Origin of the sequence: Pontibacter flavimaris (genome assembly GCF_001907195.1) — a bacterium.
GTDB classification, from domain to species: Bacteria; Bacteroidota; Bacteroidia; order Cytophagales; family Hymenobacteraceae; genus Pontibacter; species Pontibacter flavimaris.
This window is the reverse complement of the sequence record NZ_LVWA01000002.1, coordinates 115,178-172,848: the sequence shown is the minus strand read 5'-3', so window position 1 is coordinate 172,848 and position 57,671 is coordinate 115,178. Positions and strand designations below refer to the sequence as shown.

47 protein-coding genes and 1 pseudogene (2 of these 48 running past the window's edge) are annotated in these 57,671 nt (G+C 55.4%); 32 read left to right on the top strand and 16 right to left on the bottom strand.

Annotated elements, in window-relative coordinates; translation table 11 throughout:
- Window positions 1-519: the final stretch of an FAD-binding oxidoreductase gene (locus A3841_RS00700; RefSeq protein WP_073850376.1), read on the top strand. Its footprint begins 885 nt before the window's first position; the window shows 519 of its 1,404 coding nt (coding positions 886-1,404); its start codon lies beyond the left edge, outside the window; its stop codon occupies window positions 517-519.
- A gap of 100 nt (window positions 520-619) precedes the next feature.
- Here A3841_RS00700 and A3841_RS19940 read toward each other — a convergent pair whose 3' ends face one another.
- On the bottom strand, window positions 620-805 hold the full coding sequence (locus A3841_RS19940; protein ID WP_139307846.1) for a hypothetical protein: 186 nt from the start codon (window positions 803-805) through the stop codon (window positions 620-622).
- Between the two features lie 99 nt (window positions 806-904).
- Window positions 905-1,813: an alpha/beta fold hydrolase gene (locus A3841_RS00695; RefSeq protein WP_073850375.1), complete on the bottom strand. Its 909-nt coding sequence runs from the start codon at window positions 1,811-1,813 to the stop codon at window positions 905-907.
- 713 nt (window positions 1,814-2,526) lie between these two features.
- Here A3841_RS00695 and A3841_RS00690 point away from each other — a divergent pair.
- On the top strand, window positions 2,527-3,879 hold the full coding sequence (locus A3841_RS00690) for a UDP-glucose dehydrogenase family protein (protein WP_073850374.1): 1,353 nt from the start codon (window positions 2,527-2,529) through the stop codon (window positions 3,877-3,879).
- 8 nt (window positions 3,880-3,887) lie between these two features.
- A complete protein-coding gene (locus A3841_RS00685; RefSeq protein WP_073850373.1) occupies window positions 3,888-4,850 on the top strand; it encodes a UDP-glucuronic acid decarboxylase family protein in 963 nt (320 codons plus the stop codon).
- Window positions 4,851-4,929: 79 nt separating this feature from the next.
- Here the strand turns inward: A3841_RS00685 and A3841_RS00680 are convergent, their stop codons facing one another.
- Window positions 4,930-6,168 (bottom strand): tetratricopeptide repeat protein, encoded by a 1,239-nt coding sequence (locus tag A3841_RS00680; protein ID WP_083610100.1) that lies wholly within the window; start codon window positions 6,166-6,168, stop codon window positions 4,930-4,932.
- A gap of 109 nt (window positions 6,169-6,277) precedes the next feature.
- On the opposite strand from A3841_RS00680, the gene A3841_RS00670 reads away from it, so the two are divergent.
- The 10 genes and pseudogenes from A3841_RS00670 (at window position 6,278) to A3841_RS00625 (ending at window position 18,066) form a co-directional block, all read left to right on the top strand.
- Window positions 6,278-7,192, top strand: a complete 915-nt coding sequence (locus tag A3841_RS00670) for a M20/M25/M40 family metallo-hydrolase (RefSeq protein WP_073850370.1) — start codon at window positions 6,278-6,280, stop codon at window positions 7,190-7,192.
- A 787-nt stretch (window positions 7,193-7,979) separates the two neighbouring features.
- Window positions 7,980-10,238: a sodium-translocating pyrophosphatase gene (locus A3841_RS00665; protein WP_073850369.1), complete on the top strand. Its 2,259-nt coding sequence runs from the start codon at window positions 7,980-7,982 to the stop codon at window positions 10,236-10,238.
- 93 nt (window positions 10,239-10,331) lie between these two features.
- Window positions 10,332-10,874 (top strand): hypoxanthine phosphoribosyltransferase, encoded by a 543-nt coding sequence (hpt, locus tag A3841_RS00660; protein ID WP_073850368.1) that lies wholly within the window; start codon window positions 10,332-10,334, stop codon window positions 10,872-10,874.
- Window positions 10,875-10,999: 125 nt separating this feature from the next.
- Window positions 11,000-11,596: an adenylate kinase gene (locus A3841_RS00655; RefSeq protein WP_073850367.1), complete on the top strand. Its 597-nt coding sequence runs from the start codon at window positions 11,000-11,002 to the stop codon at window positions 11,594-11,596.
- A gap of 19 nt (window positions 11,597-11,615) precedes the next feature.
- On the top strand, window positions 11,616-12,608 hold the full coding sequence (gene obgE, locus A3841_RS00650; RefSeq protein WP_073850366.1) for a GTPase ObgE: 993 nt from the start codon (window positions 11,616-11,618) through the stop codon (window positions 12,606-12,608).
- 296 nt (window positions 12,609-12,904) lie between these two features.
- The gene (locus A3841_RS00645) at window positions 12,905-13,483 is read left to right on the top strand and encodes a nucleotide exchange factor GrpE (protein WP_073850365.1); all 579 of its coding nucleotides are present in this window, start codon (window positions 12,905-12,907) and stop codon (window positions 13,481-13,483) included.
- Window positions 13,484-13,486: 3 nt separating this feature from the next.
- Window positions 13,487-14,629: a molecular chaperone DnaJ gene (gene dnaJ, locus A3841_RS00640; protein ID WP_073850364.1), complete on the top strand. Its 1,143-nt coding sequence runs from the start codon at window positions 13,487-13,489 to the stop codon at window positions 14,627-14,629.
- Window positions 14,630-14,824: 195 nt separating this feature from the next.
- Window positions 14,825-15,736, top strand: a complete 912-nt coding sequence (locus tag A3841_RS00635) for an ABC transporter ATP-binding protein (protein WP_073850363.1) — start codon at window positions 14,825-14,827, stop codon at window positions 15,734-15,736.
- Window positions 15,729-17,087 (top strand): ABC transporter permease, encoded by a 1,359-nt coding sequence (locus tag A3841_RS00630; protein WP_073850362.1) that lies wholly within the window; start codon window positions 15,729-15,731, stop codon window positions 17,085-17,087. The genes A3841_RS00635 and A3841_RS00630 overlap by 8 nt, the downstream gene beginning before the upstream one ends.
- Before the next feature lie 94 nt (window positions 17,088-17,181).
- Window positions 17,182-18,066, top strand: a pseudogene (locus tag A3841_RS00625) (ChaN family lipoprotein).
- 707 nt (window positions 18,067-18,773) lie between these two features.
- On the opposite strand, the gene A3841_RS00620 reads toward A3841_RS00625, so the two are convergent.
- On the bottom strand, window positions 18,774-19,121 hold the full coding sequence (locus A3841_RS00620) for a HesB/IscA family protein (RefSeq protein ID WP_073850361.1): 348 nt from the start codon (window positions 19,119-19,121) through the stop codon (window positions 18,774-18,776).
- Window positions 19,122-19,279: 158 nt separating this feature from the next.
- On the opposite strand from A3841_RS00620, the gene A3841_RS00615 reads away from it, so the two are divergent.
- On the top strand, window positions 19,280-19,828 hold the full coding sequence (locus A3841_RS00615; protein ID WP_073850360.1) for a DUF7935 family protein: 549 nt from the start codon (window positions 19,280-19,282) through the stop codon (window positions 19,826-19,828).
- Between the two features lie 477 nt (window positions 19,829-20,305).
- Here the strand turns inward: A3841_RS00615 and A3841_RS00610 are convergent, their stop codons facing one another.
- From A3841_RS00610 to A3841_RS00595, 4 genes are all read right to left on the bottom strand, one after another.
- On the bottom strand, window positions 20,306-21,394 hold the full coding sequence (locus A3841_RS00610; RefSeq protein WP_073850359.1) for an aminotransferase class V-fold PLP-dependent enzyme: 1,089 nt from the start codon (window positions 21,392-21,394) through the stop codon (window positions 20,306-20,308).
- A 240-nt stretch (window positions 21,395-21,634) separates the two neighbouring features.
- Window positions 21,635-23,527, bottom strand: a complete 1,893-nt coding sequence (gene serA, locus A3841_RS00605) for a phosphoglycerate dehydrogenase (RefSeq protein ID WP_073850358.1) — start codon at window positions 23,525-23,527, stop codon at window positions 21,635-21,637.
- Between the two features lie 107 nt (window positions 23,528-23,634).
- On the bottom strand, window positions 23,635-24,771 hold the full coding sequence (gene bshA, locus A3841_RS00600) for an N-acetyl-alpha-D-glucosaminyl L-malate synthase BshA (RefSeq protein ID WP_170866119.1): 1,137 nt from the start codon (window positions 24,769-24,771) through the stop codon (window positions 23,635-23,637).
- Window positions 24,772-24,845: 74 nt separating this feature from the next.
- The gene (locus tag A3841_RS00595) at window positions 24,846-27,794 is read right to left on the bottom strand and encodes a glycoside hydrolase family 3 N-terminal domain-containing protein (RefSeq protein WP_073850356.1); all 2,949 of its coding nucleotides are present in this window, start codon (window positions 27,792-27,794) and stop codon (window positions 24,846-24,848) included.
- A 429-nt stretch (window positions 27,795-28,223) separates the two neighbouring features.
- On the opposite strand from A3841_RS00595, the gene mutL reads away from it, so the two are divergent.
- The 4 genes from mutL (at window position 28,224) to A3841_RS00575 (ending at window position 34,669) form a co-directional block, all read left to right on the top strand.
- Window positions 28,224-30,080, top strand: coding sequence for a DNA mismatch repair endonuclease MutL (gene mutL / locus A3841_RS00590; protein WP_073850355.1), 1,857 nt, complete (start codon window positions 28,224-28,226; stop codon window positions 30,078-30,080).
- 134 nt (window positions 30,081-30,214) lie between these two features.
- The gene (locus A3841_RS00585) at window positions 30,215-30,994 is read left to right on the top strand and encodes a rhomboid family intramembrane serine protease (protein WP_073850354.1); all 780 of its coding nucleotides are present in this window, start codon (window positions 30,215-30,217) and stop codon (window positions 30,992-30,994) included.
- Window positions 30,995-31,000: 6 nt separating this feature from the next.
- A complete protein-coding gene (locus tag A3841_RS00580; protein ID WP_083610098.1) occupies window positions 31,001-31,912 on the top strand; it encodes a rhomboid family protein in 912 nt (303 codons plus the stop codon).
- 69 nt (window positions 31,913-31,981) lie between these two features.
- Window positions 31,982-34,669: a BamA/TamA family outer membrane protein gene (locus A3841_RS00575; RefSeq protein ID WP_083610097.1), complete on the top strand. Its 2,688-nt coding sequence runs from the start codon at window positions 31,982-31,984 to the stop codon at window positions 34,667-34,669.
- Window positions 34,670-35,291: 622 nt separating this feature from the next.
- Here the strand turns inward: A3841_RS00575 and mdh are convergent.
- Together mdh and tilS are read right to left on the bottom strand one after the other, a co-directional pair.
- Window positions 35,292-36,233 (bottom strand): malate dehydrogenase, encoded by a 942-nt coding sequence (gene mdh / locus A3841_RS00570; RefSeq protein WP_073850352.1) that lies wholly within the window; start codon window positions 36,231-36,233, stop codon window positions 35,292-35,294.
- Between the two features lie 164 nt (window positions 36,234-36,397).
- On the bottom strand, window positions 36,398-37,729 hold the full coding sequence (tilS, locus tag A3841_RS00565) for a tRNA lysidine(34) synthetase TilS (protein WP_073850351.1): 1,332 nt from the start codon (window positions 37,727-37,729) through the stop codon (window positions 36,398-36,400).
- Between the two features lie 124 nt (window positions 37,730-37,853).
- On the opposite strand from tilS, the gene A3841_RS00560 reads away from it, so the two are divergent.
- From A3841_RS00560 to A3841_RS00520, 10 genes are all read left to right on the top strand, one after another.
- Window positions 37,854-39,575, top strand: a complete 1,722-nt coding sequence (locus A3841_RS00560; RefSeq protein WP_073850350.1) for an OstA-like protein — start codon at window positions 37,854-37,856, stop codon at window positions 39,573-39,575.
- A 70-nt stretch (window positions 39,576-39,645) separates the two neighbouring features.
- On the top strand, window positions 39,646-40,470 hold the full coding sequence (locus A3841_RS00555) for an outer membrane protein assembly factor BamD (RefSeq protein ID WP_073850349.1): 825 nt from the start codon (window positions 39,646-39,648) through the stop codon (window positions 40,468-40,470).
- An 11-nt stretch (window positions 40,471-40,481) separates the two neighbouring features.
- Complete coding sequence (locus A3841_RS00550; protein ID WP_073850348.1) at window positions 40,482-40,811, top strand: DNA-directed RNA polymerase subunit omega; 330 nt, start codon at window positions 40,482-40,484, stop codon at window positions 40,809-40,811.
- 9 nt (window positions 40,812-40,820) lie between these two features.
- On the top strand, window positions 40,821-41,381 hold the full coding sequence (locus A3841_RS20770) for a flavoprotein (RefSeq protein WP_317042460.1): 561 nt from the start codon (window positions 40,821-40,823) through the stop codon (window positions 41,379-41,381).
- The gene (gene coaBC / locus A3841_RS20765; RefSeq protein WP_317042459.1) at window positions 41,362-42,024 is read left to right on the top strand and encodes a bifunctional phosphopantothenoylcysteine decarboxylase/phosphopantothenate--cysteine ligase CoaBC; all 663 of its coding nucleotides are present in this window, start codon (window positions 41,362-41,364) and stop codon (window positions 42,022-42,024) included. The genes A3841_RS20770 and coaBC overlap by 20 nt, the downstream gene beginning before the upstream one ends.
- The gene (gene porD, locus A3841_RS00540) at window positions 42,017-42,922 is read left to right on the top strand and encodes a type IX secretion system protein PorD (RefSeq protein WP_073850347.1); all 906 of its coding nucleotides are present in this window, start codon (window positions 42,017-42,019) and stop codon (window positions 42,920-42,922) included. Before coaBC ends, porD begins: the two co-directional genes overlap by 8 nt.
- Window positions 42,923-42,994: 72 nt before the next feature.
- Entirely contained in the window at window positions 42,995-43,225 is a 231-nt protein-coding gene (locus tag A3841_RS00535) for a hypothetical protein (protein ID WP_073850346.1), read from the top strand.
- A 30-nt stretch (window positions 43,226-43,255) separates the two neighbouring features.
- The gene (locus A3841_RS00530) at window positions 43,256-43,816 is read left to right on the top strand and encodes a hypothetical protein (RefSeq protein WP_073850345.1); all 561 of its coding nucleotides are present in this window, start codon (window positions 43,256-43,258) and stop codon (window positions 43,814-43,816) included.
- Between the two features lie 139 nt (window positions 43,817-43,955).
- Entirely contained in the window at window positions 43,956-45,653 is a 1,698-nt protein-coding gene (recN, locus tag A3841_RS00525; protein ID WP_073850344.1) for a DNA repair protein RecN, read from the top strand.
- A gap of 80 nt (window positions 45,654-45,733) precedes the next feature.
- Window positions 45,734-46,546, top strand: coding sequence for an enoyl-ACP reductase FabI (locus A3841_RS00520; RefSeq protein WP_073850343.1), 813 nt, complete (start codon window positions 45,734-45,736; stop codon window positions 46,544-46,546).
- A 237-nt stretch (window positions 46,547-46,783) separates the two neighbouring features.
- Here A3841_RS00520 and A3841_RS00515 read toward each other — a convergent pair whose 3' ends face one another.
- Window positions 46,784-47,158, bottom strand: a complete 375-nt coding sequence (locus A3841_RS00515; RefSeq protein WP_073850342.1) for a cupin domain-containing protein — start codon at window positions 47,156-47,158, stop codon at window positions 46,784-46,786.
- A gap of 24 nt (window positions 47,159-47,182) precedes the next feature.
- A complete protein-coding gene (locus A3841_RS00510; protein ID WP_394332879.1) occupies window positions 47,183-47,389 on the bottom strand; it encodes a Kazal-type serine protease inhibitor family protein in 207 nt (68 codons plus the stop codon).
- Window positions 47,390-47,603: 214 nt separating this feature from the next.
- Here A3841_RS00510 and A3841_RS00505 point away from each other — a divergent pair, with 214 nt between their 5' ends.
- From A3841_RS00505 to A3841_RS00495, 3 genes are all read left to right on the top strand, one after another.
- Complete coding sequence (locus tag A3841_RS00505; RefSeq protein ID WP_073850340.1) at window positions 47,604-48,032, top strand: YtxH domain-containing protein; 429 nt, start codon at window positions 47,604-47,606, stop codon at window positions 48,030-48,032.
- A gap of 147 nt (window positions 48,033-48,179) precedes the next feature.
- On the top strand, window positions 48,180-48,551 hold the full coding sequence (locus tag A3841_RS00500) for a YtxH domain-containing protein (protein WP_073850339.1): 372 nt from the start codon (window positions 48,180-48,182) through the stop codon (window positions 48,549-48,551).
- Between the two features lie 232 nt (window positions 48,552-48,783).
- On the top strand, window positions 48,784-49,233 hold the full coding sequence (locus A3841_RS00495) for a YtxH domain-containing protein (RefSeq protein WP_083610096.1): 450 nt from the start codon (window positions 48,784-48,786) through the stop codon (window positions 49,231-49,233).
- Between the two features lie 72 nt (window positions 49,234-49,305).
- On the opposite strand, the gene lysS is transcribed toward A3841_RS00495, so the two are convergent.
- Window positions 49,306-50,850: a lysine--tRNA ligase gene (gene lysS, locus A3841_RS00490; protein WP_073850337.1), complete on the bottom strand. Its 1,545-nt coding sequence runs from the start codon at window positions 50,848-50,850 to the stop codon at window positions 49,306-49,308.
- Between the two features lie 331 nt (window positions 50,851-51,181).
- Window positions 51,182-52,210 carry a hypothetical protein gene (locus A3841_RS00485; RefSeq protein ID WP_073850649.1) on the bottom strand — a complete coding sequence of 343 codons (1,029 nt, stop codon included), beginning with the start codon at window positions 52,208-52,210 and terminating at the stop codon, window positions 51,182-51,184.
- A gap of 266 nt (window positions 52,211-52,476) precedes the next feature.
- Here A3841_RS00485 and A3841_RS00480 point away from each other — a divergent pair, with 266 nt between their 5' ends.
- Window positions 52,477-53,637 (top strand): trans-sulfuration enzyme family protein, encoded by a 1,161-nt coding sequence (locus tag A3841_RS00480; protein ID WP_073850648.1) that lies wholly within the window; start codon window positions 52,477-52,479, stop codon window positions 53,635-53,637.
- Window positions 53,638-53,929: 292 nt separating this feature from the next.
- Here A3841_RS00480 and ggt read toward each other — a convergent pair whose 3' ends face one another.
- Window positions 53,930-55,663: a gamma-glutamyltransferase gene (gene ggt, locus A3841_RS00475; RefSeq protein ID WP_083610094.1), complete on the bottom strand. Its 1,734-nt coding sequence runs from the start codon at window positions 55,661-55,663 to the stop codon at window positions 53,930-53,932.
- A 90-nt stretch (window positions 55,664-55,753) separates the two neighbouring features.
- Window positions 55,754-57,671, bottom strand: partial view of a carboxy terminal-processing peptidase gene (locus A3841_RS00470; protein WP_073850336.1) — the 3' portion only. It continues 191 nt past the right edge of the window; only the last 1,918 of its 2,109 coding nucleotides appear in the window; its start codon lies off the right edge, out of view — the gene reads right to left on this strand; it ends in the stop codon at window positions 55,754-55,756.

Genomic DNA, 57,671 nt, shown 5'->3' with positions numbered 1-57,671 from the left:
CTGCTGTTTAAGGACGCGGAACGCGTGTACGAGGTGCTGGAGCGGTTTGATGTGGGCGAGATTCTGGTGGCGGACACTGAAAAGCAAAAGGAGGACCTCTGGCGCCTGCGCCGTAGTGTGGGCCATGCCGTTAAGAGCAACTCCATCTATAAGGAGGAGGACACCGTGGTGCCACGCGCCGAGCTGCCCGTGCTGCTGCGCGGCGTAAAGGAGATTGGCGCCAGGTATAACTTTAAGTCAGTATGCTACGGCCACGCCGGCGACGGTAACCTGCACATCAACATCGTGAAGGGCGACATGAGCGACGAGGACTGGAACAACAGGCTTCCCGAAGGTATAAAAGAGATATTCAGGCTGTGCGTGGAGCTGGGCGGCACCATCTCCGGGGAGCACGGCATCGGGCTGGTGCAGCGCAAGTACATCGACATCGCCCTGAACGAGGTGCAACTGCGCCTCATGCGCGGCATCAAGGAGCTGTTCGACCCACGCGGCATCCTTAACCCGGGCAAGATCTTCTAAACCATACTTTGTAAGTATAAAAAGGAACAGGCGCAGTCTTTAAAAAGCTGCGCCTGTTTTATATAGTAAGTTCGTGTTGTTTCGGAAATGGAAGGGCGTGTTATGCTCTGCGTCGGCCTTTGGTGGGCTTAGGCCCCTCGGCTAGGTCTTTATACTTGGTTTGGGCCAGTTTGCTGTCCAGGCCGCGCAGGTTCTGCCACGACTGCATCAGGTTAGAGTGCGACTCGTTTAAGGGAGCCTGTTGATGGGTGTTCTGGGTTGGGTTTGTGTTTTGTGGGACTCTCATAGCGTATAATTTGTCTTGTGATTGGGATTCCTGTTCCGATGATGAGCCATGGGCTCTGAATATTGCTTCATCTTTAGAGGTGTCTGTCTTCATTTTCTATTAGGTATTAATTGGTTGTTCATCTATCACTTCTTGTTTCTTCTGCTCTTCTTTTATAAAATTACTGACATAGGCCGCGATTTCCTCCGCGTTCTCCTCCTGTAGAAAGTGCCCGCCATCCTCAAAGGGAATTACGTAGCACTCATGGAAGAATTTCCTCCAGCGCTGCAGCGCCTCAATCTTTATCAGCTTGTCCCGCTCGCCCCAAAGTATGAGGGTGGGGATGCTCTGGATCTTCTTCCGCTCCTTCCACAGCTCTTCGTACCATTTGCTGGCGCCCACCAGCTCGCGGGCACAGGCCAGGTTGCGTACCGGCTCCTCCGGCTCTCCCAGGCCCTTTATGTATTGTTTCTTTATTGGCTCAGGAAGATCATCCTCGTCCTTGAACAGCTCATGTATGAGCACATTGGTGGAGACGTTTAACTTGGAGTGGAGAAACTTGCCCAGCGGGCCGACCAGGTATTTACTGGCTTTGGTGAAGGTCTGGTGCTTGGACAGGGACCACGTCCAGGAGTTCAGCATCACCACGCCGCGCACGTTTTCGGGGTATCTGATAGCGTAGGCCAGCCCGATAGGCGCCCCAAAGTCGTGCACCAGCAAGGTGATGTCCTTCAGCTGGAGGTGCTCCATCAGCTGCACGAAGTTTATGGCATGTGCGCGCGGCTTGTAGCTCCAGTCCTTGGGCTTATCCGACAGGCCAAAGCCGATCATGTCGAGGGCAATGCAGCGGTGGTTCTTGCGCAGTATCTTGATCAGGTTGCGGTACATGAACGACCACGAAGGGGTGCCGTGTATCATCACGATAGCAGGTCCCTCGCCTTCGTCGATGTAATGCATCCTGCCTGCTTCCAGCTCTATATATTGAGATTTGAAGGGGTATTCCTTCTTATCCAGCCAATCCGGTTTCATAGCTCTTAGGGTGATTGTTACTAACCTATACTTCTAAATAGGGGGCAGGTTGTTTCTTAACTCAAAAAAGAGATGCCTTCGGAAGTATTTTCAAATAGCCCTGGCAGAAGCGGGTAGTTCCTGTGGATAAAGTATAATTTTGGCCATACTTCCCTTTTGGGCAGCAGCAAAGGCAGGTTTTTTTATAGTATAAACCCGCTGCTTCGGTCAGTCAAAACTTTTAAAGAGCGTTATCTTCTGATTATTATATACTTATACTTGGATGAACCTTGTTGGCGCCGCCGGAATGCCATAAATAGCTGTGTTACAGCAAACATTTATACTTTGCAACACGTAATTTGTGCGAGTTGAAACTGTTGCAGACGTCGTACTATAACATGTGTTCTCTGTCCGATTGAATGCGGCGGGGCTGAAGAGTGCGCTAGGATAGGGGATGGGGAGGCCATAACATGCCGGAAAAGTATAATCCAGTCATTTGCCTTAGCGTACTGTCTTACGTCCTTCCGCCTTGGCTTCCGTTGGAGTAGAGGTGGCGTTTATGCTGTATGATTTGTGCTGCACCGGGATTTTTCTGAACTTGCATAGTTTACCGGGGCTGAGCGCTGCCGCCGGTTTTATTTGATTTATAACCATACCATATAAACTTTCGGAGAGACTCCCGCACGGAGCCTTACGATATTTAACTGAATTTTTAGCCTTTATAGCATTTACCTATGAGAATAGCAGTAGTTGGCACGGGATACGTGGGCCTGGTGACGGGCACGTGCTTTGCCGAGGTGGGCATCGACGTGACCTGCATCGACATTGACCAGAAGAAGATCGAGAACCTGAAGAAGGGCATCCTGCCTATCTACGAGCCAGGGCTGGAGGAGATGGTGATGCGCAACGCGCAGAAGGAGCGGCTCTCCTTCTCCACCGACCTGGCCTCCTCTATTCAGGGCTGCGGCTGCGAGGCCGCCTTCATCGCCGTGGGCACGCCCCCGGGCGAGGACGGCTCGGCCGACCTGAAGTACGTGCTGGCGGTGGCCCGCGAGATCGGCCGCCACATGACCGACTACCTGGTGGTGGTGACCAAGAGCACCGTGCCGGTGGGCACGGCCCAGAAGGTGCGCCAGGCCATCGAGGAGGAACTTGAGGCCCGCGGCGAGCAGATTCCCTTCGACGTAGCCTCCAACCCGGAGTTTCTCAAGGAGGGCGCCGCCATCGAGGACTTCCTCAAGCCGGACCGCATTGTGGTGGGCGTGGCCTCGGAGCGTGCCGAGAAGGTGATGAAGAAGCTCTACAAGCCTTTCCTGATGAACGGCCACCCGCTCATCTTCATGGACATCCCCTCGGCGGAGATGACCAAGTACGCGGCCAACGCCATGCTGGCCACCAAGATCTCGTTCATGAACGACATCGCCAACCTGTGCGAGATCATGGGCGCCGACGTGAACATGGTCCGCAAGGGCATCGGCTCGGACGCCCGCATCGGCAACAAGTTCATCTACCCGGGCATTGGCTACGGGGGAAGCTGCTTTCCCAAGGACGTGAAGGCGCTGATCCGCACGGCCGCCGAGAACGGCTACCAGATGCGCGTGCTGCAGAGCGTGGAGGAGGTGAACGAGAACCAGAAGTCGGTGCTCTACAACAAGATCCACAACCACTTCGCAGGAGACCTGTCTGGCAAGACCTTCGCCGTGTGGGGCCTCTCCTTCAAGCCTAAGACAGACGATATGCGCGAGGCGCCCTCGCTGGTGATCATCCAGAAGCTGCTGGAGCAGGGCGCGCGGGTGCGGGCCTACGACCCGGTGGCCATGCAGGAGGCCCGCCACACGCTGGGCGACTCGATCGAGTACGGCAAGGACGAGTACGAGGCGCTCATCGACGCCGACGCGCTGCTGCTGGTGACCGAGTGGCCTGAGTTCCGCTCGCCCAACTTCGCTGTGGTCAGCAAGCTGATGAAGGACAAGGTCATCTTCGACGGGCGCAACATCTACGACCCGTGCGAGATGCGTGAGAAGGGCTTCACCTATTACGGCATCGGCGTCAAGCAGCAGGTGCCCCTACTAAACCCAACCGTTTAACCCAAGCAATGACCAAGAAAAGAGTACTTATAACCGGAGGGGCCGGCTTCCTCGGCTCCCACCTCTGCGACAGGTTCATCCGGGAGGGCTACCACGTGATCGCGATGGACAACCTGATCACGGGGAGCCTGGAGAACATCGAGCACCTGTTCAAGCTGGAGCATTTCGAGTTTTACCACCACGACGTGTCGAAGTTCGTGCACGTGCCGGGGCATTTGGATTACATCCTGCACTTCGCCTCGCCGGCCAGCCCGATCGATTACCTCAAGATCCCGATCCAGACGCTGAAGGTGGGCTCGCTGGGCACGCACAACCTGCTGGGCCTGGCCAAGGCCAAGAATGCACGCATGCTCATCGCCTCCACCTCCGAGGTGTACGGCGACCCGCTGGTGCACCCGCAGCAGGAGGATTACTGGGGCAACGTGAACCCGGTTGGCCCGCGCGGCTGCTACGATGAGGCCAAGCGCTTCCAGGAGGCCATGACCATGGCTTACCACATGCACCACGGGCTGGAGACGCGCATCGTGCGCATCTTTAACACCTACGGACCGCGGATGCGCCTCGACGACGGCCGCGTATTGCCTGCCTTCTTGAGCCAGGCGCTGCGCGGGGAGCCGCTGAGCATCTTCGGCGACGGCAGCCAGACGCGCTCCTTCTGCTACGTGGACGACCTGGTGGAGGGCATTTACCGCCTGCTGCTGAGCGACTACCACCTGCCGGTGAACGTGGGCAACCCGTCGGAGATCACCATCCGCGAGTTTGCTGAGGAGATCTGCCGCCTGACGGGCGTGGAGCTGAAGGTGGAGTACCAGCCCCTGCCCACCGACGACCCGCAGAAGCGCCAGCCAGACATCACGCTGGCCAAACAGGTGCTGGGCTGGGAGCCCCAGGTAGACCGCGCCGAGGGTTTGGAGCGCACGCTGGAGTACTTCAGGGAGAAGATACTGAAGCCGGCCGAGCAGACTGCCTAGCCAATGTACAAAGTATAAAAAGAGGGGCTGTCGGAATATCCGACAGCCCCTCTTTTTATACTTTGCGGCTTACGAAAATCTAGATTTTCTTGTTCTCCTTCAGGAATTTCCTTGCCTCTTTAAAGTTGGCAGATTTCTTATCGCTAGCTTTCAGCACAACGGCGTAATAGTTATTGGCCGCTACCTTGTCTTTCTGCTGCTTGGCGATGCGGGCCAGGTTGAGGTAGGAGTTCACGAAATAACCCGAGTCGCGCTCGTTTGTCATCTCAGCAAACATGATCGTGTTCTTATAGTGGCTTTTGGCCTTTTCGAAATCGCGGTACTTGTGCTGGTTGATATAGCCCAGGATGTAGGAGGCGTAGCGGCCGCTCACCGACTCGTAGCCCGGCATTTTCTGCTCCAGCTTGCTCAGTATCTCCTCCGACACGCGCTCAGCCTTGGTGAAATGGCCGTTCACAAACAGTAGGCGGGCGTAGAAGCGCTGGAAGTAGGCATTGTCAGGGTATTTCAGAGCCAGGTCTTCCGACACCTCCAGAGCTTCCTGCATCTTCTTCTCCTCATTGGCCAAGATCTTCATCAGGAAGAGCTTAGACTCGGTGCCGGTGTAGAAACCCGTTTTGGATACGTAGGACAGCTGCTTCAGACCTAGTCGCTTATCGCCGTTCGGGAAGAAAACGAGCACAGGGCGCAGCATGGGGTAGTTCTCCGGAATCCAGACAGCGTAGTAGTTAAAAAGCGCCTCGCCGAAGAGGAACTCAGGGCTCAGGCCGTTGCCGGCCTTGGCTTTCTCCAGGAAGTCGAGGGAGCGCTTGCTGGCTACCGTGGCCTTGCGCCAGTTGCTGCGCTCGGAGTGCAGCCGCGCGGAGAAACCGTAGGACGCCGCCAGGAAAAAAGCCGCTTCTACGTTACTTTCATCCTTCTCATACATGGCCTCCGCCTTCTGAATCGTCGTATCCATGTAGGCAAAGAAGATATCATCATACTTTAGGGTCTGGATATTGGTCGGTACGATCTTCCACCACTGGCTCAGGCCCATCAGGAAGTATGGCAGCGGGTGCTCGGGGTAGCGGCGGCGGATGGACTTAAACTGTTTCTCGGCACGCTCATACTTGAAGTTGTACATGTTATCCACGGCACCCTCCAGTTCGTACTGCACGTCTTTGTTCAGCAGCAGCATGCCCTTTACCTTCGCTGCTGTCGGCAGCACCTCTACCTCGGTCATGGTAACCTGGCGCATAGCCGAGGAGTCAGTAGCCTGTTGCGCGACTGCTAAAAGTGGGAAAAAGAGCGTGAAGATGGCGGAGATTAAGTTCTTCATGAAGGCCAAAAATTGTAAGTTTGTTCGAGCCTGTTGTTGGATTGGCTTTGCTAATTATAAAAGTACAACAAATCTGCTTACTATGAATTCCATAAAGGTAAAATAAAATATGAAACTTCTTGAATCCCTCTGCCGCATACACGCACCATCCGGTAACGAGCAGAAACTTACAGCATTTCTTCTGGAATACATCAACGCGCACCAAACTAACTGGAAACGGCAGCCCGTTGTGCTGCATGGCGAGGGGTTTCAGGACTGCATCGTGCTGGTGTTCGGCAAGCCCAGGAGTGCAATTTTTGCCCATATGGATTCGATCGGTTTCACGGTGCGCTATGGCAGGCAATTGGTGAGAATTGGCGGGCCGGATCTGGAAACGGGCTATACTTTGGTAGGGGAGGATGCGCAGGGGAAAATCGAGTGCACCCTAACCTATGACGAGGAGGCGCATGAACTGAGCTACGAGTACGAGCGTGAGCTGGAAAGAGGCACAGAACTGGTGTTTAAGTGTGATTTCAGGGAGACGGAGGAGACGGTGCAGAGCTGCTACCTGGACAACCGCCTGGGCGTTTGGTCGGCGCTGCAGGTGGCGGAGACCATGGAAAACGGCATCATTGCCTTCTGCTGCTGGGAGGAGCACGGCGGCGGCTCGGTGGCGTACCTGGCCCGCTACCTCCACGAGCAGTACGGCGTTACGCAGGGCTTGATCTCGGACATTACCTGGGTGACCGAGGGCGTACATGCCGGAAAGGGTGTGGTGATCTCGATGCGCGACAGCCTGATTCCGCGCCGCTCCTACGTGCAGCGCATCATTAATATTGCTAAAGAGGCCGGCGTGCCGTATCAACTAGAGGTGGAGGGGACAGGCGGCAGCGACGCCAAGGAACTGCAGCGCAGCGCCCATCCCTGGGACTGGTGCTTTGTAGGGGCTCCTGAGGACAATGTGCACACGCCCAACGAGATCGTGCACAAGAAGGACATCGAAAGTATGGTAGCCTTATACAGGGTGCTGATGGAGAAGCTGTAAGTATAGAGCTCTATACTTCTCTGGCGCAAGCGTCCGCTTGTGCCTCTTTATACTTTGGCCATGCTTTTATACTAGCTGTTCCGGACATCCTTGTTCGGAACCCCCGCTGCTGCGGACTTCCAAGTCCGCGTAAGCCATACTTTTATACTTCAGCTATACTTCCATAGCCACCGCTTCCTTCCACTTTAACCAAGCTATACTTTCTAGCTGCCGTTCATCCTTAGTCTTACAAGCGTCTCGCTTCATTTTATACTTTGGCTCCCTCAGGGCCGGGAGGCCTCGCCTTTGGGCATCGCGCTGGGAGCTTTTCCTGCCCTCGTACCTCGGGCTGCCTCACTATCGTTCGTCACCGGAAAAACTCGCATAGGCGCTCAACCCAAAGGTTGGGATCAGATTCGATAGCTGCTGCTGACGGAGCTTCAACCGAGCACCCTCCCCTGTTTTTAGGGGAGGGTTGGGGAGGGGTTATACTTTGGCAGGGGTGGTTGGACCCGGTAAAGCTTTAGATGCCCGCGGGACCTCCGGACACCGAGAGGTCATTAGATCATAGCGCTATGTTTTCACTTCTTTATTCAAAGTGTAGATCCTGCTTTCTTTGTCCGGCCTTACAACCTTAAGGCGCATCTTAACCGGCCCGCTTGAATCGATGTTGCAACTTGCTAAAGTATAGAAGTATAGATGAAATTTGCTTCGGCAGGAAAGGGTAGGGGATATTTGGAAAAGTCTACGGAATCGCTTTTCTTTAATAACTATATAGAAATATCCTTTTAACCTCTAATCTAACTGAATGGAACCGATTCTTTACGCAATTCCTGGCCTTGGAGTGGCAGCCCTGATCTACACCTTTATCAGGTCGGCCTGGGTGACGAAGCAGCCGAGTGGCAATGAGCGCATGACAGAGATTGCACGCCACATCGCCGACGGCGCCATGGCCTTTCTGAAAGCCGAGTATAAAGTACTTACCTATTTTGTGATCATCGCTTCCGTGTTCCTGTTTTACCTGGGCTACACCGGCGAGAAATCGCACCCGCTTATTGTGGCTGCCTTTATCATGGGTGCCATTTTCTCGGCCCTGGCCGGCTTTATCGGCATGCGGATTGCCACCAAGGCCAATGTGCGTACCGCTGAGGCGGCCCGTACCAGCTTGTCAAAAGCCTTGGATGTGTCGTTTGCCGGCGGCTCGGTAATGGGGATGGGCGTAGCCGGCCTGGCCGTGCTGGGCCTGGGCTCGCTGTTCATACTTTTCTACTACCTGTTTGTGCAGAGCCAGGGCGCCGACGTGAACGGGGTGCAGATGGAGATCGCCCTGGAGGTACTGATGGGCTTCTCGCTGGGTGCGGAAAGTATCGCGCTGTTTGCCCGTGTGGGCGGCGGTATCTACACCAAGGCCGCAGACGTGGGCGCTGACCTGGTAGGCAAGGTAGAGGCCGGCATTCCGGAAGACGACCCGCGCAACCCTGCCACTATTGCCGATAACGTAGGCGACAACGTGGGCGACGTAGCCGGGATGGGGGCAGACCTGTTCGGCTCCTACGTGGCTACTATTCTGGCCACGATGGTGCTGGGACGGGAAGTGATCGCAGACGATAATTTTGGCGGGCTCTCCCCGGTTATACTTCCCATGCTCATTGCGGGCCTGGGTATTGTCTTCTCGCTGATAGGTATGCTGTTTGTGCGCGTGAAAGAAGGTGGCGACGTGCAGGCGGCCCTGAACCGCGGCAACTGGATTTCGGTTATACTTACTGCCGTTGTCGCTTACTTCGTGATCCACTGGCTGCTGCCAGAGCAAATGAATTTGCGCAACTTCGACTTCTCGGCAAACGACGTATTTATCGCCGTGATCGTGGGCCTGGTGGTAGGTACGCTGATGAGTATCATCACGGAGTACTACACGGCCATGGGCAAAAAGCCCGTTAACTCCATTGTGCAGCAATCCTCCACCGGCCATGCTACCAACATTATTGCGGGCCTGGCCGTGGGCATGCACTCTACAGTGCTGCCGATTATTGTGCTGGCGGCGGGCATTGTGCTTTCCTACGCGGCGGCCGGCCTGTATGGCGTGGCCATTGCGGCGGCGGGCATGATGGCTACCACGGCCATGCAGCTGGCTATCGATGCTTTCGGGCCGATTGCCGATAACGCCGGTGGTATAGCCGAGATGAGCGAGCTGCCGAAAGAAGTGCGCGGTCGCACCGACATTCTGGATGCCGTGGGCAACACCACCGCTGCTACCGGTAAAGGCTTTGCCATTGCCTCTGCCGCGCTTACCTCGCTGGCCCTTTTTGCCGCCTTCGTGGGCATTGCCGGCATCGATAGTATAGACCTGTACAAAGCGCCGGTGCTGGCCGGTTTGTTTATTGGCGCCATGATTCCGTTTATCTTCTCAGCCCTGGCTATTGCGGCGGTGGGCCGTGCGGCCATGGCCATGGTGCATGAGGTGCGCCGTCAGTTCCGCGAGATTCCGGGCATAATGGAGGGCACGGGCAAGCCGGAGTATGAAAAGTGTGTGGCCATCTCCACACAGGCGGCTATCCGGGAGATGATGCTGCCAGGCGCCATAGCCTTGCTGGTGCCGATCATCATCGGCTTTGGCTTCCGCGATGTGTTCCCTGATACTTCCTCTGCCGAGGTGCTGGGCGGTACGCTGGCCGGGGTAACCGTGTCAGGCGTATTGATGGCCATGTTCCAGTCGAACGCCGGTGGTGCCTGGGATAACGCCAAGAAATCCTTTGAGAAGGGTGTGATGATCAACGGGGTGATGGAGTACAAGGGCTCTGAGCCGCATAAGGCCTCCGTTACGGGCGATACCGTGGGCGATCCGTTCAAGGACACCTCTGGCCCAAGTATGAACATCCTCATCAAGCTTATGTCGATCGTGTCGCTGGTGATTGCGCCACACATTGCCCTGGAGCAGGAGCCCCCGATCCCGGAGGCGCCGATCGAGCTTGACAGGATCAACCTGAACCAGGAGCAGCTGACGCCCGCCACGACAAGTATAAACGAGCAGAATACGGTAACGCTAACGCTGGCAGGCACGGCAAAATAGCCTTCGCCGTTAAAAATGAAGATAAGCCCGGCTCCAGGTTGGGCTTATCTTTTATTTTATACTTACCTTTGTTCAGGATCAAGCCAATAGTACATGGACCCGCGCAAGATTAAGATTCACGATTGTGAGTTCAGCACCTACATCTGTGAGGAGGAGATTATAGCCCGCATTACCATGCTGGCCGAGCAGCTGGACAAGGACTACGACGGCAAGCAGCCGCTGTTCCTGGCCGTGCTGAACGGCTCTTTTATGTTCGCTTCCGATTTGCTGAAGCGCGTTTCCATCCCCTGCGAGGTGGCGTTTATCCGCTTGGCCAGCTACCAGGACATGCAGAGCACGGGGAAGGTAAAGGAGGTGCTGGGCCTGACCGAGGACGTACAGCACCGCCACGTGGTGGTGCTTGAGGATATCGTGGACACCGGCCACACGGTGCACGGCCTGTTGCAGCAACTCAGGGAGCGCGGCCCGGCCTCGGTGGAGGTGGCTACCCTGCTCATGAAACCGGACTGCCTGCAGCACCCGCTGGACGTGAAATACGTGGCGCGGTCAATTCCCAATGACTTTGTCGTGGGCTATGGCCTGGACTATAACGGCCTGGGGCGGAACCTGCGCGACATATACAAGATCGTATCGTAACCCTGCCTTACCGGTAGCGTTAGCAGGCTTCTGAGCCAGGGGGCACGGGCGCTTGCCAACCCTCATAAAATCAGAAAGTACAGAGAATTTATACTTATATTTGCTTTTTAATTTAGCGATAAGATATGCTTAACATTGTTTTGTTTGGCCCTCCAGGTGCTGGTAAAGGTACCCAAAGTCAAAAACTGTTAGATAAATACAACCTCATTCACCTTTCTACCGGCGATTTGCTGCGCTCTGAGATCGCTGCCGGTACAGCCCTCGGCCTGGAAGCAAAAAAGCTGATGGACAACGGCCTGCTGGTGCCCGACGAAGTGGTGATCGGCATGATCGAGAACAAGGTGAAGGAGAACCGACAGGCGGCAGGCTTCATCTTCGACGGCTTCCCGCGCACGGTGCCACAGGCACAGGGGCTGGACAAGCTGCTGCAGGACAACGACACGGAGATTTCTGCCATGATCGCCCTGCGTGTGGACGATGAGGAGCTGACAAAGCGCCTGTTGCTGCGCGGTCAGACATCCGGGCGCCCTGACGACCAGAACGAAGAGCTGATCCGCAAGCGCGTGCAGGAGTACAACACCAAAACAAGACCAGTGGCCGACTATTATGCCGGGCAGGGGAAATACTATGCAGTGGATGGCATCGGCGAGATAGAGGATATCTTTAAAGCCCTGTGCCAGCACATTGATGCATTGAAGGAAAAGCAGGAAGAGAATAAATAAGCTAAAAGCTTAACAGGATTTGGCATCAAGCAACTTCATAGACTACGTTAAGGTCTGCTCACGCTCCGGGCATGGTGGCGGAGGTTCCGCGCACTTGCATCGGGATAAAAAAACGGCGAAAGGTGGCCCCGACGGGGGCGACGGAGGCCGTGGCGGACACGTTATACTTCGCGGCAACGCCCAGCTCTGGACGCTGCTGCACCTGCAATACCGCAAGCACGTTATCGCCGAGAATGGCCTGAACGGTGGCCCAAGCCACTCCTCCGGGGCGCAAGGCAAGGATGAGGTGCTGGAAGTTCCGCTCGGTACCATCGCCCGAAACGTTGAAACCGGCGAGGTGATGTGCGAGATAACCGAAGACGGGCAGGAAATCATACTTACGCCCGGCGGCCGCGGCGGCCTGGGCAACGCGCACTTTAAATCCCCTACCAACCAGACGCCGCGCTACGCGCAGCCAGGCGAGCCGGGGATAGAGGAGTGGGTGGTGCTGGAGCTGAAGCTGCTGGCCGACGTAGGCTTGGTGGGTTTCCCGAATGCGGGCAAGTCCACGCTGCTGTCGGTGGTGTCGGCGGCTAAACCGAAGATTGCCAACTACGCCTTTACCACGCTGGAGCCCAACCTGGGCGTGGTGGCCTACCGCGACTACAAGTCCTTTGTGATGGCCGACATTCCGGGCATTATTGAGGGAGCCTCGGAAGGCAAGGGCCTCGGCCTGCGCTTTTTGCGCCACATCGAGCGGAACTCCATGCTGCTGTTTATGGTTTCATGTGAGAGCGCCGACATAGCCGAGGAGTACAACGTGCTGCTCAGCGAGCTGGAGAAGTTTAACCCGGAGCTGCTGGATAAGAAGCGCATACTTGCCATCACCAAGTCCGACATGCTGGACGAGGAACTGGAAGAGGAAATGCGCCAAACCCTGCCAGCGGGGCTGCAGACGGTTTTCATCTCAAGCATCACGGGCAAGAATATCACCCAACTGAAAGACCTGATCTGGGAGGCGCTCAACAGCTAAAGCATACCCCGGTAAAAGTATAAAAACCAGGATCGGTAGAGGCTGCAAAGCTTGCTACCGATTTTTTTTAATGAGCGAATTTTGAATGAGTGGATCAGTGAATGTATCTCTTTTTTATCATCCTGTTAAGGATCTTGGTTAAAGGGAGGTTAAGCAGAAGCTAAAAGTATAAGCTATAGTACTTACACTCAATCGCTCATTCACAATTAAATAATGCCAACTTGGCACAGACAGGGGTTTGGCAAGACAATTGACAAGATAGTATAGACACATCAACTTAACTTTTTTAAGGCATTATGTCAGAGAAAGATATTAAAAAGGAGCAGGAAAAAGAGGAGTTGCAGGAAAACACTGCCAATGCAACCGCCGATGAGAAACTGAACCAGGTGGACGAAACAGCTAATGACACTTCTGCTGCCGAGACGCAGGAAGACAAGACCGCCGCTGAACTGGCAGAAATGAAGGACAAGTTTGTGCGCCTGATGGCGGAGTTCGAGAATTTCCGCCGCCGTACGGCCAAGGAGCGCCTGGAGCTGACCAAAACGGCCTCTGAGGACGTGATGACCGAACTGCTGCCGGTGCTGGACGACATGGAGCGCGCGCGCCAGGCCATGGAGGAGAGCAAGAACCTGGATACGATGCTGCAGGGCCTGGAACTGGTGTTCCACAAGCTCAAGCTCGTAACACTGCAGAAGGGGCTGAAGGCGATGGAGACAAAGGCAGGCGACGACTTCGACAGCGATTTCCATGAGGCGGTAACGCAGACTCCGGCTCCGTCAGAAGAGTTGAAAGGCAAGATTGTAGATATCATAGAAAAAGGATATACCCTAAACGAGAAGGTGATCCGTTTTGCAAAAGTAGTAATAGGAGCGTAAGCCATGGCTAAGAGAGATTATTATGAGGTTTTGGGGGTAAGCAGAGGCGCCGCACAGGAAGAGATAAAGAAGGCTTACCGCAAAATCGCCATCAAATTCCACCCCGACAAGAACCCCGACGACCCCACTGCCGAAGACAAGTTTAAGGAGGCGGCAGAGGCCTACGAGGTGCTGAGCGACCAGCAGAAGCGCCAGCGTTACGACCAGTTCGGCCACCAGGGCATGAACGGCGGCTTCGGCGGCGGTGGTATGAACATGGATGATATCTTCTCGCAGTTCGGCGACATATTCGGCGGCGGCGGCTTTGAGAGCTTCTTCGGAGGTGCCGGTCGCTCAGGCGGCGGACGCCGCCAGCGCAAGGGTTCCAACCTGCGCATCAAGCTTAAACTTAACCTGGAGGAGATTGCCAACGGCGTAGAGAAAAAGATCAAGGTAAAACGCTACGTAGCCTGTGCCACCTGCGGGGGCAACGGCGCCAAGAACGGCACCGACATGCAGACCTGCGGCACGTGCCAGGGCTCCGGACAGGTACGCAAGGTGGTTAACACCATGCTGGGCCAGATGGTATCCACAGCAACCTGCCCTACCTGTAACGGCGAGGGGCGCATTGTAACCAACAACTGTACCGCCTGCCACGGAAGCGGCAGGGAACTTCAGGAAGAGGTGATCTCGATAAACGTGCCGGGCGGCGTGATGGACGGCATGCAGCTGAGCATGAGCGGCAAGGGCAACGTGCCGGAGCGCGGTGGCGTGCCGGGCGATCTGCTGATCCAGATTGAGGAGGAGCCGCACCCAACCCTGAAGCGCGAAGGCAACAACATCATTTTTGAGCAGTACATCAGCTTTGTAGATGCGGCCCTGGGCGCTGAGGTGGAGGTCCCGACCATCACCGGCAAGGTGAAGATCAACATCAAGCCGGGAACGCAGAGCGGCGAAATCTTCAGGCTGCGCGGCAAGGGCATACAGGACATCAACGGCTACGGAAAAGGCGACCAGCTGATCCACGTGAACGTGTGGACGCCCAAGAGCCTGAGCAACGACGAGAAAGCGGTGCTGGAAGGCCTGCGCTACTCCAGCAACTTCACGCCAAACCCTGGCAAGAACGAGAAAGGATTCTTTGAGAAGGTGAAAGACTACTTCCAGTAAAAGACCTTCCCGAACAATAGTTTTAGCCCGGTTCTCCGTATACACACGGGAGCCGGGCTTTTCTTTTATACTTTCTACATCCGGCGTAACCGCTATTTAGTCCGTTTTATACTTTGCTTAGTCGATTAACTACTGCTGGTCACCTGTACTCTACAGCATTATAGTTATATTTGAGTAAACTAAATCCCAACACCCTTGAGTATTCTGAAGATTGAAGGCGTGACCAAAACCTACGCTAACCACACCGCCCTTGACAACGTGAGCTTCGATATTCCGCAGGGCTGCATTTTCGGCCTGCTCGGCCCCAACGGCGCGGGTAAAACATCGCTCATCCGCATCATTACCCAAATTACCGGCGCCGACAGCGGCAAGATATACTTCAAAGGCGAGCGTTTGAGGCCCGACCACATCAAGGATATGGGCTACCTGCCCGAGGAGCGCGGCCTGTACAAAAAGATGAAGGTGGGGGAGCAACTGCTGTACCTGGCCCAGCTCAAGGGCCTGAGCAAGGAGGACGCCACCGCCCGCATCAAAACCTGGGTAGACCGCTTTGAGATACGCGAGTGGCTGGGCAAGCATATTGAGGACCTATCGAAGGGCATGCAGCAGAAGGTGCAGTTCATCGCCACGGTGCTGCACGAGCCCTCGCTCATTATCCTGGACGAGCCTTTCTCCGGCTTCGACCCCATCAATGCCAACCTGATAAAAGACGAGATCCTGAGCCTGCGCGAGCGGGGCGCCACCATCATTTTCTCCACGCACCGCATGGAGTCGGTGGAGGAGCTTTGCGATAATATTGCCCTGATAAATCGGGCGCAGAAAGTACTGGACGGTCCGGTAAAAGAGATAAGAGATACCTATAAGACGGACACCTACCAGGTGATCGGCAACGGGCAGCTGATGATTACCTCACCTGATTTTGAAGTGCTGGAGCAGCACAGCAACCACGGCATTTTCAGGGCCAACGTGCGGCTGCTCAACAACACCTCGCCAAACGATTTGCTGCGCTACCTGATCCAGCGCGTGGAGGTGCACTCCTTTGTGGAGCTGGTGCCAAGTATAAACGAAATCTTCATCCGAAAAGTAACCGAAACACACCATGCATAAAATCTGGCTGATCGTACAGCGCGAGTACCTCACGCGCGTTCGCAAGAAGAGCTTTATCATCATGACGCTGCTCACGCCGCTGCTGCTGGCTACCTTCATGATCCTGCCGGGCCTGCTTATAAGCATGTCGGATGAGGCGGAGACGGTGATGGTGCTCGACGAGAGCGGCCTGTTCGAGGGCAAGCTGGAAAGCAAGGAAGACGTCGCCTTTATACCATTGGCCGGCACGCTGGACCAGGCCAAGCTGCTGTACCAGGAAACTGACAACACGGCGCTGCTCTACATCCCGGAAATGACCATAGAAGAGCCTAAGGGCTTCGTGGTGTACGGCAAAAAGAACATCAGCATCCAAACGCAGGTGCGCCTGGAGAACATGCTGGAAAAGGAGATCGAGAACCAGCGCTACCTCGCCTCCGGCCTCGACCGCGAGACGCTGGATAAGATAAAGGCCAACGTGAAGCTGACGGCCGTTAACCTGAGCGCGCAGGGCGAAAAAGACAACAATGCCATCATTACCTCGGTGGCGGGTGTGGCCGCGGCCGTGATCATCTACTTCTTTATTTTCCTGTACGGCGTGCAGATCATGCGCGGGGTGATAGAGGAGAAGACCAGCCGTATTGTGGAGGTGATGATCTCCTCGGTGAAGCCGTTCCAGCTGATGATGGGTAAGATCGTGGGCATCGCCGCCGTGGGCCTCACGCAGTTCCTGCTCTGGATTGTCCTTTCGTTTATAGCGGTAACGGCCGTTTCGGCTGCCTTTGGGGTGGATGCGGCGCCATCGCCGGCGGCGCAGTACGCGGCCGGGCAAATGGCAGCGCAAGGCGAGGAAGTGGCTTCCGACGACCCAACCGCCATGGACAATCCGCAGGGGCAGGATGAGTTTGCCAGTACCTTCAGCGATGTGAAAGAAAGCTTTGCCAACCTGCCGGTGGCCCTAATCTTCGGTTGCTTCCTGTTTTACTTTCTGGGCGGCTACCTGCTCTACGGCTCGCTGTTCGGGGCCATCGGCGCTGCCGTGGACAACGAAACGGACACGCAGCAGTTCATGATGCCGATCACCATTCCGCTGGTCATTGCCTTTATCATGTCGTACTCCATCGTGCTCAAAAACCCGGACGGGCCGGTGGCTTTCTGGATGTCCATGATCCCGCTCACTTCGCCGATTGTGATGATGGTGCGCGTGCCGTTTGGCGTGCCTGCCTGGGAACTGCTGCTCTCGATGGGCCTGCTGGTAGCCGGCTTCGTGTTCACCACCTGGATTGCCAGCCGCATCTACCGCGTGGGTATCCTGATGTACGGCAAGAAAGTAAACTACAAGGAGCTCTCGAAGTGGCTGTTTTATAGGGTGTAAGTATAGACAGCCATACGTTAAAGTATAGCAATAGCCGGTGCCTTGGGTGCCGGCTATTTTTATTATCTTGAAGTATAAAATCAAATGAATAAACATGATAAAGTATAAACTCCTGACACTACTCTTATTGGTAATAACCACAGGAGCCATGGCGCAGAAAAAGAACAAACCTGCCTACCAGCTGTTCACGGCGGAGGGCAAAAGTATACAGTATGGCAAAATGCTGAAGGAGCTGGAAGAGGCGGAGGTTATACTCTTTGGCGAGCAGCACAACGACCCGATCGCGCACTGGTTGCAGCTGGAGGTGGCCAAAGACCTGCACCGGGAGAACCCGCAAAAATTTGCCATAGGCGCCGAGATGTTTGAGGCCGATGTGCAACTGGTGCTGGACGAGTACCTGGCGGGACAGGCGCCGGAGAAGAACTTTGAGCAGGAGGCAAGGCCGTGGCCCAACTACGCCACCGACTACAGGCCGGTGGTGCGCTTTGCCAAGGAGCAGCGTATCCCCTTTATCGCCACTAACGTGCCGCGCCGCTATGCGGCCATGGTTTCTGGCGGCAGCCTGTCCGCTTTGGAAGGCATCTCACAGGAGGCCAGGAAGTATATTGCCCCGCTGCCGATCACTGTGGATATGGAGCTTCCGGGCTATAAGGGGATGATGGCGATGTTCGGTGGCGGCACGCACGGCAACACCAAAAGTATAAACATTGTGCAGGCGTAGGCGCTGAAGGATGCCACCATGGCGCACTTTATACTTGGGCAGGTGCAGCAAGGCAGGCAGGTGCTTCACCTGAACGGCGCTTACCACTCCGATAATTTCGAGGGCATTGGCTGGTACCTCAGGCAGCTGAGGCCGCAGGTAAAAACCCGCACCATCACCACGGTATTGCAGTCCGATCTGGAAAACCTAGCTGAAGAAAACAGGCAGAAGGCCGATTTTATACTTGTGGTGCCAGAAAGTATGACGAGAACGTTTTAGAGTTAGAGGGTTTGGGAGTTTAGGGGTTAGAGAGTGATACAAGGCTGCCAGCCCATTTTACCTCTCCCTAGCCCTCTCTTAAGAATAGGAGAGGGAGGTATAGTAGCTGTGAGAGATCTATCTAGGATTCTAAAGAGATTTCTCACAGAGGTCGAGATGACAAATAGCAGCGGCTATCGAAATGATACCCAGTCTTTCCGTTGAGCGCCTTGTGAGATTCCGGTGCCGCCTTGGCGGCATTGCGACGTAGGAGCAAAGGAAGGGAACACAGCGCGATGCCAAAGGACGAGCCCTCTCGGGCTTGAGAGCACCACAGTCAGAAATGAAACAATGCAGGTTGTAAAGCCGTGGATGAATGGTAGCTAACAAGTATAGCTTGTGTCAGGAAGCAGGAAGCAGCGGCTATGCAAGTATAAATCTGAAAGTAGGAAGGATACGCTTGCAGCAGCTTGCCCACAAGATCCTTTCAGGATGACAAAAGAGGGACGGTGTTGTCGCTGTCATTGGCAAGTATAGCAGCAAGTATGGTAGCACAGCCGAAGTATAAATATGGCTCTGCGGGCCAGTCGAGTCAGAGACCCGACACCATAGCAGGATACGAGTTGCAAATACGCGCCCGCAGAAGGCGAAGTTATACAGTCTAAAACAACAAAGCCCGGCTTATGCAGCCGGGCTTTGTCTATCTAAGAGAAAGAAGGTTTTCTAAATTAAGCGGAGAAAGAGCTTCCGCAGCCGCAGGTGCTGCTAGCCTGTGGGTTGTTGAAGATAAAGCCACGGGCGTTCAGGCCGTCCTGGAAATCAACCTCCATGCCCATCACGTACATGCCGTGCTTCTTGTCCATGATTAGCGTTACGCCGTCCAGCTCGAACGTCTCATCTGACTCTTTCGGCTTGTCGAAGCCCAACAGGTAGGAAAGCCCGGAGCAGCCACCGCCCTGCACACCAATGCGCAGGCCATACTCAGCTGGTACGTTTTTCTCCTTCAATATATTCTTAACCTCATGCAAGGCTTTTTCTGTCAGGGTTATCGGTGCAGTCTTAGTTTCTGTTGCCATAGTATGAATGTCTTTATTTGTAGCCACAAACTTACGCAATATTCTATAAAGATGCTTGCTGACGCTACGTTGTACCTAGTAAACAGGCAAAGGAAGAAAATGATTCATGCCCGCAGAATTAATTTTTTGCGATATTTATACTTTCAAAGACAGCGAACATGGTTAATTTTTTTGCTTTACTCATAGAACTGATAAAACTTGCCCTGCCCGCCCTGGTGCTGGTAGCAGGATTATACTTTTTGCTGCAGAAGCACTACGAGCGCGAAGACCGCCTGCGGGCAGAGCGCGCGCAGCAGAAAGAGAGCAATAACTCTAAGACCATCACCCCGATACGCCTGCAGGCCTATGAGCGCGTGGTGCTGCTGCTCGAGCGCATTACGCCCAGCAACCTGCTGCTGCGCGTAAGCCCGGCCGGGCAAACGGCGGCCGAGTACCACCGCCTGCTGCTCTCCGAGATCCGCAACGAGTTCAACCACAACATGTCGCAGCAGGTGTACATGAGCGAGAAGGCCTGGCAGCAGGTAAACCACGCCCGCGAGGATGTGGTGAAGCTCATCAACAAAACCTACCAGGAGTTACCCGAAGCCGCCCGCGGCACCGACCTGGCCAAGCGCGTGCTGGAGACCGTGCTGGTAAACGAGCAGGACCCCACCGCCCAGGCCATTAACCTGGTGAAGCAGGAAGTAAGGCAGACGTTTGGAAGCTAATAGAGTTAGAAGGTTAGAAGGTTAAAAAGTTAGAAAGTTCTGCCGCAAGTTTAGCGGTAGCGTAAATGTGGCTGAGTATGGAGCAAGTTTGCAACTTGCTTCCTGTGCCAGCAGAAAAGTATAGGTTGGCAGATATTTTATACTTTAATTAGTCGTGACCAAAGTATGAAGTATACCCAGCGCTTTTTCTCACCATTGTTGGTGTTATCACCAACAATTTATACTTCGGCATACTGCAGGGACGAAGTATGAAAGCTGATTAATTCAAGTATCAAGTATAGCCAACGCCTCAGCAGCTCTTGCTTTTCCAAAGCAAAACAAGTTGCAAACTTGCTCCATACTCAGCCACCAGTTACGCTACCGCTAAACTTTCGGCAGGATACGACAAAGTATAAATGAGAGCGGCTGGCACTATAAGTAGTGCCAGCCGCTCTCATTTATACTTCAGAATAGTTAACTCTTTAACTCCCAAACTCTCTAATTTTCTAACTCCCTCAGCTTTTCCAGCAGCCTCTCCACCTGCTCCATGCTGTGGGCGGGGAAGTTGGCGATTCGGATCTGGCTGTCTTTATACTTGCCGTAGCCACTGCCTACCTGCAAATCATATTTAGCTAAATGGCTGTTTACTTCTGAAGCGGGTATGCTGGTGTTGGCCACAATAGTGGTTTTGGAGCGATGCTTCGGGTTTTCTACAGCCGGTGAAAAGACGGTGCTCTGCTCCAGGAAAGTATAAATCTGGGCTGCCTTGGCCTCTGTTTCCTGCCGGATGGTGGCCACGCCCTTGCGGTTCATATCCTCGAGTACCTTGCCAAGCAGGTAGATGTTCAGCACATTTGGCGTTTCCACGGTTTGGCTCACCAGGGCTTTCTCCAGGAGAGTGGGCAGGGTATGGTAGGAGCCAATAGAAAGGCCGCTCTCCTGCAGCGCGCGGGCTTTGGCCATGCAGCGGTCGTTTACGAGCCACACGCCCAGGCCAGCGGGCAAACCAAAGCACTTCTGCACCGAAAAGTATACCGAGTCCACCAGCGTATAATCAAAGGCGGGGTAGGGAAGGGAGGATACCGCATCCACGTAAATGAGCGCATCGTCAGAAGCTTTCTCGCGGAACCGGTTGATGTCCTCCACCGGCAGGCAGGCGCCCGAGCTGGTCTCGTTCTGGATGAGTGCCACCAGTTCGGCCGTTTCCGGCACGTTTATACTTTCCACATCAAAGCCCTGCCCAAACGGCACCTCATGCAGCTGCGCCTCGCGGCCCAGTTCTTTTGCGGTTTCATAAAAGCGCTTTGAGAAGGAGCCGTTCACCAGATGGAAGCTCTCCCGCTGCACATTATTCTGGATGGCCCGCTCCCATACTTCGGTGGCCGACGCTACAAAAAACACCTCATACTCATCCGGCAACTGCAGCAGCTTGCGCAGGCCACTTTCAGCGCCGGCATAGATTTCCTGAAACTGCTTGCTGCGGTGCGAGATGGTGCCGATTTTCTGCGCCATCGCCTCCTGCATGTGCTGCGGCACCGTAGGGTACAGCTCCGACGGGCCGGGGGTAAAGTATACTTTGTTGTTCATGACTGAGACCTCAAATTAAGTATGAAGACCAGTGATGAAGTATGACTTTAGCGATTCCCAGGATCTTATACTTGATGAGCGGCTGGTTCATCCTTGCTGACGATATCACCCGGCAAGGATATCAGATTAGCTTCCGTAATTCACCGAACTGCTCCAGTCGCACAAAGTATAAAAACACAAAATATAGTGTCTCTACAAGTATAAAATCAGTCTAATCTATAAAATCATACTTCATCACCATTAATAAAGGATGCGGAACTTGATGGTGTGCGGCACCTGCCTCATATCGCCCACCACCTGCTTGTCGTAAGCCTTGTCGATGTCGGTGATCACATAGCCCACGCGCTCGTTCGTTTTCAGGTACTGGCCCAGGATGTTGACCTGGTTCTTGGCGAGTACCTGGTTGATGTTGGCCAGCACACCCGGCACGTTGGCGTGGATGTGGATGAGGCGGTGGGCGTTCTTCAGCTCCGGCAGCTGCAGGTTCGGGAAGTTCACGCTGCCATAGGTGTTGCCCGAGTTCACGTAATCCATGATGCGGTTGGGCACGAAGTTGGCAATGTTCTCCTGCGCCTCGGAGGTGCTGCCGCCCACGTGCGGGGTAAGTATCACGTTGGGCAGGCCGCACAGTTCGCTCTCAAACGGATCGCTGTTGGTGGCAGGTTCCTCGGGGAACACATCCACACCCGCGCCGCTTATCTTGCCCGATTTTATACTTTGCACCAGCGCCTCAATATCCACCACATGCCCGCGGCTCAAATTCAGGAAGATAGCGCCGTCCTTCATGGCGGCAAACTCCGCCGCGCCAAACATGTTTTTGTTCTCCGGGCGGCCGTCCACGTGCAGGGTCACGATGTCGGCTTTTTCGAGCAGCTCGTGCAGCGAGTTCACCTTGCGGGCGTTGCCCAGCTGCAGCTTCTCTATCACATCGTAGTAATATACTTCCATGCCCATGGCCTCGGCCAGCACCGACAGCTGCGCGCCAATGTTGCCGTAGCCCACAATGCCCAGCTTCTTGTCGCGCATCTCGAAGCTGCCCTTGGCCGATTTGTCCCATTTGCCCTGGTGCATCAGATTGCTCTTGTCTACCACACCGCGGCTCAGCATGATGATCTCACCCAAAGCCAGCTCCACCACGCTGCGGGTATTGCTGTAGGGGGCGTTAAATACGGTGATACCGGCCTCCAGGCAGGCCTCCAGATCTATCTGATTGGTGCCGATGCAGAAGGCGCCCACGCACATGAGGCGGTTGGCGTGCTCCAGCACCTTGCGCGTTACGTGCGTCTTGCTCCGGATGCCCAATATGGAAACGTTCTTTATCTTCTCGCACAGCTCCTCCTCGCTCAGCGCCCCACTAATGGTTTCTACCTGATAGCCCTCGTGGCGGAACAGCTCCACGGCCTGCGGGTGAACATTCTCTAGCAGCAGCACACTGATGCGGTTTTTAGGGTAGGATATAGCCATCGGTAATTTATTTTGATACAGGAATTCGTCGAGGCTGGGGGCAATGTGCTCGGCCTTGGCCACCACGCTTTCGCGGGTCACGTTTTCGGTAAAGGCGTAGAACTTGTTGGCCAGCCCGGCCTCTTTAATCTCATAGTCGGTGTAGCCGTCGCCCAGTACGTACACATCGCCCGGAAGCGCCAGCTGCTCCAGCAGTTTTATCTTGCCCTTGTCCAGGCTCAGCGGGTTCTGCTCGTCAAAGCCGGTCAGGTTGCCCTGCGCGTCCACCTCAAAGGTGTTCGCATACACGTTTTCCTCCTTAATGCCATACTCGGTTACGATCGGGGTGATGAACTCCTTAAAGCCGCTGGAGATGATGTAGATCTGATCAGCGTACTCGTGCAGGAACTCGCGGTTGCGGCGAATCGAGTCCGATACTTTCTCTTTAAGTATGCCGATAAGCTGCGGCAGATGGCGCTGGTGTGCCTGCAGCAGGCGCAGGCGCTGGGTCAGCCCCTCCGAGAACGAGCTCTTGCCGGCCATGGCGCTGTCGGTGATCTGTTTTACCTGGTCGAGCAAGTGCTCGCGCTCCGGATGGTTTTGCAGTGAGATGGCACCCAGTTCATCCAGGGCCTCTACCTGCGTAAAGGTGCTGTCAAAATCGATGATGATGTACTTGTCCTTGCTCATGGTAAGGTATGGTTCCTAACGAAGTAAGCCCGTAAGGTATAAAAAAAGAACCGGCCGTGCAGCAGCAGACAGGTTCTTTTTGATGTTATGCTTCTGTGAACGGCAGGCTACAACAGGGCCAACTGCTCCTTTATAATGCGCTGGTAGAACCCTTCATACACCGGTACGATCTTCTGGACGTCAAAATCTCTGGCGCGCTGCAGGGCATTGGCCTTAAACTGCGGCAGGTGCTCATCGTCGAGTATGTAAAGGGCGTTCTGCACCATCTCATCCACAGCGCCGACCGGGCTCACAAACCCCGTTACGCCGTTGATGTTGAGCTCCGGTATGCCCCCGGCGTCGGAGGAGATCACCGGCACCTCGCACGCCATGGCCTCCAGGGCGGCCAAGCCAAAGCTTTCCTTTTCGGAGGGCATCAAAAACAGGTCGGAAATGGAAAGCACCTCCTCCACGGCCTCCAGTTTACCCAGAAAGCGCACATCCTGGTAAATCTGCAGCTCGCGGCACAGCTTTTCCATTTTCGGGCGCTCGGGGCCGTCCCCTACCATCAACAGGCGGCTTGGCATTTTCTCGTGCACCTTCGCAAAGATCCGGATCACGTCCTCCACGCGCTTCACGCCCCGGAAGTTGGAGGTATGCACGAGCAGCTTCTCGTTGTTGGGCGCTATGGCCAAACGGAAGTGCTCTTTCTTCTGGCGCCTGAACTTCTCCAGGTCTATAAAGTTGGGGATCACCTCAATGTCTTTCTCTATCTGGAAGAAGTCATAGGTTTCGGCGCGCAGGCTGTCCGAAACGGCCGTCACCCCATCCGACTGGTTGATGCTGAAGGTTACGACCGGCTCAAAAGAGGCGTCCTTGCCCACCAGCGTAATGTCGGTGCCGTGCAGCGTCGTGATCACGGGGATGTTGATGCCCTTGGTGCGCAGGATCTGCTTGGCCATGTAGGCGGCTGAGGCATGCGGGATGGCGTAATGCACGTGCAGCACGTCGAGCTTCTCAAACCGGACGATGTCTACCATCTTACTGGCCAGCGCCAACTCATAGGGCGGGTACTGAAACAGGGGGTAGGTGGGGATGTATACTTCGTGATAGAAAAGATTCTCGTTGAAGATATCGAGACGGGCCGGCTGGCTATAGGTGATGAAGTGAACCTGGTGCCCCATCAGGGCCAGGGCTTTGCCAAGCTCAGTGGCTACCACGCCGCTGCCGCCAAAGGTTGGGTAACAGACAATACCAATTCTCATAGTTGGGGATGTATGGCAAAAAAACAAGTGCAGCCCCATTTTGTTGCTGCACTCGCGAAAGTACTTAAATAATTTTATGTTTTGGGTACCATGGCCTTGTAGATCACATCGTGTATCCGGGTGCGGATGTTATACTTTACCAGCTTGTTGTTGCTGGCGTCAGGGTACACCCGGTTCGACAGGAAAATGTAGATCAGCTTGTTGTCGGGGTCTGTCCAGGCGGCGGTGCCGGTAAAGCCGGTGTGGCCGAAGGTGCTTGGCGAGGCCAGGCTGGAGGTTGGGCCGTTGCCGTCCGGGGCGGGCTTATCCCAGCCCAGGCCGCGGCGGCTGCCCTCAAACTGCCTTGCCGCAAACTCCGACACCACCTCCGAAGTATAGTATTTGTGCCCGCCGTAGTTGCCGTTGTTCATGTTCATCTGCATCAGGATGGCCAGGTCGTTGGCGTTCGAGAATAGTCCGGCGTGGCCGCCCACGCCACCCATCATGGCGGCTCCCTGGTCGTGCACGGTGCCCCGGATCAGGTTCTTGCGGAAATAGTTGTCATCCTCCGTGGGGGCGATGATCTCGCGCGGGTGCTTGAGCAGCGGCGTATACGTTAAGGTGCCCAGGCCCAGCGGGGCGTAGAAGTTCTGGTCCATAAACTCCTCCAGCGGCTGGTTGAGCATGGTTTCGGCCAGACGCTTCATGATGTAGAAGCCAAGGTCGCTGTAGGCGTAGTCGTAATTACCCGTTTTATGTTTCGGCATCAGCGGTGTCTTCACGGTCCAGGCCCACAGGGAGTCCTCCATGGAGTTGATAGAGTATACCCCCGGGATGACCTCGTTCATGTACGTGTCGTTTTGGGTGCTGGCGTAGAAGGTCTCCTTCAGCTTGCGGTTGTCTATCGTCTTCTGCCAGGTCGGGATGCCCGGCTTCAGGCCGGCCTGGTGCGCCAGGATGTCGCGCAGCACCAGGTTCTCCTTGTTGGTGCCATTCACCTCAGGCAGGTACGTGCCCAGCTTCTCGTCCAGGCTGATCTTGCCCTGGTCCTTCAAAAACATGATGGCCTGCAGCGTGGCGGCCACCTTGGTGATGGAGGCGATGTCGTAAATGGTATTCCTGGTTACTGGCTTGGCGGCGTCGTAAGTATAGTGGCCATAGGCTTTGTTGTAGATCACGGTGCCATCCTTTACCACCAGCACCTGCATGCCTGGCGTGGCAGCGTAGGCAATTGCCTCGGTGGCAATGTTGTCGATCTGGGCCAGGGTTTTGGAATCCATGCCCACGCTCTCCGGCACGCCATACTTCAGGCGGCCCAAGGTGGCGGTGGGCAGGCCGGTGCCGGCCGTATACTTGGCGGAGGCAGAGATCGGCAGCTTGCCCTGGGCGGCCCGGGCGCCAAACAGCACCTGCGGCACCAGCGACTGCGAGATCGGGTTGTCCTCATAACCGGCTACCACCCACTTGTTGTCCTCGAATAGTTTCAGACTATAGGCGTTGCCCATCACGGCTACCACCACTTTCTTATCGGTGCGCTCGCGCAGGTACTGGATAAAGGCCAGTGTGCCGGTACCGATGCCGTAGTTCTTAGCGGGTGTGCTGTTCATGCCATGGATGCTCACCACCACCACATCGTTATCCGCCAGCTGCGGGATGATGTTGGTAAAGGCGGAGTCGGGGGCGTAGCGGTCGGGGATGGTGAAGCGGTTGACGGGCGCATAGTTGGCCATCGTCTCCTGGAAGGCGTTGTTCACGGAGGCGCCCACCGCTACAGAGGCTATACTTAGGGTATCCAGGTTACGGAAGGGGATCAGGTTCTTCTCGTTCTCCACCACCGTTACGGCGTGCTCGTAGAGCTGCTCCTGCACCACGCGGCTGGCGGGGCGGTCGATGTCCTGCTCGAGGTTCTCCAGCTTTACGGGCTTATACTTGTTCAGGCCGGCCCAGTACTTGGCGTGCAGGATCTTGCGCACGCGCTGGTCTATCTCCGCCTGCGTGATCTGTCCTTTCTTTACCGCCTTCGTAATTTTATCTACCGCCGTGGGCACGTCCTCCGGGAACAGGAGCACATCGTTGCCTGCCAGCAGGGCCTTCAGGTCCAGTTCGCCGGGCTTATGGTAGCGGCTCACGCCCTGCATATTCAGGGCATCGGTAAACACCAGCCCTTTATACTTCATTTTCTCCTTCAGGAGGCCTGTCACGATAGGCTTGGACAAGGTGGCTGCCTGGTTCTTGGTGGAGTCCACGTTGGGCAAGTATAAGTGCGCCACCATCACGCCCATCACGCCGGCATCGAACGACTGCTTAAACGGGTAGAGCTCTACCTCCGTCAGGCGTTTCATGTCGTGCTGCAGGATGGGCAGGTTGTAATGGGAGTCGGTATCGGTGTCGCCGTGGCCGGGGAAGTGCTTGGCCACCGCCATCACGCCGTGGTCCTGCAGGCCGCGGATATAGGCCACGCCATAGCGGCTCACGGTTTCCTTGGACTCCCCGAAGGAGCGGGTGCCGATCACCGGGTTGTTGGCATTGTTGTTCACGTCCAGCACCGGCGAGAAGCTCACGTTCACGCCCAGGCGCTTCATCTTCAGGGCTATCTCGCGGGCCATCAGGTACACGTAGCGCTCGTCGTGCATGGCGCCCAGCGTCATCTGGCGGGCAAAGTGCATGCTGCTGTCCAGGCGCATGTTCAGGCCCCACTCGGCATCCATGGCCACCAGCAGCGGCACCTTGGCCTGCCCCTGGAAGCGGTTGGTAAGGATGGCCTGGCGCTTGGGCCCGCCCTGCATGAACATCAGGCCGCCAATGTTGTACTGGCTTACCAGGGAGTCGACGTGGTTGACGTGCTTTTGGTCTTTGTTGGAGTAGGCGGCCACCATAAACAGCTGGCCGATCCGTTGCGCAGGGGTAAGGGAGGTAAGCACGCTGTCGACCCATTGCTGTTCCCGGGTGCTCACGATAATCTCCTCTGACGGGTTAAACGACATCAGGGGACCCATGACAAGAAAAACAAGAATCAACACACCTACACTAAAATTCTTCAACATCCTACGCTACTATTTAATTATTGGAACAAGTCAAAATTAAGCCTAATTTTGCACAAGGCGGCTCAGAATTACAGACAATTTCAGCTTGTTTGGCGGCTTTTTTGCTGACTGGCCTGATAAGTAGAAGGAGGCCCTTGCAACCTATCTGCAGCTTAAGTGGCACTAAGGGGGAGTCTTCAGAGTGCTAACGCCACCAGCCCCGGCTTTGATATATTGGTTTGTCATACTTTTCCAGACAAAAAGGAGAGCCAAACCGTTAGCAGAACTTCAGCCCCTGATGTAGAAGCGGTCTGTAAATTTATAATATATTTTTCGCTGAAATAGTTCTGTATTTACAAATAAGAATGAGCAAATATTTGGCCACAATGGCAGAACCGGCCTTATTTTACTAAAGATAAACTATATAGTTAGAAGGAGTTAGAAAAGCGGATGCCCGATATCATACATTTACTGCCTGATTTCCTTGCCAACCAGATTGCGGCTGGCGAGGTGGTGCAACGCCCTGCCTCCGTGGTGAAGGAATTGCTGGAGAACGCCATCGACGCGCAGGCCACCAGCATCCAACTGATCGTGAAAGAGGCAGGCAAGCAGCTGGTGCAGGTGGTGGACAATGGGGTAGGCATGACCGAGACCGACGCCCGCATGTGCTTTGAGCGCCACGCCACCTCCAAGATCCGCACCACCGACGACCTGTTCCGCATCCGCACGATGGGGTTCCGGGGCGAGGCCATGGCCTCGATCGGAGCGGTGGCGCAGGTAGAGCTTAAAACCAAGCCAACCGGGGCCGAAACGGGCACCAGGCTGCTGATAGAAGGCTCCGAAGTGGTGGCGCAGGAGCCGGTGGTCACGCCGGAGGGAACCTCCATCGCCGTCAAGAACCTCTTTTATAACGTGCCGGCGCGCCGTAACTTCCTCAAGTCCAACGCAGTGGAGATGCGCCACATCCTGGAGGAGTTCCAGCGGGTGGCCCTGGCTTACCCAGACATCGCCTTCTCGCTGCACCACAACGAACTGGAGGTGTTTAACCTGCCCGCCACCAAGCTGAGCCAGCGGATTGTCAGTATACTGGGCAGTACCTATAAAAACCAGATGGCCTACTGCGAGGAGGACACGGGCTTTCTGGTGGTGAAAGGCTACATTGGCAAGCCGGAGCACGCCAAGAAAACGCGCGGTGAGCAGTTCTTTTTCGTCAACAACCGCTTTGTGAAGAGCGGCTACCTGAACCACGCCGTGATGACGGCCTTTGAGGGACTGGTGGCCAAGGAGAACCACCCGTTCTACGTGCTCTTCATCGAGATCGACCCGGAGAAGATCGACATCAACGTGCACCCGACCAAGACGGAGATAAAGTTTGAGGACGAGAAAACGGTGTATGCCATTGTACATGCGGCCGTGAAACGTGCCCTCGGTGCCTACAACATTGCCCCCTCGCTGGACTTTGAGCAGGATGTGAACTACGCGCCGCTGCAGCCCATCCGTTTGCAGGGTGGCTTTAACAGCGAGTTTGAGCCGGAGCGGAAAACCTCTGGCAGTGGCGGGAGCACTTCTTTTCCGGGCTTTACGCCGCCGGCCACCACCAAGCGCGCCGTTTCCAGGGGATGGGAGCAGCTGTATGAGCCGATGAAAGACGTGCAGCAGCAGGAGCGCGCAAGTATGGGCACTTCAGAAACAGGCCTGTTGAGCAACGCCTTTGCTGCGCCGGACACAGCGCCTGCCTCTGCTAAGAAAGCCATCCAGATACACCAGAAATACCTGCTGGTGCAGGTGAAATCCGGAATGATGGTGATAGACCAGCAGGCGGCACAGGAGCGCATCCTCTACGAGAAGTACATGGCCTCGCTGCAGAAGAAGACAGGGGCCTCGCAGGCGCTGCTGTTCCCGCAAACCGTGGAGCTCTCGCCTGCCGATGCCGTGCTGATAAAGGAGCTGGCGGCGGAGTTTAAGGACATGGGCTTCCAGTTTGAGGACTTCGGAGGCAACACCATCATCCTGAATGGCATACCGGCCGATGTGCTGGCTGCCGACGAAAAAGAGTTGCTGGAGGAGTTGATTGAGCAGTACAAAAACAATTCGGCTACGTTAAAGCTTGATAAAAGGGAGAACCTGGCCCGCGCCATGGCCAAACGGCTGTCGGCGCGCCTGCTGGCACGCATGAGCGACCTGGAAATGAATTCGCTCGTAGACAGGCTTTTTGCATGCCAGGTGCCGAACTATACGCCCGGCGGCCAGAAAACGCTCGTGATCATGGAGCTAAGCCAGCTGCACGATCTTTTCCTGAAAAACTGATTTTAACTGCTGAATTGTTGATTGTTAAACGGTTGGTTCCGTTTTTCAGACAGGAAACACAACACTACTACTGATCCAAAGTATAGGCTCGGGTCTCAAGCACGGAGCTTATACTTCCAAAAAGAAAAAATCGCATGTTCAATATCACCCCTATGGTCAGGAACCTCCTGATCATCAACGTGGTTGTTTTCCTGTTGCAGATCAACGGCGTGATCAGTCTGGAGACGTTTGCCCTGCACTATTTTGGCTCCGAGTTGTTCCGCCCCATCCAGCTGTTCACCCACATGTTCATGCATGGCGGCTGGTCGCACCTGTTCAGCAACATGTTCAGCCTCTTTATCTTCGGGCCAATGCTGGAGCGGTTCTGGGGGCCGCAGCGCTTCCTGGCTTTCTACCTTATTACGGGCCTTGGGGCCAGCCTTTTATACTCCGGGGTGCGCGCCTACGAGCTCAACGGCCTGGAAAGCGAAACGGCCACCTACATGGTGAACCCCGAGCCGATGGCCTTCTATAACTACATGGAGGAGCACTACAACGGCCGCTACAACACCGAGTTTGCCGTGGAGTTCCGTCGCAGCCCTGACAACCCGACCTATATAGAAGAAAGCAAGGAGGCCGTGCGTTACGTGTTCGAGCAGGTGTTCAACAGCCCGATGCTGGGCGCCTCCGGGGCCGTTTTTGGCATCCTGATGGCCTTTGGCCTGCTGTTCCCCAACCTGGAGCTGTTCCTCATCTTCCTGCCCATCCCCATAAAGGCCAAGTACTTTGTGCTGCTGTATGGGGGGTACGAATTGTATGCCGGCTTTAACCGGGTGCCCGGCGATAACGTAGCACACTTTGCGCACCTCGGCGGCATGCTGTTCGCGTATATACTGGTAAGAATGTGGCAGCGCAACGATTACCGTAACTTCTAAGGCATAATGAGTATAACCGACGATATAAAAAACGCTTTCCGGCAGCCCAACAACACGCTCAAGCAGCTCATCCTCATCAACGTGATCGTGTTTGTGGTGCTGATCGTGACGCGCACCATCCTGATCCTGACGAGCGGCACCTGGGTCTACAATGCCACCATGCGTTTCCTGGCGCTAAACCCAGACCTGTTTATCTTCATCACCCGCCCCTGGACACTGATCACCTATTTCTTCACCCACGAGGGCTTCCTGCACATCATCTTCAACATGCTCAATCTGTACTGGTTCGGGCAGCTGCTGCGCGAGTACCTGGGCGACAGGAAATTGCTGAGCCTGTACATGCTGGGCGGTATTGCCGGCGGCGTGCTCTACATGCTGAGCTACAACTTCATCCCATACTTTGCGGATCGCGCCGCTTACTCGTTTATGATCGGCGCCTCGGCCAGTGTGCTGGCCATTGTGGTGGGCGCGGCCACGCTGCTGCCTAACTTCGCCTTCAACCTGATCCTGATCGGCCCGGTCCGGATAAAGTATATCGCCGCTTTCCTGGTGCTGCTCTCCATCTCCGGTGCCGTAGGCGACAACGCCGGCGGCAACATTGCCCACCTGGGCGGCGCCTTTATAGGGTGGCTGTTTGTGAAGCAGTTGCAGCGCGGCAACGACATGGGGCGACCCGTGCTGGCAGTCCTCGATTTTTTCGCGAACCTGTTCAAGCGCAAGCCAAAGCTAAAGGTAACGCACAGCAGCTTTACCGGCGGCAGGGCCAAGCCCAACGGCAAGAGCAGTAGCAGCAACGGCCCCATTAGCCCCGACCAGAGCGAGATAGACCGCATCCTTGACAAGATTTCCAGCTCCGGCTACGAGAGCCTCTCCAAGGAAGAAAAGCAAAAGCTCTTCCAGGCAAGCCAGAAAGACTAACAACAAAAGCGGCAGCTCTCCCAAGAGTTGCCGCTTTTATTGCTAGCTATACGTAGCAAGCGGCAAAGTATGAGGCGCTTAAGTGTGATTGCAGCAGCAGAAGTGGGGCCGGGTAAAACCCTATGGCGGCAGGTAAGTATAAACTGCAATCACACGGACTTTATGACAAGAAGTATAGCGAAGTGCAATTTTATAGGGCTGCTGCTCGGCTGTTGGCTGGGCACTCACGCGGCATCGGCACAAATCAACTCACCACAACAGGATAGCATAACCATAGCCATCGCCCCGGATTACAACGACGTGAGCAAGCGTCACCGCTTCTGGTTCGGCGATAATTACCGCGAGCTTTGGGCCACCCCTGTTAAAATGCGGGTTTTAAGGCTGAGCGAGGAACAGGGAGGCATGAAGATACTGCAGCGCGGCGGCGGGCAGCAGACCAAGTCGTTGCGCCTGCAGGACTCCACCGGCAGGGAGTGGGCGCTGCGCACGGTGCAGAAAGACCCGGAGAAAGCCCTGCCCGAGAACCTGCGCGAAACCGTAGCCAAAGATATTGTGCAGGACCAGATTTCGGCCTCGCACCCCTTTGGCGCGCTGGTGGTGCCGCCCCTGGCCGAGGCGCTGAACGTGCTGCACACCAACCCCGAGATCGTGTACCTGCCCGACGACCCCGCCCTGCAGGCCGACTCCCTGGCCGCCTATGCCAACGCCGTATACTTGCTGGAGGAGCGCGAGCCAGTCCGGCACGGCGTGGATACCGACAACACCGAGAAGGTGCTGGAGAAGCTGGAGGAGGATAACGACGACCGCGTAAACCAGCACGCCGTGCTGCGGGCCAGGCTGCTCGACATCGTGGTAGGCGACTGGGACCGCCACGAGGACCAATGGCGCTGGCGCGACCTGGAGGATGAAGTCGGCAAGATCTACGACCCTATCCCGCGCGACCGGGATCAGATCTTCTTTAAGAACGAGGGCGTTATTCCGAAGATAGGGTCCAGGAAATGGATCATGCCCAAGTTCCAGGGATTTGATGAGGAGATACGCGGCATAGAGGGCTTCAACTTTAACGCCCGCTACTTCGACCGCATGTTCATGAACCAATTGGGGGAGGAGGAGTGGCGCGAGGAGGTGCGCTTTGTGCAGCAGCAGCTAACGGATGGGTTGATCGATGAGGCCGTGCGGCGCATGCCGCCGCCTATCTACGCGCAGAGCGGCCCGGAGATCGCCCGCATCATTAAAGCCCGCCGCGATAACCTGATGGAGCAGGCCATGACCTATTACCGCTTCCTGGCCAAGGCAGTGGATGTGCCGGGCTCGGACAAGCACGAGGAGTTTGTGCTGGATTACCTGCCGGGCGGCGATATCAACCTGAAAGTATACAAGATAAAGAAGGAGGGCAACCGTGACCGCCTGCTGATGGACCGCACCTTTACCCCGAAGGTGACGAAAGAGCTGCGCCTGTACGGCCGTGGCGATGAGGATGTGTTCACGGTGCAGGGCAGCGGCAAATCAAGTATAAGGGTGCGCCTGATAGGAGGGGGCAGCGCCGATACCTTTAAGGTGTCCAGCGACTTCCGTAACAAAGGCAAGCTGCTGATCTACGACCGCTCGGACGAGGAAAACATACTTCCGGACAAAAGCGTGGCCAGGATCCGCACCTCCACCGACACCATCGTGAACCACTACGACCCGCGCAGTTTTAAGTATAACCAGCTGATGCCACTGGCCACCGTAGGCTATAACCTGGACGATGGGGTGTTGCTGGGTATCGGCTTCAAGTATACCAAGCACGGTTTCCGGAAGGAGCCCTATGCGGCGCAGCACAAACTGATGGTGGGGCACGCGCTGGCCACCAATGCCTTCTTCGGAAGCTATGAGGGGGATTTCCCGCACCTGATCGGCAAGTTCGACCTGGGCGTGGAACTGGACGCGAAGGCCCCTAACAATACCAGTAACTTCTTTGGAGTAGGCAACAACACCGAGTTCATCGACACCGGCAGCAAACCCATCCGCTATTACCGCACCCGTTACGACTTTATAGAGTCGCAGGTGGTGCTGCGGCGCCAGCTCACGCCAAGGTTCCAGGTCTACGGCGGCGTGACAGGGCAGTTCTTCAGCATGCAGCCTGGAGATAACGAGGGGCGCTTCATCAATTTATACCAGGCCGAAAACCCCGGAGAGAACCTGTTTGAGAGCAAGTACTTTGGCGGTTTGGTGGGAGGGTTTACCCTGGACACGCGCGATAGCGAAGTACAGCCTTCCAGCGGCATCTACTGGACCACCAGCCTGCGCGGCCTTGGGCAATTAAACGATGAGCAGGAAGAGTATGGGCAGCTGCAGTCGGAGGTGGGTTTATACTTTAAACTGAGCGAGGGGCTGGTAGTGGCCAACCGAATTGGCGGCGGCACCACCTACGGCGATCCGGCCTTTTTCCAGCTTTTATACCTGGGCGGCACCAACAACCTGCGCGGCTACCGCAATTACCGCTTTGCCGGCGACCAAATGGCTTTCCATAACCTGGAGCTGCGCCTCAAGCTGTTTGACTTTACCTCTTACCTGTTTCCGGGCACCTTCGGGTTGATCGGGTTTAACGACGTGGGCCGCGTGTGGTCCGACAGGGGAGGTGACGGTGGCGGCCTGCATCACGGCTACGGCGGCGGCATCTACGTGCTTCCGGCCGAACTCATACTTTTTCATGGTGTGGTCGGGGTTTCGGAAGACGGCGTGCTGCCATACTTTTCGGTTGGGTTCAGGTTTTAAGATGTGAGATAGTTTTCTGCAGTACCTGTTCCAACCACCCCTATCCCTCAGAGCTGCGCTCGCTACCTTCGAACTCTCGTTCTCGGTAGTCCAAGGAGGGGAGCCTGTTATTACTTATGCAGAAGTATAAGTTGCATGGCTGCTGCACTAGCGTGGACAGGTCGCGACCTGTCCCTACAAAGTATAAATTCAGAAGAAGAGTCTCGCAGCCGATTACATCCCCCTACCCCTTCGAAGGGGGACTTTGGTTCAAGCTTCGTCAGCGGCGGCTATTGGAATGATACCCAGCCTTTGGGTTGAGCGCCTTGTGAGATTCCGGTGCCCTGCAAGGGCATTGCGACCGGAGGGTAGCAAAGGAAGGGAACACAGCGCGATGCCCGAAGGCGAGGCCTCTCGGGCTTGAGAGCACCAAAGCAGGAAATGCAACAGTAGGTTTGTGGGAACTAGAGGATGAACGGCAGCTAGTAAGTATAGCTTGTGTCAAGTTGCGGAAAGCAATGGCTAATAGAGGTACAAGCGGACGCTTGCGCCAGAGAAGTATAAATTATAGGCAAAGCTTAAAAGCCAGGGCCGCTCCTTTTCGGAAGCGGCCCTGGCTTTATCAATAAGTATACTTTTATACTTAAGCTTTGGCAGCGTTGATCTTATCCAGTGCTTCCATTACCTCTTTCACGTGGCCACGTGACGTCTCCAGCAGTTGCTTCTCATCGTCGTTCAGTTGCAGCTCGATGATCTTCTCGATACCGTTCTTGCCAAGTATAACAGGTACACCTAAATAAACACCATCAATACCGTACTCACCTTCCAGCTTCACGCAAACCGGGAAAACACGGCGCTGGTCGCGCACGATGGCCTCTACCATCTGAGCGGCAGCTGAACCCGGTGCATACCAGGCAGACGTACCCATCAGTTTCACCAGCTCGCCGCCACCGTTCTTGGTGCGCTCCACTATAGCGTTCAGTTCTTCTTCGCCAATCAGTTCCGTTACCGGGATACCGCCTACGGTGGTGTAGCGCGGAAGCGGAACCATGGTGTCGCCGTGGCCGCCCATCAGCACCGCCTGGATGTCTTTTGGAGACACGTTCAGCGCCTCAGCCAGGAATGCACGGTAACGGGCAGTGTCCAGGATACCGGCCATACCCATTACGCGGGTGCGTGGCAGCTTGGATGTGATGTGCGCGGCATACGTCATCACGTCGAGCGGGTTAGATACTACGATGATGATGGCATCCGGAGAGTGCTTTACGATGTTCTCGGTTACCGACTGCACAATGCCGGCGTTGGTCGAGATCAGGTCGTCGCGGGTCATGCCGGGCTTGCGTGGAAGGCCCGAGGTGATCACCACCACGTCTGAGCCAGCGGTCTTGCTGTAATCGTTGGTTACACCCACCGTGCGGGTGTCGTACAGGTTGATTGGCGCTTTCTGCCAGATATCGAGTGCCTTGCCTTCGGCAAAACCTTCTTTAATATCCACTAAAACTACTTCGTTCGCGATTTCGCGGTAAGCCAGCACATCGGCGCACGTGGCCCCAACGTTACCAGCTCCAACTACAGTTACTTTCATTATCGGATATGGTTTATATTAGATTGAGAATTCGGTTAACTCCTGTAAAATTAGGAAAATCTATTGTAAAAACTTCGTTTTCGTATCAAGTATCACGACACACGTAGCACGACTTTTCTGGTTGACAAAGTGCTCTCTGAAGGCGTCGTGCTACCTGATACGTGCTACGGGATACGCTCAATGCTTATCTCCACCACCCGCTCGGTTTTATCGGTCACTTTAAAGCGGTTGTCGAGGCGCTGATTGACAACCCAGGCCACCGACTGATCCGAAATTAATAAGAGGGTCTGGTCCTTAAGGTTGGCCGGTATTTTTTTGTCTATCAGGAAATCGCTGATTTTTTTCTTGCCGTTCATGCCCAACGGCACAAACCAGTCGCCTTCCTGCCAGCTGCGCAGCTTCAGCGGGAACCTGAGCTGGTCGGCATCCAGGGCGGCCACGTGCGGTTTGGTGTTGAGTTTATACTTGTCGGCATCCACGTACCTGATCGCAAAGTATAAACTGCCTGCTTCCACGGCCGTATCGCCCTCATTTATAAGTATACTTCCGAAGTTGCTCAGGTTGCGCGGCGTGATCACGAGCTGGTCGCGGTCCTTCACCAACGTATGGGTCGGCGAGTCGAATTGCTTGCCCGAGATGCCGTCCAACGCCTCCACCAGTTCCAGCACCACGCTGTAGCTGAAGTTGAAGGGGCGCAGCAGCTCGTGCAGCAGCACCGGCAGGCCCGTGGCGTTCTGCAGCGGCACCAGCGACACGTACCAGGCATTTTCGGCCTCTTTTATACTTTGCTCGCGCAGGTTTTCGATGTAGGCGGCCACAATGCTTTCGGCGTGGCTCACGCGCTCGGCCGTGTGCTGCATCGTCTCCTCCAGGTTAGGGTTTATTTCCTTCAGAACCGGAATCACTTCGTGGCGGATCTTGTTGCGCTGGTATTTGGTGGTTTCGTTGGAGCTGTCCTCGCGCCAGATCAGCTTGCGCTCCGTCACGTACCCGTAAATATCATCCTTGGTAACCGAGAGCATGGGGCGGATAATGTGGCCGTTTTTAGGCGGGATGCCGTGCAGCCCGGCAATGCCGGTGCCTTTGGTCAGGTGCAGCAATATCGTCTCCGTCAGGTCGTTACTGTGGTGGGCCGTGGCAATGTGGTCGTAGCCTTCCTGCTGCCTTACCTGCTCGAACCACGCGTAGCGCAGGGTGCGGGCCGCCATCTGGATCGAGAGCTTTTCCTGCGCGGCAAAGGCGCGGGTGTCAAAGTTCTCGGTAAAGAAGGGCACGTCATACTTTTTGGCCAGCTTTTTGGCGAACAGCTGGTCGGCCTCGGCGTCCTCGGCGCGCAGCCCGAAGTTGCAGTGCGCCACCGCGAACTCATACTTTAGCTGGTGCAGCACCTCGCAGAGCACCGCCGAGTCGATGCCGCCGCTAACGGCCGCTAAAATTTTATCTGTTGGCTGGCAAAGGCCATGGGCTAGTATATAACCTGAAACTTTCTGTAGCATAAAGCAGCGGCTGGTAAATTTTTTCTACTTTTGAAGTATAAAATGGATGAAAGACTGTTAGACAAAGGACAAAAGAATCAGAATCCTTTGTCAAGATGTCTTTAGTCCTTTGTCTAAGATTTAAATGAACTACACAAAACTACTGTTTTCTCTTGTCTTTACCCTCGTTGCGTTCAGCGTTTTCGGGCAGGGCGGGCGGCAGCGCCAGCCTACGCCGCCGCGGCCGGTGGTGCAGCCGCAGCAACAGACGCCACCGCCGGTGCAGCAGCGCCCGAGGCAGGGCCAGGGAGAGAAAGTGCCCGTGGACCTGCAGCAGGCCGACAGCCTGATCGGTGGTACCTTTAACGGGCAGCGCATCGATAAGCTCATCGGCAACGTGATCTTCAAGCAGAAGGATGGTACGCTGTACGCCGACTCGGTGTATCAGTACAAGGAGAAGAACGTGCTGGAGGCCTTTGGCAACGTGCGCATCAATCAGGCTGATACCGTCAACATTACCGGCAACACCGCCACCTACAACGGCGATACCCGTACCGCCAAGATTATCGGCAATGTGGTGATGCGCGACCCGAGCATGACGCTTACCACTCCCAGCCTGGACTATGACCTGAACACCCGCACGGCCACCTACACCGAGGGAGGTGTGATCGTACAGCCCGGAAACCGCCTCGAAAGCCGCCGCGGCGCCTACAACACCCAAACTAAAATGCTGGACTTTCAGCAGGATGTAAAAGTGAAGACGGCTGACTACGATATCAAGGCGCAGAACATGAAGTATAACACCCTTACCAAGGTGGTATACTTCCAGGGGCCAACCTTTATCGAGGGGCAGCAGGGCGACCTCTATGCCGAGCAAGGCACCTACAACACCATCACCAAAGTATCCAACTTCGGGCGCAACGCTTATATTCTGACGGATGAGTACCGCCTGGGCGGTGATAAACTATACTACGACGAGAGCACCGGCTACGGCTTTGCAGAGAAAAACGTGTCGCTGCGGGCGCTGAAGGACGACGTGACGATACGCGGGGCCATTGGCCGCTACTGGCGCGACAGGGGCGAGGCCAAAGTATACGGCAACGCCCTGATGGAGACCGTGATGGAGGGCGACACGCTGTTCCTCTCGGCTGATACGCTCTACTCGCAGGAGCCGCGTGGCGCCCGCACCGCCAGTATGATCTACGCTTACCCCGATGTAAAGATCTTTAAGTCGGACCTGCAGGGCAAGGCCGACTCGCTGAGCTATAACCGCACCGACTCCATCATGCACCTGAACGTGAACCCGGTGCTCTGGAGCGAGGAAAGCCAGATGGTGGGCGACACCATCCACATCCAGCTGCGCAACCAGACCATCGACCGCATGTACATGTACAGCAATGCCTTTATTTCCTCGGAGGACACGCTGCAGAACTACAACCAGGTAAAGGGCCGCGACATGACCGCCTTCTTTGTGGGGGGCGACATCCGGCGGGTGAACGTGAACGGCAACGGCGAAAGTTTATACTTTGCGCTGGAGGGCGATACGGTGCTGACGGGCATGAACAAAGCCATCTGCAGCGACATGACACTGATGTTCGCGGAAAATAAACTCAAGCGCATTTCGTTTCTGGTGCAGCCGGACGCCAGCTTTGTGCCGCCGCACGAGCTGGAGGAGGGAGCACGGCAACTGGAGGGCTTTACCTGGATGTCGGATATAAGGCCTACCAAGGAGCAGGTGCTGGCAAAGCAGCCCGTGCCCAAGGCCGGAACCACCGTAAAACCAGCTGTGAAAGCCCCCGCCCTGAAGACCACTACCAAAGCCGGCGGCCGCAAAAAAGCGGGCAGAGGGAAGAAAAACAGGCAGTAGCGAAGAAAGCTGGCTCCCTTGCCGAATCTCTTTTGTAAATCATATGGATATTCTATAATTTTGCCCGTTCATGAAGATAGGCTTTTTCCATAGTATCGCACTGTTGTGCCTGTTGCTGCTGGCCACCGGCTGTAGTAACTTTCAGCAACTGCTGAAAAGCAACGACGTCAGCAAGAAGTACAAGGCTGCGCTGGAGTATTATGAGCAGGAGGAGTATTACAGGGCTTCGCAGTTGCTGGACCAGGTAACCGACCTAATGGCCGGCACCGAGGAGGCGGAGAAAGCCCAGTTCTTCCGTGCCAAGGCACACTTTCTGCAGGGCAACTACATCCTGAGCGACACCTACTTCCGCAACTTCTACACCACTTACCCGCGCAGCCCGTATGCTGAGGAGGCCATGTTCCTGCAGGCGCAGTCGCTCTACGAGCAGTCGCCGAGCTACGAGGAGGACCAGAAGCCAACCATAACCGCCATCGAGGCGTACGAGGAGTTTTTGGTGCGCTACCCAACCAGCGAGCGGGCCGAGCGGGCCAACAAAGTGCTGGAGGAGCTCTACACCAAACTCGACCGGAAAGACTTTAACCAGGCCCGCCTGTACTATAAGCTGCGCTACTGGCGCTCTGCGGCCGTGGCCCTGGATGTTTTCCTGCAGGAGCACGCCTCCTCGCCGTTTGCCGAGGAAGCCGCCTTCCTGAGGCTCGACGCCCAGTACCGCTTTGCGCAGGAAAGCGTGCCCGACAAGCAGGAAGAGCGCTACGACGTGGCGCTGGATTACTTCCAGGCCTTTGTGGATACCTACCCCGAGAGCCGCTACAAGCGCGAGGCCGAGCGCGTCTTCGACGGGGTGCAGACCGCCCTGGCAGCCATCAGAAAAACAAAACAACCGAATTCTTAAAGTATACATATATGGCAGTAGTACCATCATCAATCGTTACCCGCAACATGGCCGACTTTGCAGAGCAGACCGGCAACGTGTACATGTCTGTGTCAGTTATCTCAAAAAGAGCTAATCAGATCTCTGTGAAGCTGAAAGAAGAGCTGAACTCCAAACTGGCTGAGTTTGCCACCACTGTGGACAACCTGGAGGAGGTGTTCGAGAACCGCGAGCAGATCGAGATCTCCAAGTACTACGAGCGTCTGCCGAAGCCTACCAGCCTTGCCATCGAGGAGTTCCTGGAGGAAAAGGTGTACGTTAGAAAGCCGGACGAGGAAACAGAGGAGGACATCAACCTGTAATACAGGCGGATGCTGAAAGGTAAGAAGATCATATTGGGAGTTTGCGGAAGTATAGCGGCCTATAAAGCTGCTCTGCTGGTCCGCCAGCTCGTAAAAGCAGAAGCAGAAGTACAGGTCATTTTGACTGCTTCTGCTTCTGAGTTTATAACCCCTCTGACCTTGGCCACGCTCTCCAGGCGGCCCGTGCTCAGCCAGTTTGTGCGGGATGAGGCCGGCACGTGGAACAACCACGTGGAGCTGGGCCTCTGGGCGGATGCCCTGGTGGTGGCCCCGGCCAGCGCCAACACGGTGGCTAAATTCGCTAACGGTCTTTGCGACAACCTGCTCAGTGCCACGTACCTCTCGGCGCGTTGCCCCGTTTTTGTGGCCCCGGCCATGGACCTGGACATGTACCAGCACCCGGCGGTGCAAAGTAACTTTACCAAACTGCGCGGCTACGGCAACCGCATCATCGAGGCAGGCCACGGCGAACTGGCCAGCGGCCTGGTAGGGCAGGGGCGCATGGCCGAGCCGGAGGAGATCGTGCAGGTGCTTCAGAATTTTTTCTCAGGTGACAGAAAGATCGTTTAACGGCAAAACCGTGCTGCTCACGGCAGGGCCCACGCACGAGCCCATCGATCCGGTGCGCTTTATCGGGAACCACTCCACGGGCAAAATGGGGTACGCGTTGGCGGAGCGCTTCGCCGAGCACGGGGCTAAGGTGGTGCTGGTATCCGGCCCCACAAACCTGCACACGGATCACACCAGCATCGAGGTAAAGCATGTAACAACCGCCGAGGAAATGCACAAGGCGGTGTTGAAGCGTGCCGGTGCTGCCGATATCTGGGTGTTTGCCGCCGCCGTGGCCGACTACCGCCCGAAGACAGTGGCCGATAAGAAGATAAAAAAAGCCGGCGACGAACTGACGATAGAGTTGGTGAAGAACGTTGATATTGCAGCGGCGCTGGGCAAGCAGAAGGAGGAGTGGCAGTTTTCGGTGGGCTTTGCCCTGGAAACCGACAACGAAGGCGCCAATGCCCGCGAGAAGCTCCGCAAGAAGAAACTGGACATGATCGTGCTCAACTCGCTCAACGACCCCGGGGCCGGCTTTGCGCACGACACGAATAAAATCACTATCATGGAGGAAGGCGCCACCCATACCTTCGAGCTGAAGAAGAAAAGCGAGGTGGCCGAGGATATCGTAAACTTAATCTGGGAGCGGATATATGGCTAGGAAAGTACTTGTTTTGCTGATGCTGATCTTCACCGCCTGGACGGCCAGGGCGCAGGAACTGCAGTGCGATGTAGTGGTCAACAGCGAGCAGGTACAGTACACCGACAGGCAACTGTTCACCGAGATGCAAACGCGCATTTCCGAGTTTATGAACAACCGCCGCTGGACCGGGCAGGCCTACGGGCCCGACGAGCGCATCAAGTGCCGCATCCTTATCAACTTAACCGAAATGCCGGAGATCGGCACGTTCCGGGCCAACGTGCAGGTGCTTTCGGTAAGGCCGGCGTACGGCACCGGCTACGAATCGGTGCTTTTCTCCTTTATCGACAAAGACTGGACTTTCCAGTTCAATGCCGCCCAGCCGCTGGAGTTTGCCGAGAACAACTATACTTCCAACTTGTCGTCGATGCTGGGTTTTTATGCCTACATGATCATCGGGATGGACAACGACAGCTTTGGCCGTTTGGGCGGCTCGCCTGCCTACGACAGGGCCAGGGCTATACTTAACCTGGCCGCCTCGCAGGGGGCCGGCTACCCCGGCTGGAAAGCCTTCGACAGCAACCGCAACCGCTACTGGCTGATCGACAACGTGCAGGACCCGCAGTTCCTGGCCTTCCGTGAGGGCCTTTATACGATGCACCGCCAGGGGCTGGACCAGATGGCCGAGAAGCCGGAGGAGGCCCGGCAGAATGTGCTGACCATGCTGACCAACATCCAGCGGCTGCAGCAGCAGAAACCTAACTCCGCCATACTTCGCGCCTTCTTCGATGCGAAAGCCGATGAACTGGCCAACATGTTCAAGACAGCTGCGCCGGCGCAGAAGCAGCAGGCCTTCACGATCTTATCTCAGGTAGACCCCACCAACAACAGCAAATACGAGGTTTTGCTAAAACGCTAAAATTTTTAGAATTCTGCTAAAAGGGTGTATCTTCGCGGGGCAAATTTGCAGCCGTTATTTATACTTGCGCCCATGGGAAAACGCCAGGTCCGTATCTTCCGAAGAAACCTTTTGGAGCATCAGCTGGAGCTGCTGCAAAGCCCCGCCGTGCAGGTGGTGCTGCGCAGCAGGGTAGTGCTGACCGGCAAGCTGAAGGGCCTGGACGAGAAAGGAGCCGAGCTGCAGGACCTGCGCTTCAACTTCCATACGTTCCCGCTGGAGCAGGTAGAGGAGATGATCTATGATGTGGAGGCGCCGTACTGAAGTATGGAAGTATAAAGTAGAAGAGTTGATATGAAGTTACTAATTCTATACTTGGCACTCGCTGTTCTTCTACCTAATGCAGCTGCTCAAGACTGCAAAAGCCCGGAGTATGCTTTGCTCCACTACATCATCAAGGAACAGAACATAAGATATTTAGCAAAGGAGGCATCTCCTGCACCTTTGCTGTGCGAGTATACAGAAGCGGCGAACACCTCAAAGTATAAGAATTTTACCGAAAGCGTGCTCACCTTTAACGGTGATGCCTTTATTGATAAGCAAGCAATCGTTAGTGGCATAAATTCACTACGGTTTAAAACTTTTTTAGAGGATAATGCAGCCTATGAATGGGATGCCGCTTGTGTTCCCGCTATAGGCCAACTGCTTGACCCGGGCGAAACAAAGAGAACAGCAGCACCCGCATTTTTTATTTCAAAGCCGTTGTTGACTGAGGACCTGCAGTACGCCATTGTCTACATCAGGAAAAGTAACGGACAACCAGCAGGAGGCACCGGCTTTATCAATGTATACAGAAAAGATAACAGTGGCGGTTGGCAGTTCTATGCCCACGGAGGATGCATGACCTATCGGTAAAGAGGAAGCCAGATTATACTTTGGCAGGCTGCCTCTATTAAAACAAGCTCACATTTATACTTCAAAAAAAGAACAGAAATAACGAACTTTAGCATAGGCCAAAATCCTTCTTATGTCTATAGTCTTGCGTCCATAGTATATGCTGATAGATCTTAAAATTAAGAATTACGCCCTGATCGAGAAGCTGGAGATGAACCCGTCGCCGCTGCTCAACATCATTACGGGTGAGACAGGCGCCGGAAAGTCGATCATGCTGGGGGCCATTGGCCTCTTGCTGGGCAACCGTGCCGATACCAAGTTGCTCTTTAACCAGGCGGAGAAATGCGTGATTGAGGGCGTGTTCGATATTTCGAGCTACAACCTGCAGGAGCTTTTCTCCAAAGAGGACCTCGACTTCGACAACCAATGCATCCTGCGCCGCGAGATAAGCCCGAGCGGCAAGAGTCGCGCCTTCGTCAACGACACGCCCGTGACGCTGGACGTGATCCGCAAGATCGGCGAGAACCTGATGGACATCCACTCGCAGCACGACACGCTCCAGCTCGGCGACACGAGCTATCAGCTCAATATCCTCGATATCTATGCGGGCAACACCTCGTCGATGGGCAACACCACGTTCGATATCTACGCCGGAAACCTGTCGTACCTGCGCAACTACAACGAGAGCTACCGCCAATATAAAAAGCTGGAGAGCGACTACAAGAAACTAACCGACCAACTGGCGCAGGCGCAGAAGGAGCACGATTACCACGCCTTTCTGCTCAGCGAGCTCGACGAGGCCGGCCTGCAGGAAAACGAGCAGGAAGAGCTGGAGGAAGAGCTGAAGCAGCTGGAGAACGCCGAGGACATCAAGCTGAAGCTGACGCAGGCGGTGCAGAGCCTTACCGAGTCGGAGTTCAACATCACCTCCGCGCTGAAAGACACCGTTCATACCTTGAGCCAGCTTTCGGCTTTCTCGGGCAAGTATGAGGAGCTGCGCACCCGCACCGAGAGCTGCATGATCGAATTGAATGACATTGCCGGGGAACTGGAGGATGCCGAGCGCAACACCGAGGCCAACCCGGAGCGCACGCTGGAGGTGCAGGAGCGCCTGAACCTGATCTATACCCTGCAGCGCAAGCACCAGGTGCAAAGCAACGCGGAGCTGCTGCAGATCCAGCGGGAGCTGGAAGAGAAGGTGGGCAGCGTGCTGAACCTGGACACGGCCATCACCAACACCGAGAAAGCCATGAAGGCCGCCGAGCAGGAGGTGATGGAGAAGGCCGCCATACTTTCGGAGCGCCGCAAAGCCTCTTTCGGCACCTTTGAGGAAGAACTTTATAAACTGCTGGCCGAGCTGGGCATGCCCAACGCCCGCATCGTGATTCAGCACAACGCGGTAGCGCCATCCGCCACCGGCACCGACGATATCAGTATACTTTTCAGCGCCAACAAAGGCGCGCAGCCGCAAACGCTCATCAAGGCTGCCTCGGGTGGTGAGTTTTCGCGCCTGATGCTAAGTATAAAGTATATGCTGGCCGATAAAACCGCCCTGCCCACCATCGTGTTCGATGAGATTGACACCGGTATTTCGGGTGAGGTGGCCGTGAAGGTGGGCAGGATGATGCAGCAGATGGCGCAGAAGCACCAGATCATCGCCATCTCGCACCTGCCGCAGATTGCCGCACAGGGCGACTCGCACTATTTTGTGTACAAGCACGACACCGAGGACCGCACCATCAGCCGCATCAAGAAGCTGGACGACCAGGAACGCATCAACGAGATAGCGCACATGATTGCCGGCGCCAACCCGAGCGATAATGCCTATCAAAGTGCAAAAGAGTTGCTTTCACTCTAAGTAGGAATTGCTATATTGCTGCTTCGTTTCCGGGGGAACCGGTAATTATTGGTTAGGGTAAAAAAATAATAACAAAAGACATGTCTTATAATCTTTTAAAAGGAAAGAAGGGAATCATCTTCGGTGCCCTGGACGAGAAATCCATCGCCTGGAAAGTTGCCCTGCGTGCCAAAGAAGAAGGAGCGGAGTTCGTGCTGACGAATGCGCCAATCGCCATGCGTATGGGCGAGATCAATAAACTGGCGGAGCACTGCAACGCGCAGATCATTCCGGCGGATGCCACGTCGGTGGAGGACCTGGAGAACCTGTTTACGCAGGCACAGGAAATCCTGGGTGGCAAGATCGACTTTGTATTGCACTCTATTGGCATGAGCCCCAACATCCGCAAAGGCAAGGAGTACGGCGACCTGAACTACGAGTGGTTCCAGAAGACGCTGGATATCTCGGCCCTGTCTTTCCATAAGGTGATGCACGTGGCCGAGAAGCAGGATGCCATGAACGAGTGGGGCTCCATTGTGGCCCTGTCCTACATCGCCTCGCAGCGTGTGTTCCCGGACTACACCGACATGTCGCATGCCAAGGCGGTGCTGGAGTCTATTGCGCGTAACTATGGCTACCGCTTCGGAAAGATGAAGAAAGTGCGCGTAAACACCATCTCCCAGTCGCCTACCAAAACCACGGCCGGCACCGGCGTGGGCGGTTTCGACGCTTTTTACGACTACGCCGACAAGATGTCGCCGCTGGGCAACGCCTCGGCCACGGATTGCGCCAACTACACCATCACCCTGTTCTCCGACCTTACCCGCATGGTAACGATGCAGAACCTGATGCACGACGGCGGTTTCTCCTACATGGGCATCTCCGAGGATATCGTGGACATGATCTCTAAGTAATTTGAAGATGTGAGGATCTGAAAATGATCCGCACATCTCCAAAGTATAAAAAAAGTCCCCTGCCATACTTTAGCAGGGGACTTTTTGCTTTATGGCCAGTTTATACTTCAAAGCATAAAACAAGTTTGACAACGTGGTGAGGCGCCGCTAGATGCTTCACACACGCGAAACGCGCCCGAAGGCTATATTATACTTTCCCGGAGCATCCTTAAATTTCCAGATCCTCCCATCTCCAAATCAGTTCTCCTCCTCCCGGTGCACGGCGTTAAAATCGAAGGCGGGGATGCAGATGGACCAGTACTCGGTTTCGTGGTCGTAAGGGTTGGCGTAGCGGATGCGGGCGCCGGCTTTAATAAGTATGGATTCGCCGGCTTTTACCTCTACTTCCTCCCCGTCAATCTCAATCAGCTTTTTGCCGCGCGTCACGATGGTGATCTCATCGAACTGGGGCGTCTGGTGCGGCTCGCCCCAGTGCGGCGGCGCTACCATATGGGCCACGCTGAAGGCACTGGTGTGCGTGGAGGCCTTGCCGAAATGCTCCTCTATCAGCTTGCCGTCGGTGGTGGGCACCCGAAACGGCTTGGTCTGCTTAAAATATTTTTTCTGGCTCATCTCTCGTTCCGTTAAAGTATGAACTTACTGCTTGTCTGCGCAGGCGCCCTTGGTGTAGGAGGTAACGCCGGCATTGTCGGCCACGCAGGCATTGCCGTAGGTCTTGCCGTCGCAGCCGCACACCGGGTCGTACTGCATGGTGCACACAGCATCAGGATTAATTTTCGTCGGGTCGATGCAGGAGGCCTGTGGCGCGTCGTTGTTCACGCAGGAGGCCATGCCTGCAAACATGAAAACGGAGAGGGTAATTACTTTTTTCATAGTTTATAGCTGTTAAGATTATCTACGTATACAACAGAAACACGTGCCGGAATTAACCTGTAAGGCCGCTGCCCGTATGTATCTGCAAGTACAAAAATATAGAAATAAAGGACAGGTTTACCCCGCCTTCCGGGACAATCTGCCTGAGCCCTATACTTCGAACATCAACACATAAAATAAAACTATGAACGAGATCAACAAAGACAGTGATAAGATATTGATTGCCACGCTTGCCGGTATCGGTGTAGGGGTAGCCGCGGGGGTGCTGCTGGCGCCCAAAACAGGCCGCGACGCCAGGGAGGAAGTGATGCGCCAGCTGAACCGCGCCAGCGACGAGGTGAACAGCAACGTGAAGCGCTGGACGAGCGGACTGAAGGCCAAGCGCGGCCGTAACGCCGGAACCCCGCCGCAGGAAGACTACGACCTGGTGATGCATGGCTCCTGGGACGATGTGAAAAGACAGCTGCGCCAGAACTACGGCGAACTTACTGAGGAGGACCTGACCTACGAAAAAGGACAGGAGCACGAGCTGCTGGACCGCCTGCAGGCCCGGATAGGCAAAACAAGGGACGAGATTCAGCGCATGCTCTCGGACCTGAACGTTAAGTGGTAAGGCAAGGCATAACAGCCTAAGCAGGTAAATTTTACGCGCTGCGGGCAACTATAATAGAATCTTATAGTATAGGTATAACTTAATGTAAGTTTGGCCGTTATTAAAGCTAAGGATTAAATCAAAAAGAATAAAAACAGAAAAACGACTATGAAAGACAATAGCGGAAAAGTTTTGCTGGCGATGCTGGCAGGTGCCAGTGCAGGTGTGATAGCAGGTTTGCTGATGGCTCCTGACACAGGCGAGGTGACCCGTACCAGCATTAAGAAATGGGCTGGCAAAATGAGCAAAGACCTGGAGAAAAACTTGCAGGACGGCCTGGAAGAAATCAAGAAGATGAGCGGCGACACCTTTGGCAAGTCCGGTGGTGACAGCGGCAATAAAGGTGGTAACACGGGTGGATCGGCCTCTTCGGGCTCTTCAGCAACAGGCGGCTCCGCCTCAGGTGGCAGTTCAACATCTGGTGGATCTACCTCAGGTGGCGGATCATCTGCCACGGGCAACAGAGGCGGCAACGCTTAAGCCAAAACAACTACTTATTTCGAGGTGAGACTACTGCCTGCGTTGTGGCCCTAAGCCGCAATTTGCTGAGGAGGCCGGTAGATACACCCGCGGATGCGCCTGCCCTTATTTGGGGCGGGCGCTTTTGTTTTGAAGGTGGCTATGTTAACCTAAAGCACTTGCTCCCGTTATACTTGTAAGAGTTGCGCCTTCATGAGAGGGCGAATATGTACCATTAAACCAGAACCAGACTATGAGAACGCATATGGAATGCCGATCGCTTGGAGAGCATAAATCGAATTACAGCACGCATGAGTCTGTGCGCCAGATGAGGCAGCACGGCACCGAACATAAGGCCTACAAAGGCAAAAGCAGCAGCGGGGGCGGAGGCGCCCTGGCACTGGGCCTGCTGGCCGGAGCCGCTGCCGGTGCATTGGCAGGTGTTCTGCTTGCCCCTGACAAAGGTACTGTGATCCGTAGGAAGGTAACAGACCAGGCCTCTAAACTGGGCAGCCAGGTAAACAAAGGCTACAGCAGCACCAGAGGCAAAGTGAGCGACTGGACCAGCAAGATAAAGACCAGCAAGTCTGGCAATCAGGCATCCGGCACTGTAAAAAAGAGCCCGTATACCGACCCAGGAAAGTGGGACGACCAGGAGAACCGGAACATGACCGACACGGCCCGGAATTCTCCTACGGTATAGTATAAGCATAAAACAAGAGCGGCCCGCTAACGTATAGCGGGCCGCTCTTGTTTTATGCAGATTGTCTGAAAGTTACTTCTTCTCCTCTTCTTTCTTCTCCTGTCTTTCCGGCTTCATCTGCGGGAAGAACAGTACATCCTGAATCGACTGGGAGTTGGTCATGATCATGCTCAGGCGATCGATACCCACACCCAAACCGGCTGTTGGCGGCATGCCGTACTCCAGGGCACGCAGGAAGTCCTCGTCCAGGGCCATGGCCTCCACGTCGCCGCGGCGGGCAAGCTCCAGCTGCTCTTCAAAGCGGGCGCGCTGGTCCACCGGGTCGTTCAGCTCAGAGAAGGCGTTGCAGATCTCCTTGCCGTTGCAGATCGCCTCGAAGCGCTCTACCAGTCCCGGCTTGCTGCGGTGCTTCTTGGCCAGTGGGCTCATCTCCACCGGATAGTCGGTGATGAAGGTTGGCTGTATCAGGTACGGCTCCGAGGTCTCCCCGAAAATCTCGTCAATCAGCTTGGCCTTGCCCATGGTTGGGTCGGTACGGATGCCCAGTTTCTCGGCTGTCTGGCGCAGCTCAGCCTCCTCCATGTTCGAGATATCAACCTTGGTGAAGTGCTCGATGGCCTCGAACATAGTATAGCGCTTCCATGGCCGCTGGAAGTTGATCACGTTATCGCCTACTTTCACCTCTGTGGTACCGTGCAGGGCGAGGGCTACTTTCTCCACCATCTCCTCTACCAGTTCCATCATCCAGTTGTAATCCTTGTAGGTGACGTAGAGCTCCATCACGGTAAACTCCGGGTTGTGGAAGCGGCTCATGCCCTCATTTCGGAAGTCCTTGGCAAACTCGAACACCCCGTCGAAACCACCCACGATCAGGCGCTTCAAGTATAACTCGTTGGCGATGCGCAGGTATAGCGTCATGTCCAGCGTGTTGTGGTGCGTTTTAAACGGACGGGCCGCCGCGCCACCATGGATAGGCTGCAGGATAGGCGTTTCCACCTCCAGGTAGCCTTTCTCAGACAGGTAGTTGCGCATGGTGTTCACCAGCTGCGTGCGCTTCTTGAAAGTCTCGCGCACGTGCGGGTTCACGATCAGGTCCACGTAACGCTGGCGGTAGCGCAGCTCAGGATCCGTGAAGCCATCATGCACGACCTCGTTCCCGTTCTCGTCGATCTCTCGCTTTACAATCGGGAGCGGGCGCAGCGATTTGGTCAGCACCTTCAGCTCAGTTACGTGCACCGAGATCTCGCCAACCTGCGTTATGAAGGCGTAGCCCTTGATACCGATAAAGTCGCCGATGTCGAGCATCTTCTTGAACACCGTGTTGTACAGGTCCTTGTTCTCGCCGGGGGCAATGTCGTCTCTGGAAACATAGATCTGGATACGGCCCGTGCTGTCCATCAGCTCGGCAAAAGAAGCCTTGCCCATGATGCGGCGGCTCATCAGGCGGCCGGCCAGCGTTACTTCCTGGTAGTTATTCTTCTCCTTATCGTAGTTCTCCTTTATCTCCTTGGCCGTAGCCGTAACTTCAAATGTCTCAGAGGGATAGGGGTTGATACCCATTTTCTCCAGCTCTTCGCGCTCATGGCGTCTGCGTAGTTCCTGTTCGCTCAGTTGCATGCGATTTATACTATAAGTGATGTATTCAAATCAAGCTGCAAAATTCGGAAATATTCGGCAGCTTTTAAAGAGGACCGGTGATTTAAAGTGATTTAACGGATTTGTGTGCTTGTGGTGGCGGGCGTCGGGAGTGAAAGGGCTTTCAGGAAGTATAAAGAAGTATAAATTTTAGCTTGATCACGAAGAATCACGCGGGCTACCCTACGGCTGCCTCCTCTAACGTTACGTACGAAGTCCTTTTATCTGGCGAAAATCCCCTTTATTACCGGTAAAGGAAAAGCTCCTGCAAGTATAAACCTGCAGGAGCTTCAACAAGAAGGGAAGGTATGATTTAGGCCGCCTGGCCCAGCTCGTATCCCCCGTTGCCGAGCAGCGGCTTGAGCTGCTGCTCCAGCCTTGCCTCCACAAAAGAGCGTTGCAGGTACTTAGGGAGCTCCTGCACAAACTCCTCATACTTCTGCAACCCGATGGCCTGCGCCACAAAGCACTCATGTATGCCGTTGAGGTAGCTCACGATCTGCAGCAGCGACTCGTGGAACAGCTTAAAGTCAATATCGGCCTGCACAAAGCGCTCTATCTCGCGGTGGGTGCTGGATATCCGGAGCCGCGCCATCAGATCGAAGAGCGTGGTGTAGCCGATGCGCCAGGTAAGCTGCTGCCAGTGCTGTGGCCCGAATTTCTGCAGTACCTCGCCGGTTTTGTTGCTGCGTATGGCCGTGGCTGTGCTGGCCTGCACCTGTTGCCTTACTGCCTTGGCCCGCTGGCGGCGCGTGGTGCGCAAAAACTGCCCTATCTGCGACTGCGCCTCCAGTTCCTTACCCGCAATCTGCAGGCCCGGCTTGTAGTAGGCCAGCGGCAGGCGATGAACGTTGAAATCGTCGTAATGGCCGGAGGCGTAAAAGCCCATGGCCCGCGGATAGGTATTCTTCACCACCAGCCGGCCCGCCTCGCGCAGCACCCAGGCCTCATTGTTGGTTCTCAGCCCACGGGTGTACAAGAAGGCCTGCAGCCCGGCAAACACCGCATAGTATGCCTGCGGGAAAGTCCAGTGCAGGGCGTTGCGCATGTATTCCTCGTCGCCCAGTTCGGCGGTGGCGCGCAGCGCGTACTCGGTACTCCAGCTGTTGAGCAGAAGCTTTTTTACCGCCTCGTGGTCCTGCTCGTTCAGCTCAGGCTTCTGCTCATGCAGAATCGGCAGCTGCCCCGGGGCAATGGTTCCGGAATTCTGGATGTGGTAATTTATCGCAAAAAAGTAGTTCAGAAACACCTGTGCCGGAATGGATGCCGGCGCCACTTTATCAGTCGTTTGTGCCTCCTCCTGATACAGGGAAAGCACCTTTTCTTCGTCTCTCTCTTTCATGTTGATAAAACACTTCGAAGGCTGTATCAGTTGCATTTTAGCGCTGTAATTTCATAAATAATACGATTTTAAATGCCTGGTATACAGGTAGTTATTGTTTTTCGTGAAGTGCTGTCTTACTTCGGAATTGGCTGGGTGAGAATCGCTTAAAAAATGGGGCTTAGGGTGAGGTTATACTTGTATTTCGGGTGAGGCGCCTGACTACGTAAGAGGATAATTCGTATCAGGGAGTAAGCGTAAAACAGACGATGCAAAACCAAACGAACATGGAGTTATCCTATATCCTGAACGAGCTGGGCGAAGACCGGGAAATGTATTTTAATGCTGTGGCTCCACCCATCCTGCAGACGAGCAACTTTGCCTGCAAAACAGTAGATGAGATGCGCAGAATGCTGCGAAACGAAGCAGAGGCGTCCCTGTATACCCGTGGCAACAACCCCACCGTGACCATGCTCGAGAAGAAAGTGGCGGCGCTGGAAGGCGCGGAGCATGCCATTGCCTTCGGGAGCGGGATTGCGGCAGTCTCGGCTGCGGTGCTCTCGCAAGTGAACGCCGGAGACCACGTGGTGTGCGTGCAAAAGCCCTACGGCTGGACCAATACGCTAATGAACCGCTTCCTGCCGCGGTTTGGGGTAGAGGTGACGATGGTAGATGGCACAGACCCGCAAAACTACCGCCATGCCATCCGGCCCAACACCAAACTGCTCTACATGGAGAGCCCCAACTCCTTTACCTTTGAGCTGCAGGATATAGCGGCGGTCACGGCTCTGGCCAGGGAGCATGGCTGCAGCACCATCCTCGATAACAGCTTCGCATCCCCACTCTACCAGAATCCGATTCAGTTTGGCGTCGACCTGGTGGTACATTCCTGCACCAAGTACATCGGCGGGCATTCGGATGCGATGGGAGGGATGATCTGCGGCAGCCGGGAAAGGATCAACAGGATATTCGAGCGGGAATACATGACACTGGGCGCTATACTTGCCCCCCATGATGCCTGGCTGCTGCTCCGGGGGCTGCGCACCCTGCCCGTTCGCATGGAGCGGGTTGCCGCCTCCGCCCGTACCGTGGTGGCCTGGCTGGAGCAACAGCCCCAGGTGGAGCGTATCCTGTTTCCCTTCCTGCCTTCGCACCCGCAGTACGAGTTGGCCAAGCGCCAGATGCGCAACAACACGGGGCAGTTTACCATCGCACTTAAAACAGATGATATCCAGCAGGTAGAGCGCTTCTGCGATAGCTTGCAGCACTTTCTCATGGCCGCTTCCTGGGGTGGGCACGAATCCTTGATTTACCCCGCCGCGGCGTACTACGGCGGCGGGGAACAACAAGGTAGGCCCCCTTTTAATTTGGTGCGCTTCTACATTGGCCTGGAGGATCCCGATTATCTGATCAAGGACATTGAGCAGGCGCTGGCGGCAATCTCCTGAAGAGCTGTCTGTTTTTCCTCAAAGTATAAAGTATAAAGAAGTTCCTTCACGATTAGCATAGCCCCCATCTCTACACTTCATCCGGATGTCGCTGTTTTTTTAGATGCTGGAGCCTCAGCCCGGAATATGTTGGTGCGGAGCGAGTCTATATACCGGGAGCACTGAAATCAGAGCAGCCCATACGCGCAAATAAAAAAGCTTCACAAGGCAGAAGCCTTGTGAAGCTGTGGCCGGCACTCTTCAGAATGTGGCCGGCACTCTTCAGAATAAAGAAGCGGGCGGCAAGTATAGCTTAGAAGCCGGCAGCAACATCATCCCCACGCGGGTCGGCACCGCCTTCCAGCCTGCCGTCGGGCAGCACCAGGATGGCGTCCACACGGCCATACTGGCCACGCTGTTTCAATGTATATCCCTTGCGCTGCAGCTCGGCGCGTACTTCGGCAGGTATGGCATCGGTGGTGTGCTGTATCTCGTCGGGCAGCCACTGGTGGTGGAAGCGCGGCGCGGCCACGGCCTGCTGCATGGTCATGTCGTGCTCCAGCACGTTCAGGATCGTCTGGAAAACGGAGGTGATGATGGTGGAGCCGCCCGGCGTACCGACTACCATGAACAGTTTGCCGTCTTTCTCCAGTATGGTGGGTGTCATGGCGCTGAGCATGCGTTTGCTGGGTTGTATGGAGTTGGCTTTCCCGCCAATCAGCCCAAACATGTTGGGCACGCCCGGTTTGGCGCTGAAGTCGTCCATCTCATTGTTCAGCAGGAATCCGGCCCCCTCCACCACTACATAGGAGCCATAGCTGCCGTTGATGGTGGTGGTGATGGCCACGGCGTTGCCGGCGGGGTCCACAATGCTGAAGTGGGTCGTCTCCTCGCTTTCAAAAACCGGCAACTCACCCGCCTTTACCTCTGCCGAAGGCGTGGCCTGCGCCAGGCTCATGGAGCTCATACGGCTTTTCAGGTACTGCTCGTCCAGCAACTCCTCCATGGGTACCTCCACAAAGTCGGGGTCGCCCAGGTAAGTGGCACGGTCGGCATACACACGGCGCTCCGCCTCCGTCATCACCTGGATGGCCTCTGTGCTCTGCCAGCCATATTGGCGCAGCTCATAAGGCTCTACCATTTTCAGGAGCTGCGACAGGGCAATGCCCCCGCTGGAAGGCGGCCCCATCGAAATTATCTTGTAGCCTTTGTAGTCGCCAATGATGGGCTCGCGCCACACCGAAGTATACTTTGCCAGATCTTCGTGCGAGATGATGCCGTTGCCGCGCTGCATTTCCTTCACCAGCAGGTCGGCCGTTTCGCCGGCGTAGAAGCCTTCGCGGCCCTTATCGCGGATGCGCTCCAGGGTGCGGGCCAGGTCCGGGTGGCGCAATGTATCACCGGCCTGCCATTCCTGCTCCTGCACCAGGTAGGGCTGGTGCTTGTTGTTTTTAAGAAAGTCTTCCCGTGTGCTGTTCAGGCCGCTGGCTTCCTTCTCCGTTAACACCACGCCGTTACGGGCCAGGTCCACGGAAGGCTGCACCAACTCTGCCCAGGGCAGTGAGCCATACTTCTGGTGTATCTTCACCATGCCGTTCACCGAGCCCGGTACGCCTACTGCCAGGTGACCGTCAGTGCTTAGGCCCTGTACCACGTTGCCCAGGCTATCCTGGTACATCGTTTCCGTGGCTGATGCCGGGGCTGTCTCTCTAAAGTCCAGTGTTGCTACCTCCCCGGAATTGCTGCGGGCCACCATAAAGCCGCCGCCGCCAATATTGCCAGCCGCCGGGTGCACCACGGCCAGGGCAAACTGCGTGGCAATGGCGGCATCAAAAGCGTTTCCACCTTTCTGCATGATTTCCATGCCTACTCGGGAGGCCTCCGGGTGTGCCGATACCACCATGGCTTTGTCCGTTATCAGGCCACGCGCAGCTTCAGGCGCATCTTTGGGCGTTTTGGTGGCGCAGCCGCTCAGCAGGGTAGGGAGCAGGGCCAGCAGCAGCAGCCATACTTTTAGCGGGGCTGTTTTGGGGGCGTTCAGGTGCATGTTGTATTAGGTTGAGGTTTGGGCACATAAGATATAAAAAAACGCCAGCTATTGCACATAGCTGGCGTTTCTAATAAAGTATGGAGTAGCTTACTTCAGGTCTTCCTGGATGATGGCCACGGCCTCTTCCACGTATACGTCCTGCTTCAGGCCTTTCATAAATTCTTTGTTACGGGCCAGTTTGGCGGTGTCGCCGCCGAGGGCTTGCAGATCCTGCTGCAGGCGCTTCACGTTCAGCACTGGCACCTCTTTCTGCGCTTCCTCCAGTCGCTTGGCTTCTGCCTCTGCCTTTTTCTCCTCTACCAGGTACTTCTCCAGCTGCAGCGAGCGGGTGGTGTTGTCTGATTGCTTTTTCAGGCGCTCAGCGCTCTCCTCAATCAAGCCGAAGCTTTCGTTTTTAGCTACACGCTGCTGGCTGTTGGCCTTTACCTGCGATAGGTTCAGCTTGCCGTTGTTCCATGGTTTATACTTTGCCGGAGCGATCTCATCAAACGGAAGGGCAAAATCCTGCTCCTTCTCGCCAAACTCCAGGTAAGCGTAAGCATCCGGAAGCACCACGTCCGGCACTACGCCGCGCAGCTGGGTGGTACCGCCGTTGATGCGGTAGAATTTCTGCGTAGTCAGCTTCAGGGCGCCGAATGGCTTGTAAGGGTTAAACTGCGCCGGCAGGGCCTCGTCCAGCTCAAAGAACTGCTGCACCGTGCCCTTGCCAAAGGTTGGGCTTCCCACAATCACGGCGCGCTTGTAGTCCTGCATGGCGGCGGCCAGAATCTCGGAGGCCGAGGCGCTGTTTGCATTCACCAGTATCACCAAGGGGCCACCGTACTGCACCTGCGTGTCACGGTCGTCGAGCACCACGGCTTTGCCGGAGGCCGTCTTTACCTGCACGATCGGACCCTGCTCGATGAACAGGCCGGCCATTTCCACGGCATCGGCCAGCGAGCCACCGCCGTTGTTGCGCAGGTCCAGGATCAGGCCCTTCATGCCGGCAGTCTTCAGCTTCTCAATCTCTTTTTTTACATCGGCTCCGCTAAAGCGGCCGTTCTTGTTCTCGAAGTCGGCGTAGAAGCCCGGAAGCTTGATGTAACCGATTTTGGCTTTATCCTCTATCAAGGCAGACTGTGCGTAGGTTTCCTCGAACACGATCACGTCGCGGATGATCGGTATAACTTTGGTGGAGCCATCTGGTTTCTTCACCGTCAGGCGCACCTCAGTGCCTTTCTTGCCGCGGATCAGCTGGATGGCGTCGTCAATGCGCATGCCTTCAATCAGCACGGGGTCTTCAGAGCCCTGGGCTACTTTCTGGATGGCATCACCTGGCTTCAGCTCGCCCTGCAGGTATGAGGGGCTGCCCGGCACGATCTCCATCACTTTTATCTGTCCGTCCTTCTCCTGCAGCGAGGCACCGATGCCCTCCAGGCGGCCGGTAAAGTTGATGTCGAAGTCAGCCTTTGCTTTTGGCGGGAAATAGCCCGTGTGCGGGTCGTATACATTGGTTACGGCGTTGATGTAGGTAGCGCGGTGGTCCTCGCGGTTAATTTTGGCCAGGCGCTGGTACAGGTCATCGTAGGTCTTCATTACTTTCTCGCGGGCCTCTTTCTCCAGGCCCTCAAACGACTTTTTCTCTACCTTCGGGTCTTTCTCCAGTTTCTTCTCCTGCTCCTTCTGCATGTCCACCAGGCGAACCAGCGTCTGGTACTTCAGCTGCTTGCGCCATGCCTCCTTCAGCTCCTCCTTGCTTTTTGCGTAGGCCAGTTTCTCGCCATCCAGCTCGATCTGCTCGTTCTTGGAGAAGTCAAACGGCTTGGCCAGAATCTCCTTGTAGTAAGCCTGTGAGTCTTTCACGCGTTGCTCATACATATCGGCAGACAGGTCGAAGAACTGGAACGAGCCCTGACGCAACTCATCGTCGATGGCCGTCTCGTACTTCTGCAGCTGCTGCACATCAGAGGCAAGCAGGAATTTCTTGTTGTAGTCCAGGCGCTCCAGGTAGAGCTTAAACACCTTC

Excerpts from the sequence above, each read along its gene's own strand:
- A3841_RS19940 (WP_139307846.1), bottom strand. The coding sequence starts at position 805 with ATGAGAGTCCCACAAAACACAAACCCAACCCAGAACACCCATCAACAG.
- A3841_RS00695 (WP_073850375.1), bottom strand. The coding sequence starts at position 1,813 with ATGAAACCGGATTGGCTGGATAAGAAGGAATACCCCTTCAAATCTCAA.
- A3841_RS00690 (WP_073850374.1), top strand. The coding sequence starts at position 2,527 with ATGAGAATAGCAGTAGTTGGCACGGGATACGTGGGCCTGGTGACGGGC.
- A3841_RS00685 (WP_073850373.1), top strand. The coding sequence starts at position 3,888 with ATGACCAAGAAAAGAGTACTTATAACCGGAGGGGCCGGCTTCCTCGGC.
- A3841_RS00680 (WP_083610100.1), bottom strand. The coding sequence starts at position 6,168 with ATGAAGAACTTAATCTCCGCCATCTTCACGCTCTTTTTCCCACTTTTA.
- A3841_RS00670 (WP_073850370.1), top strand. The coding sequence starts at position 6,278 with ATGAAACTTCTTGAATCCCTCTGCCGCATACACGCACCATCCGGTAAC.
- A3841_RS00665 (WP_073850369.1), top strand. The coding sequence starts at position 7,980 with ATGGAACCGATTCTTTACGCAATTCCTGGCCTTGGAGTGGCAGCCCTG.
- hpt (WP_073850368.1), top strand. The coding sequence starts at position 10,332 with ATGGACCCGCGCAAGATTAAGATTCACGATTGTGAGTTCAGCACCTAC.
- A3841_RS00655 (WP_073850367.1), top strand. The coding sequence starts at position 11,000 with ATGCTTAACATTGTTTTGTTTGGCCCTCCAGGTGCTGGTAAAGGTACC.
- A3841_RS00645 (WP_073850365.1), top strand. The coding sequence starts at position 12,905 with ATGTCAGAGAAAGATATTAAAAAGGAGCAGGAAAAAGAGGAGTTGCAG.
- dnaJ (WP_073850364.1), top strand. The coding sequence starts at position 13,487 with ATGGCTAAGAGAGATTATTATGAGGTTTTGGGGGTAAGCAGAGGCGCC.
- A3841_RS00630 (WP_073850362.1), top strand. The coding sequence starts at position 15,729 with ATGCATAAAATCTGGCTGATCGTACAGCGCGAGTACCTCACGCGCGTT.
- A3841_RS00620 (WP_073850361.1), bottom strand. The coding sequence starts at position 19,121 with ATGGCAACAGAAACTAAGACTGCACCGATAACCCTGACAGAAAAAGCC.
- A3841_RS00615 (WP_073850360.1), top strand. The coding sequence starts at position 19,280 with ATGGTTAATTTTTTTGCTTTACTCATAGAACTGATAAAACTTGCCCTG.
- A3841_RS00610 (WP_073850359.1), bottom strand. The coding sequence starts at position 21,394 with ATGAACAACAAAGTATACTTTACCCCCGGCCCGTCGGAGCTGTACCCT.
- serA (WP_073850358.1), bottom strand. The coding sequence starts at position 23,527 with ATGAGCAAGGACAAGTACATCATCATCGATTTTGACAGCACCTTTACG.
- bshA (WP_170866119.1), bottom strand. The coding sequence starts at position 24,771 with ATGAGAATTGGTATTGTCTGTTACCCAACCTTTGGCGGCAGCGGCGTG.
- A3841_RS00595 (WP_073850356.1), bottom strand. The coding sequence starts at position 27,794 with ATGTTGAAGAATTTTAGTGTAGGTGTGTTGATTCTTGTTTTTCTTGTC.
- mutL (WP_073850355.1), top strand. The coding sequence starts at position 28,224 with ATGCCCGATATCATACATTTACTGCCTGATTTCCTTGCCAACCAGATT.
- A3841_RS00585 (WP_073850354.1), top strand. The coding sequence starts at position 30,215 with ATGTTCAATATCACCCCTATGGTCAGGAACCTCCTGATCATCAACGTG.
- A3841_RS00580 (WP_083610098.1), top strand. The coding sequence starts at position 31,001 with ATGAGTATAACCGACGATATAAAAAACGCTTTCCGGCAGCCCAACAAC.
- A3841_RS00575 (WP_083610097.1), top strand. The coding sequence starts at position 31,982 with ATGAGGCGCTTAAGTGTGATTGCAGCAGCAGAAGTGGGGCCGGGTAAA.
- mdh (WP_073850352.1), bottom strand. The coding sequence starts at position 36,233 with ATGAAAGTAACTGTAGTTGGAGCTGGTAACGTTGGGGCCACGTGCGCC.
- tilS (WP_073850351.1), bottom strand. The coding sequence starts at position 37,729 with ATGCTACAGAAAGTTTCAGGTTATATACTAGCCCATGGCCTTTGCCAG.
- A3841_RS00560 (WP_073850350.1), top strand. The coding sequence starts at position 37,854 with ATGAACTACACAAAACTACTGTTTTCTCTTGTCTTTACCCTCGTTGCG.
- A3841_RS00555 (WP_073850349.1), top strand. The coding sequence starts at position 39,646 with ATGAAGATAGGCTTTTTCCATAGTATCGCACTGTTGTGCCTGTTGCTG.
- A3841_RS00550 (WP_073850348.1), top strand. The coding sequence starts at position 40,482 with ATGGCAGTAGTACCATCATCAATCGTTACCCGCAACATGGCCGACTTT.
- A3841_RS20770 (WP_317042460.1), top strand. The coding sequence starts at position 40,821 with ATGCTGAAAGGTAAGAAGATCATATTGGGAGTTTGCGGAAGTATAGCG.
- porD (WP_073850347.1), top strand. The coding sequence starts at position 42,017 with ATGGCTAGGAAAGTACTTGTTTTGCTGATGCTGATCTTCACCGCCTGG.
- A3841_RS00535 (WP_073850346.1), top strand. The coding sequence starts at position 42,995 with ATGGGAAAACGCCAGGTCCGTATCTTCCGAAGAAACCTTTTGGAGCAT.
- A3841_RS00530 (WP_073850345.1), top strand. The coding sequence starts at position 43,256 with ATGAAGTTACTAATTCTATACTTGGCACTCGCTGTTCTTCTACCTAAT.
- recN (WP_073850344.1), top strand. The coding sequence starts at position 43,956 with ATGCTGATAGATCTTAAAATTAAGAATTACGCCCTGATCGAGAAGCTG.
- A3841_RS00520 (WP_073850343.1), top strand. The coding sequence starts at position 45,734 with ATGTCTTATAATCTTTTAAAAGGAAAGAAGGGAATCATCTTCGGTGCC.
- A3841_RS00515 (WP_073850342.1), bottom strand. The coding sequence starts at position 47,158 with ATGAGCCAGAAAAAATATTTTAAGCAGACCAAGCCGTTTCGGGTGCCC.
- A3841_RS00510 (WP_394332879.1), bottom strand. The coding sequence starts at position 47,389 with ATGTTTGCAGGCATGGCCTCCTGCGTGAACAACGACGCGCCACAGGCC.
- A3841_RS00505 (WP_073850340.1), top strand. The coding sequence starts at position 47,604 with ATGAACGAGATCAACAAAGACAGTGATAAGATATTGATTGCCACGCTT.
- A3841_RS00500 (WP_073850339.1), top strand. The coding sequence starts at position 48,180 with ATGAAAGACAATAGCGGAAAAGTTTTGCTGGCGATGCTGGCAGGTGCC.
- A3841_RS00495 (WP_083610096.1), top strand. The coding sequence starts at position 48,784 with ATGAGAACGCATATGGAATGCCGATCGCTTGGAGAGCATAAATCGAAT.
- lysS (WP_073850337.1), bottom strand. The coding sequence starts at position 50,850 with ATGCAACTGAGCGAACAGGAACTACGCAGACGCCATGAGCGCGAAGAG.
- A3841_RS00485 (WP_073850649.1), bottom strand. The coding sequence starts at position 52,210 with ATGAAAGAGAGAGACGAAGAAAAGGTGCTTTCCCTGTATCAGGAGGAG.
- A3841_RS00480 (WP_073850648.1), top strand. The coding sequence starts at position 52,477 with ATGGAGTTATCCTATATCCTGAACGAGCTGGGCGAAGACCGGGAAATG.
- ggt (WP_083610094.1), bottom strand. The coding sequence starts at position 55,663 with ATGCACCTGAACGCCCCCAAAACAGCCCCGCTAAAAGTATGGCTGCTG.